Genomic DNA, 57,671 nt, shown 5'->3' with positions numbered 1-57,671 from the left:
AATAGTAATTGTAGGTGTGGTTTCCCTTCCTTCTACCCCACCTACAATTACCAATCACCAATTACATTGAACTTCCCAAATGGACAAAAGGTATATTCAGTGTAGTAAGCTTTTAAAAGAAAGATTTTGGCGTTGCTGATTCAGGGTATGAAAGGCTAAATATGCAAGTCATAGAAACCAGTATTCACAAAACTTCGGGATTTTTAAGTGATTTTTTTCATACGCTGATTAAGCAACGCCTTTTTTGTAGATTTATATAATGATTTAGACCTGCTATGGATCCAGGATCTGGTTTACAAGATTATTAGTTCTAGTTGATTATGGTTGGTAAAAACCGCCCCTACAGGAATTAGGCTCGATTCACACGTATATGATATGAGGTAAATAAAAACCCAGTTTATTTAAGAAACTGGGTTTCCATTGATGTTTTCTGATTGGGTGTTTAAACTCAGCGGAAGCGCGATCGCTTATAGTTACAAGCCGCTCATTTCCCGAAATAGGACTGCAAGTAGTTAATCAGTTGCGTGGATATGCGGGGTTTCAGATAGTCCGGCACTGAGCCTTCGATTGTGATAGTACGCATACCACCTGCGATCGCTTCGAGTTCCAAGTCGCTCAATTCTCGATAGGTTGAGTTTTCCGGTGTAGATGTTGCTTTTTTTATGATGCTTTCACTTGGCATGGAAGTTACTCCTTGTGGATTTTTTATAGCTAGGCTATGGCTGGCCTATGCGTAAATTTAGTTTAGAAAATTCCCTGGCTAAAGTAGCTAGCTCAAAGTTGAGTTTTGAAGCTATAAAAAAAAATCTAGCTTGAACTAACCTTTAGTTGAGGAGATTACCTAAACTTTTGGCTAGGTATCCCAGAGCGCATACAACTATATACTGGTAACACTCTATTGCAATGACTAAAATATGCGTCCGATTCCTGAGTTTCTCCAAGCGATAACAGCCTATTTTTGAGGGCTAGACCTAGCCAAAAGTTTAGGATTTTTCCTCGCAGACGCTGAGTTGCAAGCTGACTATTTGGCTAAGTTCATACTCAACTAAAAGCTAGAAACTTTTTAGGGTTGTTATCTTACGCTTAAAATAGTAAACCAACCAGAAAAAAAACCATGAACTTAATTAAATTGTCTGGATTATCGGCTTCAATCGTACTATCGTTCTCCATCTTTCAGCAGCCAAGCCATGCTCAAAAAGCAAGTACCTTTGCTACCAGTTGCACGGACATTTCAATCAATGGCGCTCAATTATCTGCAACTTGTAACAAAAAAAATGGTACGACTCAGCGCACTTCCATTACTATTAAAGGCGTTCATAATCAAAATGGACAACTCGTGCAAGGTAATCTTAAGGAACAAAGTACGTTCAACCGAACTTGCACAGGCATCAGCATAAAGGGAGACGAACTGTCTGCCAATTGCCGCGGTGGAAATCAGCCATCTTCTGTCACATTACTAGGAATTGATAATAACGATGGCAACCTAACCTATTAGTTAGTGTAGTTGGGCGAGCGCTTACTTAGTCTGGTTGTAAAGCCGATCGAGGAACGCCCCAAAACTTCCTCTCCTCAGCAAGCTGTAGCGAGGGGGGGAAATCGCCACCCTGTACTCTCAATAAATCCTGAAATTAGGGGCAATTATGTTTGAATTTTTGAAACTCTATCCTAACAAGACTAGCTTTTTTGTCGGTACTGCTATAGGTTTATGTACTTTTGTCTTGAGTACATCTCTTTGTGCTTTTGCTTCTGGATGCCCTAAGGGAAATCCCTTTTTTCCTTTGGCTACATTTTTAGGAGCACTTTTCGTTGGCATATATTGCAGTTGGCTGGTCAAAGGAAAACTCAAACTCTTAGTCGGTTTTGTTGTTACCTTGTTAACTATATTTGCTGTAAGTTTGAGTGGTATTAGAGGGATTTTAGATACACTTTTAGGAGGGGAAAGCTTTCTGAGCCATTCACTACTTTATGGTGTTATTACCCTTGTATTTGTTTCTGCTATAAGTGTCTTGAATAAGTCGGAAGCTCAAAATTAATTAGCGGACTATTCTGAATACAGTGCGATCGGGCGGAGTCAAGCGCGCCGCTGACATTATCGAACAAGCTGTATTGACTCGGAAACCTGTTTTGGCTGAAAAATAGTCGCAGACTAAAATCTAAAATCTAAAATCGACTGATGGCTCACGCACCTCTGGTGTGGGGAGCAAATTTATGCTATGTTCGACTGCAAAGTTGACAGCGGTATGAATATGCTGACTCTTCCGGGCGTTGAAATCACAGAGCTCATCTACGAAAGCGCAAACTCCCTGGTTTACCGAGCATTCCGACAACCCGACAGTCTTCCCGTCGTCCTCAAAATCCTTAAAGAAAATTATCCCACACCCCAAGAACTCGCCCGCTATCGCACAGAGTATAAAATTACACAATCTCTGAAGCTGAGTGGCTGTATAAAAGCCTATGATTTGCAGCCATATCAAAACACGCTGGTGATGTTTGTCGAGGATTTTGGCGGTGAATCCTTGAAAATTTGGATGCAGCAGCAAAAATTTAGTATTGAACAATTCTTGCGAATTGCGATCGCCACCACAGAAAGTTTACAACAAATTCACAGCGCCCACATCATTCACAAAGACATTAACCCTTCAAATATTGTCTTCAATCCAGCTAGTGGCGAACTCAAAATTATCGACTTTGGCATTTCCACGCAGTTAACGCGGGAGAATTACACCCTAAAAAATCCCAACATTTTAGAGGGAACTCTTGCTTATATGTCGCCGGAACAAACTGGCAGAATGAATAGAAGTTTAGATTACCGCACAGATTTTTATTCCCTGGGTGCTACCTTTTACGAACTGCTGACAAACAAATTGCCTTTTGACACCAGTGATGTGCTGGAATTGGTACACAGTCATCTCGCTAAACAGCCGTTATCTCCATCTCAGGTGAATCCCGAAATTCCGCAAATTGTTTCCGATATTGTGATGAAGTTGATGGGGAAAAATGCTGAGGAGCGTTATCAAAGTGCGATCGGAATTAAAGCGGATTTAGAAGAATGTTTGGATCAACTGCACAGCAATAACAATATATCCGTTTTTCCCCTAGGAAGTCAAGATATTTCTGACCGCTTTCAAATTCCGCAAAAACTTTACGGCAGAGAGCGAGAAATTGATAGTTTACTAACAGCTTTTGAAACAGTCAGCAGTCACAGGCAAGATGCCTGTCCCACAAGCAATCACAGGCAAGATGCCTGTGCCACAAGCTCAATGATGCTGATTTCTGGATATTCTGGTATCGGCAAATCAGCTTTGGTGCAAGAATTATACAAACCGATTACTCAACAGCGCGGTTATTTTATCTCCGGCAAATTTGACCAATATCAGCGCAACATTCCCTACAGCGCCATTGTCAACGCTTTTCAGGATTTAGCCAAACAACTGTTAGCAGAAAGCGAAGCAAATCTCAAAGAATGGCGGGAAAAATTATTAGACGCATTGGGAATCAACGGTCAAGTCATGATTGATGTAATTCCTGAAATTGAATTAATTATCGGCAAGCAACCTGCGCCGCCAGAATTGGGCGCCGCAGAAGCGGAAAACCGCTTTAATTTTGTGTTTCAAAACTTCATTAAAGTTTTTACCAAACCCGAACATCCTCTGACAATATTTATCGATGATTTGCAGTGGGCTGACGGGGCATCTCTGAAACTGATGCAGCTACTGATGAGCGCTTCGTCAACGGGACTGTTTTTAATTGGGGCGTATCGGGATAACGAAGTTTCTGCGGGTCATCCGTTAATGCTAACGATTGAAGAGATTGTCAAAACAGGGGCAAATGTCGATCGCATTTTTCTGTCACCTTTGGATTTATCCTCTGTTACTCAACTCATTGCTGATGCCCTGAATTGCCCGGAATCAAGAGTCAAATCCCTTGCCGAGTTAGTCTTTTTCAAAACGGGTGGGAATCCTTTCTTTATGAATGAATTTCTCAAATCGCTTTATACAGAAGGCTTGTTACAATTTGATTCGCTCGCTTTCAGTTGGGAATGGGATTTAGACCAAATTCAAGCGAGGGGATTCACTGATAATGTTGTCGAGTTGATGGCTGGCAAAATTCAACGACTGCCTGATAATACGCAGGAAACGTTAAAGATAGCAGCCTGCATTGGCAATCAATTCGACCTGAAAACCCTCGCCTCACTTTGCGAAAAATCTGTGGGAAAAACGGCGGATGATTTGTACGCAGCCGTAGCCGAAAATTTAGTCGTGTTGCTGGGGAATATGGGAGATGTGGAATTAGAAATTGCAGGAAAATTACCCAGTAGCCAATCCGTAGAATACAAGTTTGTCCATGACAGAATTCAGCAAGCTGCTTATTCTTTAATCCCCGATACCCAAAAACCCGCTACCCATTATCAAATCGGAAAAATACTGCTACAACAAACTTCGCCAGAAGCCAGAGAAGATGCCATTTTTGGAATCATCAATCAATTAAATTATGGAACAGCTTTAATTACCTCACAAACAGAGCGAGATGAATTAGCCCAACTCAATCTGATTGCCTGTCGCAAAGCCAGAAGTGCTGCCGCCTATCAAGCGGGCCGTGAATACGCTAGCACAGGACTATCAATGCTGGGAGAAAATGCTTGGGTTAGACAATATGAAATGACTCTATCATTCCATAACTTAGCGGCTGAATTGGCTTTGCTCTGTGGTGACTTTGATACAATGCAACAGATCGTTGACACAGTGATTGCCCAGGTACGATCGTTACCAGAACAGGTCAATGTTTACCGAATTAGAGTTCAGTCAATTATTTTCCGAAATAACTTGAGTAAAGCTCTTGTCATTGCTCGACAATTCTTGCAACAGTTGGGTATTATTTTTCCTGACCAACCTGCACCGCATGATATTCAACAGGGAATTGCACAGGTAGGAGAACTGATGGGAGACAGAGAAATTGAAGATTTAGCTCGCCTCCCTCAGATGACGGATGGCGAAAAAATTGCCATTATGCAGATTGCTAGTAGTCTCATGTCAGTGACTTACTTATCTGGTTCTCCTTTATTTCCCTTATTAGTTTCCATGTCAGTTAAGCTATCCATTCAATACGGAAACACATCGGCTTCAGCCTTAGTTTATGTGCAGTATGGCGTACTTCTTTGTAATCTTTTAAAAGATGTGGAGACAGGGAAAAAATTTAGTTGTTTGGCACTCCAAGTCGCCTGTAAACTGAATGATAAAGTTTTAAAACCGCACGTTTTGCTGGCAACGCAATTACATTTTTTACATCGCCAATCCCACATCAAAGAAACATTAAAACTTATGCAAGAGAGCTATAGAAATGCCCTAGAAGTGGGAAATTATGAGGTTGCAGGATATAGTGTAAGTCAGTGGTGTGCCAATTCTTTTTGGTGCGGTCAGCCCCTTGTTACTTTGGAGCAGGAAACCCGCACATACTACAAGATTTTGATGCAATTGAATCAAGTGTCAACAGCTAATGGGTGTCGGCTTCTTTGGCAATTTATCTCAAGTTTATTGGGAGCTAGGGAGCAGTCTACTACGCTGTCTAGAGAACCTTTCGGAGAATCTGAATTCCTACCTCAATGGTTGTCTCCCCATAATATGTATCACGTGTCTGTATTCTATTTATTTAAGCTGATACTTTGCTATCTGTTTGGAGAGAGTGAATCAGCTCAAAGCCATGCCGTTGAGTGCAGACGCCATTTAATCGTTACTGCTGGACTGACTAATGAACCGCCGTTGTATTTTTATGATTCTTTGAGTATTCTAGTACAGTTGACCCCAGAATCTGAAGAGATATCAGAAGCATTAGAGCAGGTGGAACAAAATCAAACAGAACTGCAACAGCACTGGGCAAAATATGCCCCTATGAATCATCAGCATAAGGTAGATTTAGTAGCAGCCGAAAAATGTCGGGTTTTGGGACAGAAATTAGAAGCAATAGACTATTACGATCGCGCTATTCAAGGAGCCAAAGAAAATGAATACATCCAGGAAGCCGCCCTTGCTTATGAACTAGCAGCTAAGTTTTATTTATCGATAGGTAAAGAACTAACAGCTAAAGCTTATATGCAGGAAGCTCGTTACTGCTATCAACTCTGGGGTGCGGCGGCTAAAGTTAAAGATTTAGAAACGCGATATCCCCAGTTATTTGTGATAAATCAGCAGAAAAATCAAGAAATCTCAACCACTACATCAACTACGGGTAGCCGTTCTAGTTCTTCCTTGGATATCGCTACAGTCATGAAAGCTTCCGAGGCAATTGCTGGGGAAATTGTAGAGGATAAATTACTGTCCAAATTGATGAAGATTTTGATTGAAAATGTCGGCGCTCAAAAAGGGTACTTAATTTTAGAAAACCAGACAAAATTGCTGATTGAAGCTAAAGGCGCAATCTATGACGAACGCATAACTGTGTTGCAATCTGAACCAGTTGAAAATTGCCAGGAACTTTCAGAAACAATTATCAATTATGTCGCCCGAACCAAAGAAAATGTGGTGTTAAATGATGCCACTCGTGAAGGTAACTTTACGAATGATCCTTACATCAAATCACGTCAGCCTAAGTCTATTTTGTGTGCCGCTTTGATGAATCAAGGTCAACTCAGTGCTATTGTTTATCTCGAAAATAACCTCACTACACAAGCTTTTACGCCCGATCGCCTGGAAGTCTTACAATTGTTATCGGGACAAGCGGCGATCGCACTTACCAATGCTAAACTCTACGCGGAAGTCAAAGAACGCGAAAACCGACTGACTCAATTTATCGACGCTATGCCGATCGCGGTAACAGTGCATGACACCACCGGACAAATTACCTACGCAAATCAGACAGCACATCAACTAAGCGCCATTCCCACAATACCCGAAGCCAATACTGAGAAATTAGCAGAAACTTATCAACTTTATCTCGCGGGAACTAACGAGTTATATCCCACCGCACAAATGCCAATCGTGCGTTCTTTGGGGGGTGAAACTGTCAAAGTAGATGATATCGAGTTCCACCGACCTGATAAGATTGTTTCCTTGGAAGTTTCCAGCACACCAATTGTGGATGAAACAGGTAAAATTAATTATGCGATCGCCACATTTCAAGATATCACCGATCGCAAACAAGCCGAAAAAGTTTTAGCTGATTACAACCGCACTTTAGAACAGCAAGTGAGCGATCGCACTCTCGAACTCCAGCGAGAAATCATCGAGCGACAACGAGCCGAAGACGCGGCACAACAAGCCAACCGAGCAAAAAGCACATTCCTCGCAAATATGAGCCACGAATTGCGGACTCCCCTCAATGCAATTCTGGGTTTTTCCCAATTAATGAATCGTTCTTCTAACCTATTGCAGGAACAGCAAGAACACCTGAGTATTATCACCCGCAGCGGAGAACATTTGCTTGAACTGATTAACCAAGTATTAGATTTGTCCAAAATAGAAGCAGGACGCACGACTCTGAACGAGACCAATTTTGACCTCCACCGCCTACTGGACGACATCGAAAATATGTTCCAACTTCCGGCAGAAAAGAAGGGATTGCAGTTATTAGTAGAGCGGATGGTAGACGTTCCCCAATATGTGCGGACTGATGAAATAAAATTGCGCCAAATCTTGATTAACCTCATTTCTAACGCGATTAAATTCACATCGGAAGGCGGCATTTATGTGAAAATTAAAAATCAGGATTTGGCTCAGCAAATCTGCTTTGAGATAGAAGACACGGGAGCGGGAATTGATGTTAGTGAATTAGACAAGATATTTGAAGCTTTTGTGCAAACTAAAACAGGGGAAGAATCGCAACAAGGAACAGGATTAGGTTTAACGATCGCACGTTCTTTTGTGCAGTTAATGGGAGGTGAAATGACAGTCAGTTCTCGTGCGGGAGGCGGTACTATTTTCAAATTTGACATTAAAGTTAATTCAGTTGAAAGTGCCGATCGCCAACGGGAGCAGCCAACCAGACGAGTTATGGCGATCGCACCGAATCAACCCCGCTATCGAATTATCGTTGCAGACGACGCTTTTGACAACCGCCAACTGCTGGTTAAACTGCTTTCCGCGATCGGTTTTGAAGTCTACGAAGCCAAAAATGGGAGAGAAGCAATAGAAAAGTGGGAGCAATATTCACCACACTTAATCTTTATGGATATGCGGATGCCGGTGATGGATGGGTATGAAGCCACCAAACAAATTAAAGAGGGCAACCACAGGGGGATTGCCCCTACGGAAAACGAGGATTTTGTAGGGGTAGTGCCCCCGTGCCTACCCCAGACAGCAATTATTGCTATAACAGCAAGTAGTTTTGAGGAAGAGAAAGCCGTTGTCCTTTCTATCGGCTGCGATGATTTTATTCGCAAACCATTTAGAGAAGCAAACATATTTGATGCTCTACACAAACATATCGGGGTGCAATTCGTTTTTGAAGAACTAAATGCTGCCCCCAGTTTCACAGAAAATGAAGTAAATGTATTGACAAAAACCGCTTTTTCTGAATTACCTCCTCAGTTAGTAGCCAATCTCCAGCAAGCGATTAGCAATCTCGATTTAGAACAGATGCAAATAGTCATCAGTCAAATTCGCGAAATCAATCAGCCCTTAGCTAGGGCAAGCGCAGCTTGCATTAAAAATTTTCAGTACGAACAGTTGCTAAATTTAATACACACATTAAGGGATGAGACATGAACAAAAACCTCAGTTTTACCCGCGAAGAAAGTATTTTAGTTATTGATGATTGTCCTGAGAACTTAAAACTTTTAAGCGGGATACTATCGGCTGCTGGGTATAAAGTTCACCTGGCTCCCAGTGGGAAATTAGCTCTTAACTTTATCAATGCCAACTTACCAGACTTAATTTTACTGGATATTATGATGCCTCACATGGATGGCTATGAAGTCTGCCAGCAGCTCAAAGCTACTCCTGAAACTCAAAATATCCCAATAATTTTTATCAGCGCTTTGCAAGAAGTTTTCGATAAGGTAAAAGCATTTTCTGTGGGCGGAATAGACTACATTACAAAACCTTTTCAACAACACGAAATTTTAGTGCGCGTCGAAAATCAATTGCGTCTGAGAAGGATGTCTAAACAACTCCTAGACCAAAATATTTTAGAAGAGCGCAACCGCATGGCGCGGGAAATTCACGACACTTTAGCGCAAACTTTTGCAGGCATTATCATACATTTGGGATCTGCTGAACGGGTAATAGTAGCAAATCCAGAACAAGCACAAGTACACATGAAAACAGTCTGCGAACTGGCTCGCTCTGGACTTGCTGAAGCGCGGCGATCCGTAGAATCTTTGCGCCCGCAACTGTTAGAAGATGGCGATTTGTATAGCGCTCTCAACCAAATTGCTAAACAAATGTCATCAGATACTGATACGCGCACTACTTTTGAAGTGGTTGGCACGGCATATTCCCTACCATTAGAGGTAGAAAATAACCTGTTGCGGATCGGGCAGGAAGCATTAACAAATGCTTTCAAATATGCCAAAGCTACGGCGATAAAAATTGAGTTGGTTTACGAAATATCCAAGTTTTTTTTGCGGGTGCAAGACAACGGACAGGGATTTGATACGGAAAGTTTCGGTTTTAGGAATGGCTTTGGTTTATTGGGGATGAGAGAACGCGCCGATCGCATTAACGCGCAGCTAACAGTAAACAGCAGCCCTGGAAACGGAACAGAAGTTATAGTTTCAGTTAATCGCCAGTAAAGTAAGGTGCACATTTCGCACCATATAGCAATCCTAAATAAGTCGTAAATTTTTTACCGCACCCCAACCCTCCCCAAGGCATCGGGGAGGGAGTAAGAAATTCACAAATGATTTAGGATGGCTATACATAGTAAGTTGGTAGTGAGATGTTCAGTTTTTTTTGATAAAATTAACAGGGTAAACATGATTAACCAATCAAATATTATTCGCATTTTAATTGCCGACGATCATTATATTGTGCGGCAAGGTTTAGTGGCGCTGCTGGAGCAGGAATCAGATGTTAAAGTTGTGGCGCAAGCCAGCAACGGGCAGGAAGCTGTGACAATGTTCCGCGAACATCAGCCCGATGTAACGCTGATGGATTTGCGGATGCCGGTGAGGGATGGAGTCGCGGCCATTACTGCGATTTGTGGGGAGTTTTCCAGTGCCCGGATTGTGGTGCTGACGACTTATGATGGCGATGAAAACATCTATCGCGGATTGCAAGCTGGTGCTAAGGGCTATCTGCTTAAGGATGCGGAACCAGAGGAGCTTTTAGCAGCAATTCGGGCTGTTTTTGAGGGTAAAAAGTACATTCCGCTGGCAGTGGGTGTTAAGTTAGCCGATCGCTTGAGTGGGCCTGAATTGAGCGCTCGCGAATTAGAAGTCATCCGCCTCATAGTCGCGGGTAAAAGCAACAACGAGATTAGTGAAGTTTTGCACATCAGTGAAAGCACCGTCAAGTTTCACATCAACAATATTTTGAGCAAAATGGGAGTTAGCGATCGCACGCAGGCCGCGATTTCCGCATTAAAACGGGGGATTGTCAGCCTGTAGTTTAATGAGCAGTATTTTTTTTACTGCTAAATATAGCAATCCTACATCATTTGTGAATTTCTTACGGACTCCCCTTGATAAAGGGAGGGTTGGGGTGGGGTAAAAAGTTTACGACTCCTGCAAGGATTGCTATATGACTATTATGACGACACATAATGATACATAATATCTTAAGTTTTATGTAAAAACTTTTTAGTAAGGCTAAGCTGGAACTCCTAGGACAAATTAGCCCACCTAAAAAAAAATGCTTTATTCATTTTTGTCCAAGTCTCAAGTCAAAGCCCGCGTTTTAAAACAGTTTGCAGCCGCTATTTCGGCGTCTTTAGCTCTTAGTGCAATAACCAGTGTGAAACCCTCGTCGGTATTAGCGGCTAGCCATATCCCCCCCGCAAATCAAACCTCGACTCAGCTAGCAGCAAAACCTGATTCTAGCTTGCAGCTAGGGCAGTTACGCAGCACTGTTCCCGTGCAGACAATGCAGCTCGATCCGGGCGGATTTATCCCGATCGCGATCGGCGGTATGATAATTATTCTGGTGCTGCCATTATTTTTTGGCGGATTGGTAGTAATTGGCGATCGCGAAGTCGGAATTGTCAGTAAAAAGTTTAGCTTCGGCGGCAAGTCTTTACCGCCCGGAGATTTAATTGCCTTAAACGGAGAAGCTGGATATCAAGCTGATACTTTGCCCCCCGGTTGGCACTGGGGTTATTGGCCTTTGCAGTACAACGTTCGCAAAGAGTCTCTAACTGTAGTTCCCCAAGGTGAAATTGCTTTAATTATCGCCGCCGCCGGCGAGTCGATTCCGCCGCAGCGCATCCTCGGCAAAATCACAGAATGCGACAATTTTCAAGATGCTCGCAAATTTCTTAAAAGCGGTGGAGAAAAAGGTCGCCAACTCGGCATTTTGACGGGCGGCAGCTATCGAATAAATACGGCATTATTTACGGTAATTACAGCAGCTAATGCTCCCAAACACGGGATGACAGCGGAACAGTTGAAACTGTACAAAATTGCTCCCGATAAAGTGGGAGTTGTGACAACTTATGACGGCGTTCCGATCCAAGATGGCGAAATTGCAGGGCCAATTATTCCGAATCACGACAACTTCCAAAACGCGCAAAAATTTATCACCGCTGGCGGGCGACGCGGTTTGCAGGAACAGGTTTTGCTTTCCGGCTCGTGGAACTTAAATCCTTGGTTTGTCGGGGTTGACCAAGTGCCGATGACCGAAATCCCGATCGGCTATGTCGGCGCGGTTATTTCTTATGTCGGCAAAACCTCAGAAGATGTGAGTGGTGCTGCTTTCACTCACGGAAATTTAGTAAATGTCGGAAACAAAGGGGTGTGGGTGACTCCCCTTTATCCGGGGAAACATCCGCTGAATACTCGCATTTTGAAAGTAGAGTTAGTGCCGACTACTAATATAGTATTGAATTGGTCTGGTAAAACAGAAAGGCACAGTTACGACTCTCAACTTTCGTCTTTAACCGTGCGTTCTCAAGACGGTTTTGCCTTTGATTTAGAAGTAGCTCAGATTATTCATGTTGGCGCTTTGGATGCTCCGAAAGTTATCTCTCGCGTCGGTTCGATGCAGAATTTAGTTGACCATGTTTTGCAGCCTACAATTGGCAATTATTTCCGCAATTCTGCTCAAGCTTATTCTGTATTAGATTTTCTCTCGGCAAGAAGCGGCAGGCAAGCGGAAGCCGCCGAGTATATCAAAGCAGCTTTGCGTACCTACGACGTGCAGGCAATTGATACTTTAATCGGGGATATTTTGCCGCCTGCAGAGTTGATGCAAACTCAAACAGATCGCAAAATTGCTGAGGAACAGTGCAAGACTTATGAGGTGCAGCAATTAGCACAAACTCAGCGGCAACAATTGGTGCGGGAAACGGCGCTGGCTGAGATTCAACAAGAGATGGTGAAATCGGAACAAGGCGTGAAGATTTCTGAGTTAAAAGCGAATTCTCAGGTTAAACAAGCTCAAGGTGAAGCTGAGTCGATTCGGGTCAAGGGAAATGCTCAAGCTGAAGCTTATCGCGCGGGTGTTGTGGCTTTGGGAGGTTCCGGTTATACGGCTTTGCAGTTAATGCAAATTATAGGCGATCGCAACGTGCGAGTTGTGCCGGATGTTGCGGTAACAGGCAACGGTAGCGGTGGCGGTTTGGTTGATGGTTTGCTGGGAATGATGATGTGGAATCAAACGAGCAAAAATGGAGAAAATGGCGGGGAGTTGCCGATAGTTAACCTACAGAAATCGGAACCTGCGGCAAAGTTATCAGTAGCCCAGGTGAATTCTGTTAAGCCGTCGGCATCTCGCGCTAATTCCCCTGTTGCGAATGCTGAGGCTGATATTAATTCGCGCTTTGATGAATTGCCGTTTGACCCTGGCTCTTTTAGTTAGGCTGTGCAGTTTGTAGTGAGGACTTCAGTCCTCTCTTATCGAAAGGGGGTATAACCAGTTTGTAGTTGGGCGGGCTACCTAGCCAAAAGTTCAGGTAATCTCCTCAACCAAGGTCAGCTAATGCTGACCATTTTTTATAGTTAAAAACTAAACTTTTAACCAGCTATTTTGGCGAAGACTTTTTCTAAACTTCAAACTTAATTGACAGGTCGATTTTAAAATGCTACTCTCGGCATATTGCTATTTCCTCCTTAGTGTGCAGGTTTACTTTCACTTTAGCCTCAAGGCTTTGCTAGGTAATGCTTTGAGATTATTTACATCCGCTTGCGGGCAACTTGCTCAACTCGGGGCGATTGCCTTGAAATCCTAGCCAGCTATGGTGTAGGACACCAGAAAACTAATAATTTGGCACACTAAGTACGGAAGAGTCCGGCATATTTGGAGTCTACTTCCTTAGCAATTAGAGTAAGTTATGCAACTTTCAACGATGGATTTAGATACATTTTCTCAGGCGAGTATCCTGGGATTCGCGGCCTTAGCAGGCTATATTCTGACACTGCTTCCCACAAATTTGAGAATTGTTTTCCCTCTCACAAAAAAAACTGGCTTTCCCCAATGGCTGCTGAAATATCGCCGTTTCATTGGTCTGATCTCTTTCTTTTTAGCTGTAGCTCACGGATTCATATTTTTCAAACAAAGAAACTTTGATATCTTTGATATCAAAACTTATTTTGTTTACTTCCAGGGAGTAGCAACATTCATTATTTTTACTCTTTTGGCTATCACGTCTAACGATTGGAGCGTGAAAAGACTTAAGAAAAATTGGAAAAAATTGCAGAGTCTCACTTACCTTGCTATGTTTTTAGTAACCTGGCATATCTGGGATAAAATGGCCGGTCACTGGACATATTTAACGCCTGTTGGAATTGCAGCTATAACCGCCACAATAGTTTTATTTCTCGGTCGGGTATTGATTGAGCGCCAATCTAAACAACAAAAACATCAGCCAACAGAAGGCAAAGTAACAGTGCTAACAAGAGTATGGGATAGCATTTCTCAAAGGTAGAATGCAGCAGAAAAATCTTCTATCAATTTCTGGGCTTGAAATCTGGAAATTTATTTTACATAAAGTGAGTGGTGGAGGCCATATTTATGATATCAAAAGCAGTTAAATGGAAAGTTTCAGCAGCGTGGACACTAACAGCGGTTGTAACTGCGGCGGGCATCGGCTGGTCTAGGTCGCTTCCGGAATTGAAAACAACTGTATCGCAGTTTAAATCCGGGCTGTTCACTCAATATTCTCGCAGTTTTAAAGATAATTCGGGGTGGATTTATGCGATCGCACTCAGTCAAGACGGCAAAACTTTAGCCAGCGGGAGTTATGGCGGCATTATCAAAATCTGGAACTTGCAAACCGGCAAATTACTTTACACCATAAAAGCACATACCGATGCAATTGAATCCCTCGCCATTAGTCCTGACGGCAATCTTCTGGCTAGCGGGAGTTGGGATAACCGGATTAAATTGTGGAACCTCAAAACTGGCATACTCATCAATACGTTGAAAGGTCATGCGGATGATGTCAAGGCAATAAGTATCAGTCCTGATGGAAAGTTACTCGCTTCTGGAAGTACCGACAAAACTGTAAAAGTGTGGAATTTTTCCGATGGGAAACTACTCCGCACACTTCCAGATACAGACTGGATTAAATCTGTCGGTTTTAGTCCGGACAGTAAAATTTTAGCAACCGGCAGCGAGAATGGAACTATCAAGATTTGGTGGCTTGATGATGGCGGCAATTACACGCTGACGGGGCATTCCGGGTCGGTGGAATCAGTTGCTTTTAGTCCTGACGGCAAAACTTTAGCGAGTGGCAGTGCGGATAAAACTGTTAAGCTGTGGCAGTTTACAAATGGAAAAGTTCTGCATACATTAACAGGGCATTCCGGCCCGGTGCAGTCAGTTGCTTTTAGCGCGGATGGACAGGCTTTAGCTAGTGGCAGCTACGACAAAACTATCAAGCTGTGGAAGTTGAAAACAGGCGAACTGATGACAAATTTTGCAGCTCATTCTAAGCCTGTTTGGTCTGTCGCTTTTAGTTCTCAAAATCCTGTCTTAGCCAGCGGTAGCGCAGATGAAACTATTAAGCTTTGGCCTGTACCTGTCCCGCTTGCGACTCAGGTTAACTCTCCAGCGCCAGAGGTAGAGGCAACACCTTCTGAAATTATCTCGCCCCGTGAAATTGCACAGTTGAACCGGAAAGTTTACGACCAAATTGACAATAGTTGGCGCTCGACTCCCACCTTCAACACTTCATTAGTTTATCGGGTTGCGGTGGATGAAGAAGGGGCAATTATAGATTATCAGCCACTTAACCACGAAGCGGTTGATTTTCTCCCAGAAACTTCTCTTCCTTCCTCTCGTAAAGCTGCTCGTAAACCAAAGCTTTTTAGTCAATTTCAGGTAGTGTTCAAACCCTCTGGGGTGCTTGAAGTTAACCCGTGGCAAGGGTGGAATTAATCTTACTAATTATCTCGCTAATTAAGTTTAATTAGGACTTGATGAATTTATGAATAACTCGGTGTTATTGTCTTCGGGTTCTTGCTTATTCCTCCTTTACTCTCACTCATAACTCTTGATGCAATTGATCGCGGTTGAAAACTTTGTACCGATCGCAGTACAATCGATCGATATTGCATCCGAGGAATCTCCCCATGTCAGAACTGTTTTCCACTGAGATTAGCGATCGCATCTGCACTCACATGAACGAAGACCACGCGAGTGCTGTCGTGCTATACGCTCAAGCATTTGGCGACCAACCGCAGGCAACAGAAGCTCAAATGCTCGCTATTGATGCCAATGGCATGGATTTAACCGCTAAAGTCAACGACGAAACAGTGGCTGTTAGAGTAAATTTCGATCGCACTTTAAAAGACGCCGAAGATGCTCACCACACTCTCATTGATATGGTGAAACAAGCTCGAAAAGTTGCTAAGTAGTCAATTGCCTACTATTCTGTTATAATTTTAACGTTTGCAGTACGGACTTTAGTCTGGTTAAATAGTTGTTAAGGACTCAAGTCCTTAGTGAAAACCTTTAGTTAGGTTAAGTTTTTTTTAAAGACTAAAGTCCGTACTGCCAAAAAAATATTTAATAAAGTTTAATTTTACTCTAAAATATCCACTAAAATGACAGAAAATTACCCAAGCCCCAAAGAATTAGATGTCGTCAAGGGCAGTAAAAATAACCATTTCGAGGCACTGGTAAAGCGACTAGATTTGATGATTCGCGCCCGCTATTCGCTGCTGTACATTGTCGGCGCGGAGGAGGAACCAGTCGAAGCCGTAATTGCCCAAGTAGCGCTGCAAGTAACTCCCGCGCGCCGGGTGTTGTTCTGGGATCTTGTGCGGGGCTGGGAGGATAACGGTTCTGGGAAAGGCTCGGTAATGGCGGCACTCGATCGCGTTAGCAAAACTGCTGTTGAAGAATATACAATATTTGTACTGCGGGATTTGCACCCAATTTTGAAATATCCATACAGCGAAAAAAGCGCGGCAGTAGTGCGAGAATTGCGAAATTTAACGCGAGAATTGAAGCGCAGCAAAAAAACTATAGTTCTTACTTCTCACACGCTGGAATTGCCGGAGGAATTGAAAGAAGAAGTCACAGTAATTGATTTTCCTTTGCCCAACGTGCAAGAAATAGACAGTTTAATTTCCCACGTTGTGGAAAAGCCGCAACAGTTGCAAGTTAGCGGTTTAGCAAGGGAACAGTTGGTTAAAGCTTGTCAGGGTTTGAGTCGCGCTAGAATCGGGCGGGTTTTGGCTAAAGCTTTGGCCGCCAAACAGCAAATTAACGAGTCAGATATTGACGGAGTTTTGGAGGAAAAACAGCAAGCAATTCGCCAAACGGGCATTTTGGAGTTTTTTAACTCCAGAGAATCCCTAAAAAGTGTGGGGGGCTTGGAGAATTTGAAACAGTGGGTAAAGATGCGACAAGATGCTTTTACTGACGAAGCGCGTCGCTACGGTATACCGAATCCAAAAGGAGTTTTGTTAGTAGGAATTCAAGGCACAGGCAAATCTTTATCTGCGAAAACAATAGCCTCAGAATGGCGTTTGCCACTGTTGCGATTGGATACTGGGAGATTGTTTGGCGGCGTGGTCGGGGAAAGCGAAAGTCGCGTCAGGCAAATGATACAATTAGCAGAGGCGATCGCACCTTGCGTTTTGTGGATCGATGAAATAGATAAAGCCTTCGGCAACATTATCAGCGGCAGCGACGGCGATTCGGGAACTTCGCGCCGGGTATTCGGCAGTTTGATTACTTGGATGCAGGAAAAAACCAGTCCGGTGTTTATTGTCGCCACTGCAAATAACGTCAGGATTTTGCCGGCAGAGTTGCTCAGAAAAGGCAGGTTTGATGAAATTTTCTTTTTAAATTTGCCCTCAGAATCGGAACGGCAAGATATTTTTAAAGTGCATTTGCAGCGTTTGCGGCCAACTAGATTGCGCGAGTTTGATTTGGGGGTTTTGGCGAAACGCGCTGAGAATTTTAGCGGTGCAGAAATTGAGCAAGTGGTAATAGATGGGTTGTATCGGGCCTTTGGCACGTTTGTCAACGGGCAGCGCCGGGATTTGATGACCGAGGATATTTTGAGGTCGATCGAGGATACAGTACCTTTAGCTGCGATCGCGCGATCGCAAATTGAAGATTTGAAGCGCTGGGCGGCGGAAGCGGGCGCGAGAACTGCATCTAACGATACTCACTTAATTGATGAATTGAAACGCTACAGCCAGCGGCGAAGGGATGCGATCGACAATTAACTTAATTTCTAGGGTGCGTCAGTTAATGTCTAATTAATTCTCGAAACAATTACACCTGACGCATCTTCCTAATCGCATGGTGCGTCACTTCATGGCTGATTAATTATCCCAAATATCTCCCGTTATGACGCACCATACTACTACGAACCTAATTTAAAAACATCAGCAAGAATAGCACTTTCCTCAACCATTCTCCCCGCATCCGGCGAATCGTAAACCACTAACAGCGAATTCTGCTCCCCCAAATACGGAAACAGGCTCAACCCTTCAGCATTGTCCGTACCCACTTTAAAAGGCAAGTCAAACAATACCTCCAAATCTCCCCCATCTTGCCCAGTAATACTGTCGCCCGATCGCCCTAAAATCCCCTTTAACCGAAAAACCCTCGTCGCCCCAGATAGAGTCATCGTCGGCCCGGCTAAAACAATCAAATCTTCCCCGTTCCAGCACAATTCTCGCACGCCCAAACCGTTCAAATCAACAAAATGTTTGTTGTACAATTTCCCTCCTTCCCCAATTTCCTTAAGCCTTAAAACTCCCGCTTGGGCCTCTTCAACTTCTATCTCTAAAATTATCGCCCAACCCCGCAGCACCGGCCCCCGCAAACCGAGCAAAATGCGATTTCCGCGCACCGCCAACCCTTCAATATCAAAGCCATTTTCTTTACTCGGAATCGGCACAGATAAATACAAGCCGATGTGGCTGTCATCTTTGAGCGCATCTGTCAGCAAATTGCCTGTTTCTGTCCGCTGAAGACATCCCGCTTTCAGTTGGGTTTCGGGATTGTTTGAAGGGGAAATTGACTCGCACAAAATCCCGTCTTTCATAGGAATGCGCGCCAGCAAATAGCGGTTGACCTCAGTCTCGATTTGTGCTAATCTTTCAATGTCTTTGTCTGCGTCTTTGCCTTTAGTTTTTTTGCGTTTTGTGCTGTGAGAACCCATCAGCCACAGATAATCGCCGCTGAAATCCATTCCTTCGATATCGATTTCGGATTTTCCAGGTAGATCGATAAAATCCGCGATCGCAAATTTTTGATGTTCTCCAAAAATATGAGGCGCTACAGGTGACAAACGCTCGATCGAAGTCGTTTCATCGGAACCCACCCACAAATTGCCATCGGGAGTTAAAGCAACAGCGGATAAGTCTGTAATAATATCAGCCGCTTCGCTGTTTAATTGCAGCATCAGCCGGCCGAGCAAAAAGGATTCTGGCATAATTATTAGAATCAAAAGTATTGTTATGGTCAGTCATTATAGCTAAAGCTGCTTGAAACTGATATCTTGCTACAGGTGTAATAGTCCGCCGGGAATTAATTTTCCGTCTCAAAGCTTGCATTCAGTTAAAACTGAGATGTTGCACCATTCTCAATAAAGCTTTTATGGGCGGGCTAGAAGCCCAACCCCTACTCCCCACAAGAAAATTTAATTTTTGTGGAACAGGCATCTTGCCTGTTCGCGTACCCACCCCACAAGAAAGAAAATTCATCTGTTGTGGAACAGGCATCTTGCCTGTTCATGACAGAGGTGCAAAAAGAAAATTCATCTGTCGTGGAACAGGCATCTTGCCTGTTCATGAAAGAAGTGCAACATTTTAGTTAAAACCGACTCAAAACTAAAACATAAAATTAAAAAAATATCCTCCTCATGCCTGATAGCGAGGGATTCCGCTTTCAGATAGGGATTTTTCACCCCAGGCGGCCCCAACCGCAGTCACCGGTGATTATTCCGCAAACCGAACCTCCACAGACGGATAACACCCTAATGGAAGCATTAACATCGCCGTTACGTTTCGTTACGATAAGGAGACAGAGAGAAAAACCTCTCATTCGTAAAATCAGAGGTAGCCATTATGAACGGTACATTTCGCGTCGGCAACCTGTTTGGGATTCCCTTCTTTGTCAACGCATCTTGGTTTTTAGTTCTGGGTTTAGTAACCTGGCAGTACGGCGGTGCACTAGCTGCCCTGTTCCCCACGTTGGGCCCCGTAGCGCCCTGGATGCTGGGATTATTCACAGCGTTACTGTTATTTGCTTCCGTCTTAGCCCACGAATTAGGACACAGTTGGGTAGCCATTAAACAGGGAATTGGCGTGAAATCGATTTCGCTATTTCTGTTTGGCGGACTGGCTAATTTAGAAAGAGAATCTAAAACCCCCGCAGAAGCATTTTGGGTAGCCATTGCAGGCCCGTTGGTCAGCTTATTGTTATCCGGTTTGTTAACAGCGATCGGCATCGGTGCTGGTCTCACAGGCCCCGCAGCGGCCATCGTCGGACTTTTAGCTTCCATCAACTTAGTTTTAGCCTTATTTAACTTAATTCCCGGTTTGCCCCTCGACGGCGGCAACATCCTCAAAGCAATTGTCTGGAAAATTACTGGCAACCCTTACAAAGGTGTAATTTTTGCTAGCCGCGTCGGTCAAATAATTGGTTGGATTGCCATTGCTACAGGCGTATTCGGCAACATTTGGAATCTAGTAATCGGTTGGTTCTTACTACAAAATGCCGGTCAATCTGCCCAATATGCCACAGTCCAAAATCAACTGGCAGGCCTGACAGCCGCAGATGCTGTTACCCCCGAAAGTCCGATCGTCTCCCAAGACTTGTCCCTCAGAGAATTTGCCAACAACTACGTGATCGGTAGCACTCAAACCTGGCGCAGGTTCCTGGCAACAGATGATGCCGGACAATTGGTAGGGGCGATCGACCTAGACGACCTCAAAACCATTCCTACCGGAACTTGGCCCCAAGTTTTCGTCAAAGAACTCCTGAAGCCGATCGAATTTTCCACCACCGTCAAACCGGAATTATCCCTCCTCGAAGTCGTCACCCTCCTAGAACAACTCAAAGTACAAGAACTCCCCGTCATTCGCGAAAACGGCGTTCTCGTAGGACTTGTAGAAAAAGCTGAAATTGCCCGCCTGTTACAAAGACGAGCCGAAGCCAACCCTGCTTGATATCCTCAGATACTTGACAAATAACAGTTAACCCCCTCGATTTCCCTTACCAAAAGGGCGATCGGGGGGGTTAACTCTAGCTTGAAAAAAGTCAAGTCAAACACTCAATTATTAGCAGCAAATCAAGCATGATAATTATCGGAGTGTATTGAGCATCTGAGCGAGGATTTTATGCCCTATCATGACTATTGTGGCAGTCGCTCAAATAACTGTTCTGGGAGCATCAATGCAGAACAGCTAGTTTATAGATAAGGTGAGCTTAGCCGCACCCGAAAACTCAGCAATCTACAGCTCAATTTCAGCAATCAAATCTAGTATTTTTTGATAATCAAAATTATATAGATGATTCCTCAGAACTTCCGCAAAAACATCATTATCGCTGCCGATTTCCTCAATAGTTGTGGCAATCAAGTCGAAGTCAGCCTCACGAACTGCCTGTTTTAGATTGATCGTCCATTCTGGGGAAACTTTCGGCTTGGAGTTCAGCGTAAATATTGCAGCACTATCAGATAGTTTTTCTTGTACCATACTTGAACTCTTCGATAAATCATTAACTTCAACATATTTATTGATGACTTCACCAGCACCCGCTGCGATAACAACTGGAATGTCAAACTTGAAGACTGTACCGTGTCCCACTTCGCTCTCGACGGTAATGTCGCCGCCCATTAATCTTATGAACTCGCGGCTGATGTTTAATCCTAAACCCGTACCTGTTTGAACTTTCTTTTCGGATGAAGTTTGCACCAATAATTCAAATATGCTTTCTAATTGTTCCGGGGGAATTCCCACTCCTGTATCGGAGATTTCAAAGCAAATAAAAACTGTTTTTTGAGGTTTTCCAACATTTAAAACAGCGTTTGTTGTAGGCTTAATTATTCCTGATTGCTTTTGCCCTACTGTGACTGAAATTGAACCAGTTTCGGTAAATTTAACCGCATTATCTAATAAATTAATCAGCACTTGTCGCAACTTAATATCATCACATTCCACGTATTGGGAAACATCGGGAGAGCAGTCAATAATTAATTGCAATCCTTTATTTTTTGCCGGAATTTGGAACATATTTTGCACGTCCCCCAGCAAGCGGTACAAGTCAAAAAGTTTGGCGTTGAGTGTCATGCGCCCAGCTTCAATTTTAGATAAGTCTAAGATTTGATTGATCACCTGAAGCAGGTGCTCTCCGCTGCGGCGAATAATTGTGATATTTTCTTTTTCCGGCAAAGTTAAATTAGCGCTGGGTTCCATTAATTGAGCGAAGCCGAGAATGGCGTTGAGGGGGGTTCGCAATTCGTGGCTCATGTTGGCGAGAAAGATGCTTTTAGTTTTGTTGGCAACTTCTGCGGCTTCTTTGGCTTGTTTGAGTTCTTGTTCTGCTTGTTTGCGATCGCTCGTATCAATGATTATGCCGTGCCAGACAATATCTCCATTTTCGCGCAATTCTGGTCGAGAATAACCTTGCAGCCATTTGAGTTTTCCCGATGCTGTCACAATCCGCCACTCGTGGGAAAATAGTTCTAGATCAGTGGCACTTTTGACAATTGCCTCGAAGTGACTGGATCGATCGTCCGGGTGCATTTGTTCGTAGAGTAAAGCAGAGTTGTTCAGGATTTCCTCCGGCTCTAATTCTTGAATTTCTCGGCATCGAGGACTGATATATTCCATCTTGACTGAGCCGTCGGGATGCTGCACGAATATGTAAAGTTCTCCGGGAACAGTGCTCGCTAATTTGTGAAACAGAGCTTCGCTTTTTTGCAAGGCTAATTGTGCTTGTTTGCGCTCGCCAATATCAATCCCAAATCCAAACAAGAAATCCAGGCGGCCACCTTCGTCGAGAACCGGTGTGCCGTGCCACTCGACTAACAAAGTCCGATCGTCAGAAGTGAGAATGCGATGTTCGTTAACCGTTTGCTCCCGCGCTGTTACGCCCGTAAAAATTGAATGTAATCCGGCTCGATCGCTTGGGGGTACAAATGTCGCTAAGTAATCCTTGCCTACAACTTCTGTGGCAGTATAGCCCACCGCTTCCAGGATACTGTTATTCGCCAGCAGGATTTTACCCTCAGAGTCGATCGCCACAAAAAAAATCGGAGAATTTTCGATAATCTTTAAGTTAAAGTCGCGCTCTTGACGGATAATTTTTTCAGCTTGCTTGCGTTCCTCAATTTCGAGCTGCAAGCGGGCATTGATCGAGGCTAGCTCGATCGTGCGATCGACTACTTCAATTTCCAGAGTACGGTTGTAGTCAGCCAATATTTGCTCTGCCTGTTTGCGAGCCGTAATATCTTTAAAAACAGTAAGAACATAAAGGATATTCCCCGCACCGTCAAACACCGGCAGTGCTCGCACTTCCAAACGAATATTTTTCCCGTCTCGGCGAATATCCATATCTTCCGCAATCACCTCGAAGCCACTCAACGCCCGTGCAAACGGCATTTGATCGGCCGGGTAAAGTTGATCGGTTCCTGTTATATAAGTTTGATAAGCTTCTGCTAGCTCTGTTGCAGTAGCATCGGGCATTTCTCCCCTACCCAATATCTGCTCACCCGCCGAATTCATGAAAATAACTGCGCCGCCCGGAGTCATCGCCGAGACTCCAACAGGCAAATTTTCTACCAGTTGGGCAAATTTTTCTTCACTTTCTGCCAAAGCTTGAAAAGACTGTTTCAGTTGAGCTGCCATTTCGTTGAAAGACTCGGCTAATTCGCCGACTTCCTCCAGCCTACTGACACTAACAGCGCGATCGAAGTCTCTGGCGGCAATATCTTTAGCTGCTTCGTTGAGCCGCAGCAGCGGCAGCGTTACCCACCTCGCTGTCAGCACTCCAGCAATTGTCGATAGCAGTAGCGCCACCAAACAAAGTAAAATTGTAGTGCGCGTATTTTTGTTAATTTGCCCCATGAAATCGGATTCGGGAACTGCGATCGCAATCAGCCAGTTCAAACCGTAAACATCAGAAAACGGCAGCACTTCCACAAAATATTCCTGCCCGTCTCGGCTAAATTTCAGTTGCTGCCGCTGCTTAATGTCGCCAAAGCCCCCGAAGTGTTGGTACAAATATTTAGCTGCGGTGCGAATGACAGGAGTTTGGCTGTCTAAAACATTCACCCGCTGCAGTTGCTGCTTTCCCGACATCTTTCTAAAGGGTGATTCTTGACTCGAACTGGCAACCAGCAAGCCCGATCGTTCGATCGCGAAAATTTGTCCCGTTTTGCTAAACTTGATGCGATGGAGATATTGCTGAAGTTCCAAGAGCGAAAAGTTTACTGCACTAACTCCCAGCAATTTACCATTTCGATCGCGAATCGGTTGGCTGGCAGCAATAAAAACAGTCCCAGGAGTAAAACCTGGATAAATGCTCGTCCAAATCGGTTTGTTAGCTGCGACAGCTTCTTTGTACCAGGGGCGGAGACGGGCATCGTAGGTTCCGGGTTCTACCTTTAATTTAGCGGTGCGAGTTCCTAGGCCGTCTGTAGCGTAGTATATGTTCTGAGACTTGCTAGACTTGTTCGCCGCGACAATTTGCAAGCTGTTATCCGTGGGGTTGCGCCAAATGCCGAGATATTCTCCTGATTTTGCAGCACCGAAGGATATCCATTGAATGCTTTTAAAAGATCGCATTTGCTGCCAAAGGAACTTCTCTCCCCGAGGCTGCGGCTTTTCTAACTGTAAGTTTAATTCACCGCGCTCGATCGCTTCAGCGTTAAGTTTATTTACCCACTGGGTAGGTTCGAGAAAAGAAATCAGCTTTTCTTCAACTCTCTTTCCCGTCTCCGCGATCAATTTATCGGCGAGTTCTTCGACTGCTTTGTCTCCGTTGCGAAAGGACAGATACCCGACAATCCCGACTACGGCGACAATTTGCAGCACAAAAGAGGCAACTAGAAGGCGACGCAGGGAGATTTTTGTTTGGTGTTGAGAAGTTTTACTCGCGAATCGGGGCAACGGCATAGGCTGATGACTAATTGCTCCCTAACACTTTAACTGTTCCAGCCTGTAATTTCACTCACGGGCGATCGAGGTGTTTCCTTGCCCTCAAAACCCCTCGCATACAGACACAAATCAGGAGCAAGCACGAGACTTATACAATTTTAGATTTTAGATTTTAGATTTTAGATTAAATAATTCCGAATGAATGATGAAGCTCTTGCTTTCGAGCTTCGCTACAGTTGCACTCTTGTTTTCAACGGGTATGACGCACTGTTAGCTGAGAATACCTCCGCCATTTTCTTGCTTTCGTGAGTTTCCTAGCTCAACCAAACCTGCTTCTTGCCTGGAACCTCGACCATCGAAACTCAACATTCATCCGTTAAATCCGCTATACAATCCCTTGGTGAACATCCATGCCTTACATCCATTACATCCGGTAGCACAATCCGTTGCCGAACTTCTCTTTAACAGCTACGCGGAAAATCCCCCGCTTGTCCAAACGGATAGAGCGAGGGGCGAGAATAGGTATTCTCGGAAAATATAAAGTAGTGGCAGTGGCTGTTGTCGAGCCATTGCCATCTATAGAAGCCATACTGTTTGAGGCTCACAGAAAGATTTCAGAGCCAATTGTCTGCTTGCAGTCAATGCTTGAAGTCAAACCAACCTGTTCAAGCAAGAAGTCAAAGCAAGTCGTAAAGGCCTAGGCTACTTCTTCTTCTCGATCAATTTGGCGCAGGTGAATGTGCTTGCGTCCCAGAGAGATTTCAAATTCATCTCCTGGCTGGAGTTCCATCTGTTTGGTGTAGGCAGCTCCAATCAGTAAGTTGCCGTTAGATTGAACGCTAATCCGATAGCTGGCAGAGCGTCCGCCACGTCCATTGCCGTTTTGCTTCCCGTCTAGCTGAATGCCTTCTGCATCAATCAGCGCATTCAGGAATTTCATCATGTTGACCCGTTCTACGCCGTTCTTGGTAACGGTGTAGTAGCCACAGGCTCTAGCTTTTTCTTCCTTGGTAAGGTTCTCTAGGTCTTTGACCTTTTTGATCAGATCTTCGCCTTCAAGGGGTTCGATATTTTTCTTTTTAGCCATTTACTGAGTCCTGAAATATTCAACTGGTGTACGGATTTTTTCTCGGTTGGTTTTTGGTTTGACCAAGAAACTTTAGCTTTATAGCTGGTCGTAAAACTATATTACACCGATCGGCTCAATTGTTAACCACTATTATCTAAATATTTTTAACAACCTGCAGTATTTCTTGAGGAGTAGCTGCAACCGATGCGAGCAATCTCTAAACTCGGTAGCATAAGCTATCAGCTATCAGCTAGCTGAATATTTGCCCCGCTCTTAAAATCCCATGAAGTTAACCACACGCGGACACTACAGTGTCAAAGCATTACTGGATCTAAGTTTGCAACCTCGCTATGGCCCGACATCGGTGAAATCGATAGCGAAGCGACAGGAGTTACCTGCTCCGTATCTAGAAAAATTGCTGATTGAAATGCGACGAGCCGGTTTAGTCCAATCTGTTCGGGGTTCCCAAGGAGGATATCAATTGGCCCGCCAGCCGGCTCAAATCTCTTTAGGACAAATCTTAGAGGCTGTAGGTGAAACTATTGAACCTTTACCTCGACATTTTCCCGACGCGACGCAAGCAGAGGACTGGGTAACATTCAGTTTGTGGAACCGATTGCACAAAAAACTTGCCGAAGCGCTGTACAGTATTTCCCTCGAAGACTTATACTATGATGTCCGCAGTTGGCAAGCGGCTCTTGGGGAAGAAACTAGCTTTATCATTTAAATGGTAAGTTCATTCATTCGATCGCCAGCAAGCACACATGGACGCAACACTTGTTACTTACTTTGGTGGCTGTCACTGCGGAGCTGTCCGCTTCCGTGTCGCCGTTGACAAACACGAAGCATCAGATTGCAACTGCTCTATCTGCAAAAAGAAGGGATTTTTGCACCTCATTGTGCCGCCGGAACGTTTTACCTTGCTCAGTGGCCAAGATGTTTTGACCACCTATACATTTAATACAGGAACTGCTCAACATACTTTCTGCGGAATTTGCGGCATTCACTCGTTCTATCGCCCCCGATCGCATCCCGATCATTTCGATGTCAACGTCCGCTGTCTTGACGACGATGCCATCAAACACTTTCAGATACTACCCTTTGACGGTGTTAATTGGGAGGAGAACGTACACTTGCTCCGCGACGAAAGTAATCTCAGCAGTTAAAATTGCTGCTAAAAAATTAAAGTCCCCAAAGGTAGCAGCAGTTAAAACCTGCGCTACCATTGCGATCGCTCCTGGTCGGACGGACTATCAAGTTTGACAAAATATATAATGATGCCGGATGAATTTCCTGTTTTGATTTTAGCTGCGGTGTTGGATTATTCGATCGGCGATCCTTGGGGTTGGCCACATCCGGTGCAGGCGATGGGTTGGGCGATCGACCGCTATACTCGACTTGTCTTTAATATATGGAATAATCCCGCAGGCAAAATGCCTGAAGCAGAGAATCGTCCCGCTGGCGAGCGGCACAAACTGCTGCTACGATGTGCTGGTACAATACTAGCGATCGGGCTGATTGTAGGCAGTTATACTGTCAGTTGGTCGATCGCCCAAGCTGCTAGTTGGGTACATCCTCTTTTAGGTATTGCCATACAGACCATTTTGCTGGCAAGCTGTTTTGCCGGTCGCAGTTTGAGGGCGGCTGCAGAGGATGTGCTAGCACCTTTAAATGTTGGAGATTTAGTCAAGGCGCGAGAAAGGTTGAGCCTTTACGTCGGCCGGGATACCGAAAACTTATCCGAGCCAGAAATTCTGCGAGCATTGTTAGAAACTGTAACAGAGAATGCAGTCGATGGCGTGACAGCACCGCTATTTTATGCCTTACTTGGGTTCGCTCTGCCGCATCTATTATTAAGTGTTACCGGTTCGCCGATCGATCCTAACTCGATGTGGGCGACTGCTATAGTCCCCTTGGCGATCGCTTACAAAGCAGCCAGCACATTAGATTCTACGATCGGCTACAAAGAAGCCCCATACACAGATTTAGGATGGTTTAGCGCCAAACTAGAAGACGTGCTGACGTGGATTCCTTGTCGGCTAACAGTGATTACTTTAGCCGTTATATCGGGCAAACCGATTTACATTTGGCAAATTTGTCAGAGAGATGCTGTTAAAGATGCCAGCCCCAATTCCGGTTGGAGCGAGTGCGTTTACGCCGCCATCTTGGGAGTACAACTAGGAGGTACTAATTCCTATCGCGGAGTTCTCAAACACAAACCGCTGTTAGGCGAGCCGGATCACCCTATCACAGCGCCGCTAATTTGCCAAGCATTGCAATTAACTCGGTATTGCTTTCTGATTTGGTTGGGACTATCATTGCTTTTTTATACCTTCTTATGTTTGAGCCGCTAACTGATGACCTCACCCGAACAGTCCAGGAGACATAAATAACGTATTTCTGTCATTGTTCGCCCGCTTGCAAGCAATCGCAGCATCTGCTTTTCATCCATTCGGGCTAAGTCCAGCAGAAGACAGAGATCAGCCACCGACAAAAGCAAAAAAAAGTTTTGACCTTTGTTCAAACCCCCAGATTCCTCTGTCAAGTCAATCTCAAATCTCAAATCTCAAATCTCCAATTGTTCGATATGCCAACAGCCAACAATTAGCTCGCAGCAACCCATGACTAAAATTATCGAAATTTTATCCCCTGATGAAGTGAGGCGCACTCTCACCCGCGTCGCTTCCCAGATTGTCGAAAAATCAGGGAATCCCTCGGAGTTAGTGCTGTTGGGCATTCATAGTAGAGGAGTGCCTTTAGCTCAAATTTTGGCAGATCAAATTGAAGTCCTCGAACAAGTCAAAGTACCCGTGGGCGCTTTGGATATTACCTTTTACCGAGATGACTTGGATCGAGTTGCGATGCGGACACCGGCTAAAACCGAAATTCCTTTCGATTTAACGGGCAAAACTGTGGTGTTGGTAGATGACGTTATATATAAAGGCAGAACGAGTCGAGCGGCTTTGAATGCGGTAAACGATTACGGGCGGCCGGAGAAAATTTGGTTAGCGGTATTAGTCGATCGTGGCCACCGAGAAGTACCGATTCAGCCGGATTTTACGGGTAAAAAGTTGCCGACTGCAAAGGAAGAACAAGTTAAGGTTTACGTTCAAGATCTGGACGGGCGCGACGGAGTGGAGTTAATTAAGGGTTGATAAGTAGAAGGAAGAAGGAAGAAGGAAGAAGGAAGAAGGAAGAAGGAAGAAGGAAGAAGGAAGAAGACTTACACAGCAAGCTTGAGCGCGATCCGTATTTTTCGTTTAATTAGGTGGATCTACTTATCGTTTCCGTTGGCATCGGAATCATAATTTTCTGAGGTCGCAAGTGCGATCGACGCGCGCGGAGCCAAGATATCTCCACAAGGAGTCGATCGATCGAATGTCTAGTTTGCAGCGATCGCACTTGCGACCTCAGAAACCTGGTTTCTACGTATATTTATCGTTACTCAACGTAAAAATTCGGAGAAACCAGGTTTCTCGCCTCCCATGCGTCGAGGGAAGCAACCCGGTTTTGGGTTCACGGGGGGAGCGTCGTGATTGATTTTAAATCGGCAGTGCAGGAGTTGAACCTGCCTGGGGCGAATTATGAGTTCGCTGCCTAAACCGCTCGGCCAACTGCCGTTAAATCGATTTGTTCGACCTAACTGAAAATGAATTATAACATAATTTCTCAGTCCGTGCTAGAACTAGAGAACAAAAATCAAAATCTTTAGATCTGCTGAGTCCCGATCGCCTGTTAGCCAATGTTAGGCAAGCCGATCGACCGGGCAAAGCAGTTTCTAGGACTCGGCATAAACTTATAGGCAATGGCAGTGAATTCGACGGTAGTTCTGACTCTAATTCTGCTCGCTCTCATGTTTGGAGCAGGCGTGACGAGTTCTGTTTGGGGATTTACTATAGGTCGCGAAGCCTTGCAAGGAACGACTCAACCCGATGTTCGTCCCAGCAACAATGCTGGCAGCGGCAAGCCTGGAAAGACGGCTAGTAAAGACCAAGTGAGCATTTTGAAAGAAAAAGACATTCTCACAACCGTCAAAGCACGGGTAGAAGGTCGCGATCCCGAAAAAACGGCCGGGGCAAATACTAAAACAGAGAAGGCAAGCTCTAAACCAGCCGCGGCCAAAAAACCGGCTGCACAAAATGCTAGCGCCAAGTTTCCCCTGAACAGTCGCGACGGAGGAATAACCCTGGAAGTGAGCGCGGCCAGTCAGCGCAACAATTCCATGCTGCTAGACGTGAGCATGAAAAATGAAGGGTCGCAAGCTGTGAGGTTTCTCTACAGTTTCTTGAACGTCACTGACGATCGTGGCCGGGCCCTGAGCGCGACTGCCGAGGATTTGCCGTCGGAACTGCCCCCCAACGGGCAGGTGTTTTACGGTACGGTGAGTATTCCCACAGCTTTGCTGGAAAACGCTAAAGAAGTTTCACTGACGCTGACAGATTATCCAGGTCAAAAACTTCAGTTGCAAATATCTGGCATTCCAGTGGCGAAGTAAAACAAAAGGAGCAAAACCTCGAAAGGGATTCTCACGTTTGATCGAGAAAGTTTTTTTAGGGAGCATTGTGTCACTTTTAGGGGCGAGAGTGCAGGAGATATCTGATTTACCCGCGATGAGTTGGACAGAGGTGCTGTCGCGGTTGCTGTCAGTGCTGTTGCTGATTGCGATCAATGCTTTTTTTGTGGCGGCTGAGTTTTCGATGGTGACGGTACGCCGATCGCGCATCAATCAGTTAGTGGATGCTGGCGACGTTGCAGCTTTAACTGTGCAATCTTTGCAGCAAAGTATCGAGCGATTGCTCTCAACAATGCAGTTGGGAATCACTCTTTCTAGTTTAGCTATCGGCTGGATTGGGGAAAGTACGATCGCCGTGCTAGTCCGAATGTCGATCGGCTATTTGCCACTGCCAATTTACATCAAGTCGGCGATCGCCCATTCTTTTAGCATATCAATAGTAACTTTTTTGTTGCTAGCTTACGTGCAAATCGTACTGGGCGAACTTTTTCCCAAATCTGTAGCGTTGCTGCATTCCGAACAACTAGCCAGAAGTTTAGGGCCTCCGAGTTTATTGATTGCCCGTGTGTTCAAGCCCTTTGTGTCGTTTCTCAATCAATCTACTCGATCGCTCTTGCGGTTTGCGGGCATCGAATACGATCTAAGGCATCGCCCGGTTACTCCCGAAGAACTGCAATTAATTATAGCTACTTCCAGCGAATCCAGCGGCTTGGAAGCAGAAAAGCGAGAATTGCTCAACAACGTGTTTGAATTTGGCGAAGTTTGGGTAGAAGAAGTAATGGTGCCGAGGCCTAGCATTGTCGCACTTCCCAAGACAGCAACCTTTCAAACTTTGCTCGACGAAATGGCTATTTCTCACCATTCCCGCTATCCCGTGACGGGAGATTCTTTAGACGACATTATTGGGATTATTGGCTTCAAACAACTTGCAAAACCCCTAGCTGAAGGTTTGCTATCTCCCGACACGCCAATTTTACCTTGGATGGGTTCGGTGAGGTTTGTGCCAGAGATGATGCTGCTGGGGGAACTGCTGCCTTTGATGCAAAGTTCGTCGGAAGAAATTGCGATCGTAGTTGATGAATTTGGTGGCATTTCCGGTTTAGTGACGCTGAGGGATTTGATTGCCGAAATTATCGGCCGCAGCTACGAGTCGCCCGACAGTAAAGAAATTGCTTTGCAAGTATTGGACGATCGCACTTATTTAGTTCAAGCGCAGTTAAATTTAGATGATGTGAATCAAATATTGAATGTGGATCTGCCAGTAACTGACGAATATCAGACAATCGGAGGTTTTCTGAGTTATCAGTTGCAAAGAATGCCGGCAGTGGGGGAAGTTTGGCGCGGAGAAAATGTGGAACTTACGGTTGTTTCTGTGTGCGGGCCGCGGTTGGATCAAATTCAAATTCACTTGTTGTCAGAGGCGGCGGGCGATCGAGCTTTAGGTGAAGTTGCAGCAGCGGATGAGGAAGTTGTGGGGAAAGGGCGAAAGAATAGCGGGGTGAGTAGTGTGGCAAAATTTTCTCATTAAGATTTGGATGAAAAGGGCGCTCAAAATAGCGCAACTTTTTCTCCCAAATCTGAGTTAGCAACCCCGTTTATTCTTGAGTTTTTTAGAGAGGGACGAGAGTTTATGGAGGATCGCTTTCAACCGCCGAGTCGGAATACTGTTTAAGCGTAAGACACCGGATCTTTCAATTCCAATTCCTCAAAAGCCGCCAGCCTCAGCCGACAAGAATCGCAAACGCCGCAGGCATTTTCCCCGCCTGCATAGCAAGACCAAGTTTGCTCCCAAGGTACTCCTAATTTGTTGCCTAATTGAATAATTTCTGTTTTTTTAAGTTCGATCAAAGGTGTTACAATTTTAATAAAATTTCCTTCTCTACCCTGCTTGGTTCCTAACCGAAATACTTCCTGCATGGCTTGGATGTAATCGAGGCGACAGTCGGGATATCCAGAATAATCTAAAGCGTTGACACCGATGTAAATGCGATCGGCTTCTAGGGTTTCTGCGTAGGCGAGGGCAAAGCTGAGAAAGATTGTATTTCTAGCTGGAACGTAGGTAATTGGGATGTTTTGAGACATTTCTGCAAGATTACGATCGATCGGCAATTCCATCTCATTATCCGTCAAAGCCGAACCGCCCCACAGCGTTAGGTCAAAGTTTACCACCTGATGCGCCTTAACACCTGCCGAAAGTGCGATCGCCCTTGCTGATTCCAACTCCCGCCGATGTCTTTGCTTGTAGTCAAAGGAAATAGCGTAACACTCGCAGCCGTCGGCTTTGGCTTGATACAAAACTGTTGAGGAATCCAGCCCTCCCGACAATAAAATAACTGCTTTCACTTAAAACATCCTCACTCGAATTAGCTTTTATATTTATATCAAAATAGTGGCGAATTGACAATATACCAATGCTAAATGCTTTTTAAAACCTACATATTACACCATTGTCAAAAACGGGATCTCCGGCCCGTTCCACAAAACTAAATTAACTCGTTCCCCGGCTCTGCCTAGTAACGAGTAGAAAGAAAATTCATCTTTTGTGGAACAGGCATCTTGCCTGTTCTTGATATTCGTACAAAATGTCAGATTTCTGTTGCTAACAAGTCGTCTAGTTCGCGGTAATCGGGCAAAGTTGTATCAATTTTAATACCCTGCCGCAAAACTGTGCGATCGCCCTGCGCTCTAGATAACAATTCGCTGAAATTCCGCGCCTTAAACAAAATCAAATCAGCAGGTAAACCCACTGCAATTCGTCCTAAATTTGGCAATCCCATTAAATCGGCTGGAGTCTTTGTCACTGCACAGGGCCAGTCTCCATAAGGCCTATCTAAATGAGCGATACGGACTGCCATATTAAAAACTTCCAAAACATCATGGTCGCCAAATCCGTAAAACGGATCGCGACAATTGTCGCTAGCAACTGCAACGGGAATTCCGGCTGCTTTGAGTTCGTGCAGCAGTGTCACTCCCCGCCAGCGCGGTGTATGCTGAGATTCTCTGTCTTGCAGGTAAAGGTTGCACATCGGCAAGCTGACAATGCCAATATTTGCTTCCTTGACTAATTCCAGAGTTTCTGTTACTAAATCTGACGGTTGTCGGGCTAAACTACAGCAGTGTCCGCAGATTATTTGACCCCCAAATTCATGGCGGATGGCGGTTTTTGCGACTTCCCGCAGTGTTGTTGATTCTGGATCGTCGTTTTCGTCGGTGTGGAAGTCGAGGTTTAAATTTCGTTCTTTGGCTAAGGCAAAAACTCGATCGAGTTGTTTGTCTAAGTCGGGATTCATATAGGCGACGCCACCGAGTATACCGCCGATTTCGGCTATGCGATCGGCTAGTTTTTCGCCTGCGGGTGTCAGGTAATAGTCGAGGGAAACCAAAGAAGCTGGTTGTAAGATCATCCGATCGCCCCATTCGGCTTGCAGCGCTTCCAATACTCCCAAACTAACAGTTCCCTGTTCGCCCGCGCTGTCGATGTGAGTGCGGATAGCCTTGGTTCCGTGGGCGTAGCTGCACTTTAGTCCGAACTCCATTCGCCGGTAAACATCGTCTGCATTCCAGTTTTTTTGAGCGTCAGCGCCTACCGCTTCGATCGCGCTGGCAAAAGTTCCATCGGGATTGGGCGATCGTTCCCAAATGTGACCTTTGTCTAAATGGGTGTGCATATCCACAAAACAAGGCCAAACTAAGCCGCCCTGCAAATCTATAACTGGGATATCTCCAGAGGAGGATACAGGTTTTGTACCTGCTGGAGTAATGTGGGTGATCGTCCCTGCTGCAATTTCCAAATCCACCAAACAAAAATTGTTCTCACTCCCCGTTGTCGCCACAGTAGAAGCTGAGGGCGCGATCGATTTCATCTCTAGAAGAGACGCGGGCACGCGAGCATTTTTGAGCAAATAATTAGATGTACTTGGCAACATTAATTTTGTGAGTTAGTATTTTCCTAAGAATTTAGCGCAACCGCAAAAACGCTACCGACAATCATTGTCTGTTGATCGTCAGTTTTCTTATCGGTAACAAATGCTACCTTCTCAGTCTAACCATTTAGACATAAAATTGTACAGCGCCGATCGATCGGGGGTCGAGCGCCAACAAGCCGAGCATCTACAAACACTGATTTGCCAATAAACCTAGTTTTCGATCTGCTTGCATGGGTGTACTCTACCAGCTCAGCTAATGGTAATAAATTGTGGTCGTTCCACTGCCCTTAGCAACTGTACAAATCGTGAAACTGAACCATGCAAAAATTTACAAATTGCCCAGTTTGCAGCTCCCAAAAAATTAGCTTCCTGTACACAGCGGGGACAGCACGCCACCCTAAAGAGGCTCCTACATGGTCAGTTTACGGATGCGAAGATTGTGGCTTAGTATTCGTAAATCCCCGCCCGACATGGGATGAACTGAGCGATTATTACCCCGAGGGCTGGCAGTGCTACAATACTTACGTACCAGACGAAGAAGACGTAGTAAAAGAAGCCAAAAAACTCAATGAATACCGACACATTCCTATCCCTGTAGGCAAGCGGCTGTTAGACGTAGGATGCGGGGGAGGTTCCATTATCCAAGTCTTCAAAAAACTCGGAGTTGAGGTGGCAGGAATTGAGCCTAGCTCCTCAGCAGCAGCAGCAGCCAGGGAATGCGGTATCGATGTTTTCACTGGCACTGTAGAAGAATACGTTGCAGAAAAAGGTACTGACGAAAAGTTTGATGTCATACTCTGTTCACACGTTTTGGGAGCAACGCCTTTGCCTGCAGAAACACTCGACTGCATGAGGCAATTGCTGGCTCCAAACGGTTACATTTGGGTGGCTGTACCGAACGCAGACAGCCCATACGCGCGGCAACTGGGCTGGCGCTGGCACAGCACCGATTATCCTTACAATCTGATCGGTTACACTCCAAAAACCTTGGCTCTAGCCGGCGAAAAGGCAGGTTTGGCAATTCAGCGAAACTACACATACTCTTTGCCGGATAGCCTTCGTTACTCTATCTGTTTGTGGCTGCGCTATCGGTGGTTTGTACCGCACAAAGTTACCCGCTTCTTCCTTTCTGAAGAACGTGTTGATCGCATGGCGAAGGAATTGGACTCGCGCGGCGAAGGTGAGGGAATTATAATGGAATTCTGTCACCCTCACAGCCTGGATTAAGACGTTTTTACCAAAAGTATTTGATTTGAGATTTGAGATTTGAGATTGAGTGCACGTCGGCGGCTCAGAATCTCAAATCTTTTTTTCTCGCACATATCTTAAAACTTCAAAGTTGGCGTTTGGCAGTTGTGCTGGCTTTGGTGTTGGCTATACTGGGAAAGATTGAACTCTGGACTTATATCAAATCCGACGAAAACCTCCTGTTATCGTGAAACCCAAGCCGAGAAAAGGTTGTGTGTGTGTAGCGGGATTGTTTCAACCCTGGAGGTGTGTACTGTTGGTATCATAAATCACTGCTTCAAATTGCAATTTCACTTTCAACTAACAGCAGCATCCATAGCAAGAGCCAAAAACAACTGTGTCAAAACCCAAGCATATAGTTTTAACATCCCATCCCGACAGATCCGGTACAAAACCTCATCCCATCCACTGGGGAGAAATCGATCCGCTGAAACGGGGGCCTGTGATTGGCAGCCTTACCAAATCGTCTCACCGGAATGCGATCGGCACTCATTCGGGTTCCTACTCTGTTTATCGCGCGCTAGCAGTTGCTTCCGGCGCACTCCAAGCAGATCACCGCCCCGATTTTACCAACACCTCTCCGGCCGCACACATCGGGCCGCACGCGAGTTGGGGCGATCGCAATTTGATTGTTTCTCTCGATCCCTTTGGGGGTTTGGTTAGCGAAGTTTATACTTCATTTCTCCAGCAGGGATATGATATTCGACCGACAATTGCTGTCACTAAAGCTCACATTAATATGCCGGAATTGCAAGATGCCATCGCTAAGGGGCGAGTGCAAATTGATGGCAAAATAGTCAAAGCAGGTGGCAATTTAGCAGTAACTAAAGTTGCGATCGATCCGGTGTGGTATTTGCCGGGAATTGCGAGGCGGATTGGGGCCCAAGAAAGCGTTCTCCGCCGTGTCCTGTTCGAGCAAACAGGCGGAATGTTCTCGGATTTAGTGACGCGGCCAGACTTACACATTTTCTTGCCACCAATTGGCGGAACTACGGTTTATATTATTGGCGATGTCGTGAATATTTCTGACCCGGATAAGCAGTTGGCGGTACGGGTACACGATGAATGCAACGGTTCAGATGTCTTCAGTTCCGATATCTGCACTTGTCGCCCTTATTTGGTACACGGGATGGAAATTTGCATCCAAACGGCACAATCCGGCGGTTCTGGGGTAATAGTTTACTTCCGTAAGGAAGGGAGAGCTTTGGGGGAAGTGACTAAGTTTTTGGTGTACAATGCCAGAAAACGGCAGGAAGGCGGCGATCGCGCTGATGCCTATTTTACGCGCACTGAATGTGTTGCGGGAGTTCAAGATATGCGGTTTCAAGAACTAATGCCAGACGTGCTGCACTGGTTGGGGATCTCTCGCATTGACAGTTTAGTTTCTATGAGCGATATGAAATACAATGCGATTATCAATTCTGGCATTCAGGTGGTCGATCGCATCCCTATTCCTGAAGATTGGATTCCCGCAGACGCACAAGTCGAAATCGTCGCCAAAAAAGCCGCCGGCTACTACACGCCTGACCCTGTGCCAGATGCTACAATTCTTGCAGAAGCGATCGGACGCGATTTAGGAGATTAAGAGGGCAAAGACGCGACCGATGGGACGCGAACAATCGCGTCTTTGCTAAATGAAATTTATTGCTGGTTTTTGATCAGTCAGGGTAGGTTATGGCTAATTTGCGTTCTAGTGTGATCGTAAAAACAGATATTTGTGGATATACCGCCAGAGTCAAAAAATTATCTCAGTCGGACTTAAGTAGTTTGTTAAACGAGCATAAAACTTTTGTTTCAGATATTAGCGCCAGAAATGAAGGCAGCGTGATCAAAGGGGAAGGTGATTCATTTTGGATAATTTTTCCCAGCGTCACAGCAGCGGCGGTAGCAGCCATAGAAATGCAGCAAGAATTGAGAGCGCAACAATCTAGCAAGGCGAACGACGAACGATTGGCTATTCGCGTGTCGATTACATTAGGAGATGTCTTGCATCAAGATAAAGATATCTTTGGCGATACGGTGAATTTAACAGCGCGCATAGAATCAGTAACTCCGCCGGATGAGATATATTTGTCCCAAGCAGCATGGCTAGCGCTCAACAAAGCAGAAGTGCAAACGTCTTTTGTTAACGAGTTTTCTTTGAAAGGGATGAGCGAACCTGAAAAAGTTTACAAAGTTGACCAAAGTTACAAAACGCGAATCATCAAGAATCAAGCCATAATTAAAGCTGATTTGAGAGGTTTTATAGCTTATCAAGAATCTAATTCTATCAAAGATGTTGAATATTTGCTCACCAACTTTGATACTTTTGAAAAAACAATTTGCGAAGAATATGGCGGTACAATTCGGAGTATTGTTGGCGATTCGCATTTGTTGACTTTCCCGGAAGCTCACTCAGCCTTAGCAGCAATGGAAAGTCTGTGCGAGAATTGGAAACTTTTTATTGACGCTAATCAAATACCTTGTGGCTTGTCGGTGGGAGTTGCTAAGGGAAATTTATATATATTTCGGTCTTGCACTTACGGAAAAGATATTCACATAGCCGACAGGCTGGAAGATTTAAGTAAAATAGTATGTCCGGGTAGAGAAAGAAATTCGGTCATAGTTTCCGATCAAATAAAACGCGAAGTCAGCGGGTCTAAGTGGGAATATAAGCTGATCAAAATCGATAAAAATGCGATTTTAGATAATCTTTTAGATTACAGTCAGTTTGACTTTTTTCAAGAAAACGATGTTTACCGCTGTTTGGTTGTATGAAGTTGCACAATATTGAACTTGAGACTGTAGAATATCTGAGAACGCCGGCTGCTATTCGCCAAAAGTGCGATCGGCTTTTTGATTTAGCCAGCCAAGACAAACTTCGCTACTTCCGCGTCGATTTATCCCAACTCGACAAAGCAGCAAATTATGTAATTGACACAACGCGCCAACAGTATCCTGATTTTAACATTCCCTTTCACAGTCGCTGGCGACATTTTGAAGCCGGCAACCTGTCGCGAATCGCTGAATTAGATGCAGTTTTAGGAGAATTTGCACTCATAGATCAAGCTAAAATCAAATTTGATTTAGCAATTATCAGCGTTTTGCTTGATGCCGGTGCTGGTGCAGATTGGCAGTATTGCGAACCTGAAACCGGACAGGTTTACCGCCGTTCTGAAGGGTTAGCAATAGCCAGCTTGCGGATGTTTTGTCAAGGTGTTTTTTCCAGCAATCCCGATTTTCCTTGGCAAGCTGATTCTCGCGGACTTTCTCAATTAAAACTAGAAGCCTTAGCTGCTGGATTTCAGGTAAGTCGAGACAATCCGCTAGTTGGTTTAACAGGCAGATTAGAATTATTGCAGCGTTTGGGAACTGCGATTTCCCAGCATCCATTATTATTTGGCAGCGAAAACCCGCGTCCCGGCAATTTGGCAAAATACTTGCTAGACGATCGGGTTTCGGGAGTCAACACTGTGAATGCTACTGAAGTATTGAGCGCTGTTTTGAGAGGTTTTGGGGAAATTTGGCCAGGAAGATATGCAATTGGTGGCGTTAATTTAGGCGATGTTTGGCGGCATCCGGCTTTAACAGGAGAAAATCTGGGAGATGAATTCGTGCCGTTTCACAAACTCTCGCAGTGGTTGACTTATTCGCTGTTGGAACCGCTGCAAGAACTTGGTTTAGAAGTCGCCGGATTGGATGAGTTAACGGGATTGCCGGAGTACCGCAACGGCGGTTTGTGTTTGGATATTGGGCTGCTGCAGGCAAAAGATTCGGATATTTTTGAACAGAGTTACTTGCCTGGTTCGGAAGTTATAGTAGAATGGCGATCGCTCACTGTGAATCTTTTAGATAAAATTGCCGCAGCTATTCGAGAAAAGCTGCATTTGAGTGCGGATCAATTGCCGCTGGTGAAGATTTTGCAAGGAGGAACTTGGGCGGCGGGGCGGAAAATTGCGGGGGAATTGAGGGCTGGTGGAGTGCCGCCAATTCAGATTGAAAGTGACGGGACGGTCTTTTAAAGGGAAGAAGGAAGTTCGGCAACGGATTCTGTAACGGATGTAACGGATATAACGGATGTAACTCATATGTTGCACCATTCTCAATTAGCTTTTTATGAACAGGCTTTTCGGCCTGTTCCACAAGAAAATTTATATTTTGTGGAACAGGCCGAAAAGCCTGTTGCTGACAATGGTGCAAGAAGATATCAGATGTAACGGATGTCAGGAAGAAGGAAAAGGGAAGAGGGAAGAGGGAAGAAGCAAGAAGGAAGAGGGAAAATTATCCCCTCTTCCAACTTAAAACTTAAAATTCAAAATTCAAACCTGAAAACAATACCTCACACTACACTCTCAACAAGCTGCTTAGCGGCAAGTGCGATATTTGACGTGATAAACTAAACCGCGATGAGCCAAATCGAAGGAGTCAACGGTGGCCATGCCAGCACCGCGGGCTGTCATTGCAGCATTTACTCGCATATTTACACTGTCACCACAGCGAGACCAAACATTAGCTAAAGTGGCTAAGCTATCTCGAACATTGTAGTTAGTTTCGCCGCTGAGATTCCGATTAAAAATGGGGCCGCGGGTTCCAGCGAAAAAGTATTCTGCTCGCAGGTTGCCTGTGGTTTTAGGAGCCACGTAGCCGCGATAATCAGCATCGTAGATAGAAATTTGGAAGCCTTGGGGTACTTTGATGGGAATGCTCAGATTGCAGCTTTTTCGGCTTTCTGCTGAGACATTTCCCAGGGCTGCAAACTTGTCAAATAGGATGGTCAGTTCTTGACCGTCTGGGCTGACGCTGACGCTGGCGGAGCGATCTGGGCAACCGCTACCGCCGTAGCTTGCACCTAAAATTTGAACGGCAGGATTAGCCAAGGCGGGGCTGATAGAAGCAGTCATTAATGCCGTAGCTAGCAATAGTTTTACAAACTTCATGGATGTTCTCCTTACTTCATAAGTAAAGTTGTGTGTTAGGAGCACCCTAAAAAATTGGAACTGAATTTAGGTAATGTTTTTTAGACGGGGATATAACCGCTTTCATGTGGAAAGATGAAAAGCCATTACAGCCAAGCTTATGACCTTATGTGAAGTTCCTTATCAGGTTTTTTCAATTAGTGAATTAATCGAAAAAATAGGTTTTCTGCTGATACTTTCTATGATTCATGTCTGCTCCTAAAAGTTCCGGAAGATTTCGGTGCGAAACTCCGGATCTGTGTTAACAGGCTTGGACGGCTCGCGAGAAAGCGAGCGAGACCAGTCGGGAGGCTTTTGTCCCCGGATGTGCGTTCCCAGGCAGAGGGCCGGAAGGAGAGGAAACGAGAGAATGACATATTTGTGTATTTTCAAACCTCGCATATTTAGTGTCGCGCTGCGCGGAAAAAAGGCAAGTGTAGAAGCGAATTTTATTCGCGCGGTATTCCTGTTTTCAATACAGGTTTGATATAAGTAGTCCTGGATGTAGGGGTCACAGAAACCGATTTTTTTTTCGTCAAGAAGGCGTTGATGGCTGATAAGTTAGAATAAAGCTAATTAATTATTCAAAAAAATGAGTCCTAAAGTTACTGTCATTGACCATCCTTTGATACAGCACAAGTTAACTCTGATGCGGCAAACTCAAACGAGCACGGCCAAATTTCGCCAATTGCTGAAAGAGATTGGACTGCTGCTAGCCTATGAAGTGACGCGAGATTTGCCGCTAAAATACGAACTAATAGAAACGCCGATCGCCAAAATGAATGCACCGGTGCTGGCGGCAGAAAAGAAAATTGTAATTATTTCGATTATGCGCGCTGGTCAGGGACTGTTAGATAGTATTTTAGAGCTGATTCCGTCTGCGAGGGTAGGACATATTGGTTTGTACCGCGATCCGACAACTCGGATGGTGATTGAATATTATTTCAAAGTTCCCCAGGATATCGAACAGCGAGATGTTTTAATTGTCGATCCGATGCTGGCTACTGGTAATTCAGCAGTGGCGGCAGTGGATAGGCTGAAAGAAGTTAATCCGAAGTCTATTAAATTTTTGTGCTTACTGGCAGCGCCGGAGGGAGTGGGGCACTTTCACGAACAACACCCTGACGTGCAGATTTATACGGCTGCTGTTGACGAGTGTTTGGACGAGCACGGCTATATTGTACCCGGACTGGGAGATGCGGGCGATCGACTTTACGGCACTATGTGAATTCAACAAAATGATTTTGGGCTGTATATGTCAATACATTCATTTAAAAATAATTTTACTAACATAACTATTGGTTTGATAGTGCCAAACAATGTAAATTGTAAGATTTTAATGTCAGGGAAAGCCTATATACAGCAATGGTTGTAGGATTTTCTTACATTATATTCGTAAATTGCATTATCTCAATGTATTTACTGCATTTTATGGTTAAAATCTCTGCCTTTAGTGTAATTAATCGCAGGAATTAATTCATAAAATAGATGTATGACGTTAACCGTTTGCGATCGACTACTAACAATTTTTGTACGAGGAAAAAACAATGGAGACTACAGCACAGAAAGAAGCCCCAACTCAGCCTGTTGAGGAAGTGAAAATTAACAATATCAACAGTTTGGAGTTTGAGCTTTGGGCTAAAGCAGTCAAACGCCAGATGATTGCAGCACTCTCTAAAAAAGGCGCGATTTGAGAGTTCTGGGTTTTTTGTGTGCAACTTGTGTTAATTTAATTAACAAAATTTTTGTCTGCATTGTTGTTCAAGAGCGATAAGTGGCAAGGGGAAGAGTTTTGAGATTGCGCTTCTCGATGAGTTGCGGGAGGGGGAGAAGAAAGCATTTTCCTTTTTCCTAGTTTTGGACGCATGGGTGCCAGGAAACGGGGTTTTTTTACGAAAATACTTCTGTTGCAATCGGCAGAAACGGTAAAAAAACCCGGTTTCTTTGTGTCAAGAGTGCCTCCGGGACTGTTCTATCTGCCGAATGCTTTCTGCCAGATTACGATCGCTTGTCAACCGCCGCCAGCAAGCGCAGACTTCCGTCTTGAATCTGCACTGCTTTCACCGTTCCTACAGCAACTCTTTGTTGACCGTTAGCCATCGCTACCTCAATTTTAATCTTGGGGTCAGCCTGTAATCCTAGCCGCCCCCAGAGCCACTTGACTTGAGTAGCAGGAAAAGAGCTCACTTCTACATCAGAAAATGGCGAATTAACCCAGCGACTACCATCGTAAAAACTCGCTACCTGCACCTGATACCAAACTTGTTCTCCTGCCAATTTTAACTCATTGTTCGGTTCTGGTTCCAGCCACTCAGCGGGATTGACACTGTTAATTAAAGTAGCAGAACCCATAATTTGACTCTTGTGGTCTTCTAAACTTTCCGCCTGAGAAACTGCTTCCTGAAGTTTGTTGACCAAATTCCGAATTCGAGTTCTTGTTTCGCTGTCAGTATCTGATTGCTGGTCGAGCCAATTCATCGCCTCACGAGTTCCGTCTTGAGACGCTACAATCAGGGCGCCCCAAGCCTTGACATCGGCGTCAGCGGCATTTACTCTCAAGGCGGCGTCGATGCGGTTCCAGATCCGCCCGCTGTCATTTTTGAGGGTTGTGGCTATTTCGTGACTGTTACTCGGATCGGCTTCAAATACTTGCAAAGCTTCGGCCCAGCGGCCGTCGATCAATTCTGCGAGAACTTGTTGACCGGGACTTGCCCAAGATGCGATCGCCTGAGCCCGAGTAATTTTAGCGTGAAATTCGATCGTTTCTAGCTGAGCTTGCGCGACTGCGGGCCAATTTTTTCCAGCTTTCCCCTTCGCCACACGCATAACATTTAATGCTGGAGACCACAGCCCGCTTTTCGCCAGTCGCAGCCCATTTTTGTAAGTCTCGTCATTGAAGGCAAATTCTTCTAAAGAAATCGCCGTTAACTGAACTGGGTTCGGCAAAAATTTGCGCGGGCCAATTTGATAAAGGGTAAATTGCGGCTCTAAACCAACTGTTTGGTCGATCGCCAACTGCGGGTTTTCGCCCTTAACAATTTGCTGCCAATTCGGCGGTTGTCCGGCCGCACTCGCCCACTCCAACAGCGAGATTAAATGATTTTGGCTGGGGTTGTAGCGAACGACTTGTCCGTAGGGAATTTTCTTGTCGCCCCGCATTAGTTTACCGCTGACATTAAACCAAATGCCCGAGGCGGGGGGCTTTCCGTCAAAGCGGCGCAGTTCTGTTAGGGGTAACGACTGATTCGAGGCTTGATTGTCAGATGTAGAGTCAGCTAAAGAAGCAATGACAAAAGATTCCGCAGGGCCTTCTACATTCACAGAACTTGCTAGCTGAAAATACTGCTCTTTATCGGAACTGCGATCGGGCAACTGCACCCGCTTGTACACCCGAAGTTCGACAATTTGACGACAAGGATTTTTGCAAACAGTAGAAGCCTTAACAGTTCTTTCTACCATCACCGGCAATAGCAAATCGGAAATAGAATTATCGCGGGATTGATCGACGGGAAGCGGCAGGGGTTCTCCGGTTACGAATCCCAATTTGCGGATGCTGGCTTTGATTTGATCGAGAGTTTGGATCGAATCTCTGCTACCTGTAGGCAGGCGCGACCATTCAGGCACAAACTGAGAGATCAACTTGTTGCCATTGGGATCGACGATGAGCTGATAACTCAGCCAAGCGCCGCCTCCCATTAAAGCAGCACAGCCAGCCAAGACGCTGAGGGCTGTCAAATTAGCTATCAGTCTTTTCCAGGGATATCTGGCGCGAGTTCGGGGAGTAGGTATTGGACGCTGGGACTCTTGAAGATTTTTGGGGCGTCGGGTTTGGCGCCGGCGTCTTGTCGGAGGAGGAGCAACTTTGGGATTTTCTGGGGGTTTGGCTCGATTTTTTGAGGGGTTAATTTTGTGTTCCATCATGCCATTTTAGAATTTAGATTTTAGAATTTAGAGTTTAAAATTGCAATAGCCGATCGTACTGCCGACCTATGATATCCCAAGTGTATTGGCTTTCCACAAGCGATCGAGCGTTGACAGAGAGTTCCTGTCTTAGCTGCTGATTTTCAAACAAACTGGCGATCGCCTCAACATACTCCTGAACTTTGTTCGCCCGCAAGGCCCTTATCAGTTGTGGGCCGCCATCGACGGCTAAACCCTCCAAACCTCGATCGCTAGCAACCACGGGAGTTCCCGCAGCCATCGCCTCCAAAGTTTTATTTTTAATCCCAAAACCAATCCGCATCGGCACCACACAAACAGCAGCTTGATGCAAATATTCTGCCACCCTTTGCACCCGACCTACTACTTGAATTCCCGGAAGTTCCCCCAAGGCGATCACTTCCGGGACTGGCGAAGCCCCTACTAGGGTGAGGGTAGCATCAGGATAGCGCTGCTGCAAAGGTGGCAGTATTTGCAAACTGAGAAACCGCGCCGCGTCAATATTGGGCAAATTGTTCATTGCGCCTGCAAAAATTAAGGTGTGTCCTCCCGGATCGATCAGCCTATAGGGAAATTGAGTTAAATCCACGCCGTTAGGAATTACATCTATGGGAGGTACAAAAAAATCTTGTTTTCCTCGCACTCGAACCGGAGGCAACAGTAATTCGAGGAGTTGCTCTCTGTCTGTGGATGTTGTCGCAACAATGCGGGAGAATTTGGAACAGTAGCGTTTTTCGTAGCGGGCGAGTAGCGGTAAATTTAGTCGATCGCGCAGGGGTTTTTCGGAGGTGCCGGTTGCTAACATTTCCCTGCAAGTTCCCCAAACGGAACTGTGAATGTTTGCCACTGTCAGCAGTTTTTGCCGCCATTCTGGACGCACGTAAATCTCGTTAACGCTGTGTTCGCAGGTGACAGCATCGCATTTGCCTGCTGTTACCAATTCGTCGGCCCAATTCTGCATTGCTTGGGAGTAGCTTGAGAGTACGTTTGGAGGTGTCCCGGACAACAAAAATCGACTGAATCTGTGGAATTTTCCTATTATTTCAGAGAACCCCCCCTCAGTCTCCCCCTTGTTAAGGGGGGGAGGTAAAAATCCTTCCTCAGTCTCCTGCTGGAGTCTTAGCCCCCCCTTAGCAAGGGGGGGTTGGGGGGGTGTCTGCGGATGGGGAAAAACTGCCAATTCTGCAACTTGCTGGCGCAATGCGTCGATTTGTGCATCGGTGACATCGGGCGATCGTACAGTGCCGAGAATTACATCATGTCGCCGGCTCAAGTATTGTAATAAATTAAACGTCCTTACCTGAGTTCCTCCGCGGCTGGGTGGATAGGGAAAAGTCGAGGAAAGCATCAAAATCTTCATGGGATGTGGAATAAATAAAGTTGCCGCTTGCGCGATAAAATTGATTGATAAAATCTTTTTAACAATCTTCTCACCTATGGACGAATTATCTGTTAAGGCGCTGCTCGAAGACTTGAAAAAGCCCGACGAAAGTGTTCGCGATCGGGCAACTACAGAACTCTGGCGCACTTGGTTTAACCAGAAGGGTGACTATGGGATGCAAATTCTCAGGCGATCGCAAGTTTCGCTGGATGCAGGCGATGTTCACCACGCTTTGGATTTGCTGACGAAATTGATTGCGGAAGCGCCGGATTTTGCGGAAGCTTGGAACCGACGCGCCGTACTTCACTATACTCAAGGAAATTATAAAAAGTCGATCGACGACTGCGAAATTGTCCTCAAACTCAACCCGGTGCATTTTGGGGCGTTGCACGGCCTGGGTTTGTGCTACGCTGCCTTGGGAGAATACCTAAATGCTATTCAAGCTTTTCGTCGCGCTTTGGAAATTCAACCTTTTGCTTTGGTGAATCAAAAGTTAATTCTGGAGTGTACGGCTCGTTTGAGTTAAAATACATTGGCCAAACAGGGCATTGGGCATTGGTGGTTTATTTTCCTAGACTGAAGTGCGAATTTTTTCCACAATTTAAAATTGACAATAGTCGTAGTGCCGAAAATTAGCGTTTGCATTCCTACTTACAATCGAGTGCATTTGTTGGCAAGTGCGATCGCCAGCGTGCTCGCTCAAACTTATACAGATTTTGAATTAATTATCTGTGATGACGGTTCTACTGACAGCACTCCTCTGTTGATGTCGGAATTTGTCGATCGCGGGATTCGCTACATTCGCCACCCGCAGAATATCGGCAAGAGTAATAATATGCGATCGGGCTTTGCGGCAGCAAGGGGCAAATATTTTATCAAGTTTGACGATGACGATCGCCTGAGCGCGCAATTTCTAGAGCGGACATCGGCTATTTTAGATAAAGACCCCAGCATCGATTTTGTCAGTACCGATCACTGGGTGATCGACATTAACAATTATATTGACGAAAACCAGACGAAACTCAATTCGCAGCGGTGGGGCCGCACCGAATTATCGCCGGGAATTATTGAAGATTTGCTCCCTGCAGTGTTTCTGAGACAGAGTTTGCAAATAGGGGCGACTTTGTTTCGACGCCGCGCGCTGGAAGAAGTCGGATTTCTGCGGCCGAATTTGCAAAATTGCGAAGATAACGATTTGTTTGTGAGACTTGCGATTGCGGGCAAAAAGTGCTACTACTTGCCGGAGCTGTTGATGGAGTATCGAGTTCATGCAGGACAGCAAGGAGTCGATCGGGCAATTCCGTATTTAAGCGATAAATTGCGCTATTTGACCGGGTACGAGTTTGAGTCGGAGAAGTTGGAAACAGTCAGGCTCAAAAGGATTGCCGAAACTCAATTAGCGCTAGGTTTGCGACTGATTGAGGTGGGTGAAACTGCAAAAGGGCGATCGATGGTGCGGGCTGGAAAGTCGGTTTCTGATGCGAAAATGTGGGCTGGTTTGGGATTGTCGCTGCTGCCCGTCGAGTTGCGTCCAAGGGCGTTTGAGTTTGTGCGAGAGTTGATGAAATAACCATCAATAAGAGTTATTAATTATCAGCAGCGGCTCATATATTAATTTTAATAAGAGTACGGGGTTTTGTCTGGCCTTGAGATTGGTTCAGATTTGGCTAGAGCAGGAACTTGCGGGGGATTGTTCCGAGAGTCGGCAGCAAAAAATAAAAATTCGATCGGACACGTTTTACATTAAATTAAGAAATTAAGAAATACTAAAAAATTAAGTATTTACGAGTTTGACATCGATCGGGCACAAGTACAGACCTTTCCTTGGGTCTGCCCTGCTTGTGCTATCTGTCAGGCGATTAGGGAAAACTTTTGCCCAGACACTGGGTAAAGGGATCAAAGTCAGCATTGTTAAATTCTGTCTAGTTTATTAATGCACCACTCATGTCAATAACTAATCAGATTCGTTTTAATAATCTCAAGGGCGACATCTTCGGCGGTGTCACGGCTGCCATCGTCTCGCTGCCCCTGGCCCTCGCCTTCGGGGTCGCTTCCGGAGTCGGGCCGATCGGGGGACTGTACGGTGCCATTTGCGTTGGCTTCTTTGCGGCGCTGTTTGGTGGCACCCCAACACTGATTTCTGAACCCACCGGGCCGATGACTGTGGTGATGACTGCGATCGTCGCATCCCTCACCGCCAGCAATCCCGAACAAGGGCTAGCAATGGCGTTTACCGTTGTGATGCTGGCGGGGTTGTGTCAAATCATCTTTGGTATTTTCAAGCTAGGGAAATACATCACCCTGATGCCCTACAGCGTGATTTCCGGCTTTATGTCGGGAATTGGCGTGATTTTGATCATTCTGCAAATTGCACCCTTTCTGGGTCAAGCCCCGCCCAAGGGCGGTGTTTTGGGCACTTTTTTAGCAATTCCGCAGTTGCTAGCGAACATAAATCCGCCGGAAGCAATTCTGGGTGCCTTGACGGTGGCAATTATTTTCCTGATGCCCAAACAGGTGAAGAAAATCGTACCCCCGCAATTGATAGCGCTGATTGTCGGCACGGTAATTTCCATGACTGTGTTCCAGGGCGCGGAGATTCGCCGGATTGGCGAAATTCCGGTGGGACTGCCCCCCTTGCAATTGCCGACTTTTTCCGCCGGTCAAATCACGGTGATGTTTGTGGATGCGGTGATGCTGGGGATGCTGGGCTGTATCGATACCTTGCTGACGGCAGTGGTGGCGGACAGTCTAACGCGGACCGAGCACAAGTCCGATAAGGAGTTGATCGGTCAAGGAATTGGCAACATCGTATCGGGGATCTGCGGTGGCTTACCGGGCGCCGGGGCAACGATGGGAACTGTGGTCAATATCCAAACAGGCGCGACTTCGGCGTTGTCGGGTTTAACTCGGGCGTTGGTGTTGCTGGTGGTGGTTTTGGGGGCGGCGAAGTTAACTGAACCGATTCCGATGGCGGTGTTGGCGGGGATTGCGCTGAAGGTGGGGATTGATATTCTTGACTGGAGTTTCCTGAAACGATCGCACAAAGTATCTGTTAAGGGTTCCCTGATCATGTACGGGGTGCTGTTTTTGACTGTGTTTGTGGATCTGATTGTCGCGGTGGGTGTGGGCGTCTTTATTGCCAATATCCTGACGATCGAACGGTTGAGTAGTTTGCAGTCTGCAGGAGTGAAGCTGATTTCCGATACGGATGATGAGGTTCTCCTCAGTCAGGAGGAGAAGCAACTCTTGGATCGGGGTAGGGGGCGCGTGTTGCTGTTCTGCTTGAGCGGCCCGATGATTTTTGGGTTGTCGAAGGCGATCTCCCGCGAACACAATGCTATGAAGGATGCGGATGCTTTGGTGATGGATTTGAGTGCTGTGCCCATGCTGGGAGTGACGGCTTCGCTGGCGATCGAAAATGCGATTCGCGATGCCTGCGATAAGGGTTTGCAGGTTTACATCGTCGGTGCCAGCGAGAAAATTCAGCAGCGCTTGCAGAAGTTGGGATTGTTGGATCTGATCGCGCCAGAGCATGTCATGAGCGATCGTACCGCAGCCTTGCGACAAGCCGTCGCTGTGGTTGACAACAAAGGCATCCCCTTGGGAGTGCCGGCGTAACAAGGCGCGAATTCGCCCAAATAGTAGTGGTTTAGCAGGAGTGCCAGTTTCTCCTGCTATTTCTATGGCTCGATGATCGTTTCATCTCGTTTCCGGTTGTATCAGTATTGTTCAAGTGTCCAAACAGTCAGTTGTCCCGAAAGCATAATTTTAGTCAACGGCCAACAGTCAACAGTCAACAATCATCTCGCTCGTGCAACCGGAATTGATATGAATTCTTGATTTTCTTCAGTCTCCCTCTGCTGGGACGAGAGGCAAGTGTAGACTAGGTTTTAACCGCCGAGTCTTCAGGCGTGTAGCTATCCAACCTGAAATTATCCGATTGATATAGCGGGTAGCCACGGAATATCTGTAACGCCTGGGTCGTAGCCAAGTTGTTTGAGCAGTGTGGTAATTTGCCCTCTATGGTGAGTTTGATGATTGAACATATGTGTCACCAAAACCCAAGTCGGTAGCACGCGGCATTTACCATCTACATTGCTTGTGTACTCAAATGGTTGACTCAACCAGTCAGAATTAAGGTGTCTAGACCATTCTATAATTTGCCGATCCGTTGTCTCCCGTTCTGCTCTCAAAACCTCAAAGTCAGCATACAGTTCTTGACCGATAACGGTACCAGAAAATGGGTGAAGAGTGAAACGACCCATCCATGCTTTGTCACCATACAGTAAGTGATTCAAAGTGCCATGAATCGACTTAAAAAAGGCACCCATATCCTGTTTGCGCTGTTCATCAGGAATTGCCGAGCAGACCGAATATAGATTTTGATTCATCCAGCAATTGTACTCTGCCATTAGCTGGTAGTAGCTACCGTCGTACATACTCAAAACATAATCACATAGTTTGAACAACTTACATTATACAAATAGGTCTTTCACAATACTCCTGACTCTAATTGGTCGAGATAAATAAACTCAGGAGCTTTAACTCCGGCTTCTTCTCTAATTTTAACCAGTCTAGGCGACTCAAAAAACGCCCTAGCATCTGCGATTGATGTCCACGCGGAGAAATGAACAATTTTGTTTGGTTCATTGTCATACTTCAAGACCTGATAGGAGCGCTCGCCAGCTTCTTTTCGGATGCTTTCAGCACGATCGAATACCTGTTTCCAAGCTTCATAATTTTCTACTTCATGAATAATTAAGACATACTGCATAGTAATCAGATTCTCTGAGCCTCTCAAAACTTCAAACGACTAAATTTGATTAGACTAACTCACCTTGTCTCCAAAAGCGACCACAGGAGAACGAGTAAATTATACCGTAGCGACGGTTGAAAATCCTCCCAACACTGAACAGAGCGATCGCGCTTTCCACTAAAGTAGTAAAGAGTGCCTGATGTAAATAAGTTTTTCCTAAATATCGTGTCTATATTTTCTGAAATTCCGACTGTGTGGCTGCAAATTTCCCTCGTGGGAGTCTGGTTGGGCTTGATTTTATTGGTAGCTGAGGGGTTAAATCGCTTTACTTCTGTCGATCCGGAAGTATCGCGGAAGGTGGTTCACATCGGTACTGGGAACGTGATTTTGCTGGCGTGGTGGCTGGAAATACCCGGTTGGGTGGGGGTTTCGGCAGGGGTTTTAGCAGGTGCGATCGCCCTAATTTCTTACCAAGTTCCGATTTTGCCCAGTCTTAACAGTATCAACCGGAAGAGTTTGGGGACTTTTTTCTATGCTGTTAGTATCAGCGTTCTCGTAGCTTGGTTTTGGCCGCTACAACATCAGGAGTACGCTGCTTTGGGCATTTTAGTCATGACTTGGGGCGACGGATTGGCTGCTGTCATCGGCCAGAAATACGGCAAACATATTTATCGAGTTGGGGGAATTAAGAAGAGTTGGGAAGGTTCTGCAACTATGTATTTGGTGAGTTTTGCTGTTAGCAGTTTGATTTTGCTGGCGGTTCAAGGCGCAGTTTGGCAAACTTGGGCTGTGTCGGCTGTTGTAGCTTTAGTTGCTGCTACTTTGGAGTCGGTTTCCAAGCTGGGAATTGACAATCTCACTGTGCCGATCGGCAGTGGGGCGATCGCCTTTTTCCTAAATCAATTTTTAATTGGTAATGTGTAATCTGAACTTCCCCCCAGTCGTTGCTGAATAGAGGTATGAATTCAAGATTTCTCAATTGCTATAAACCCGCTTGAGGGTAAGTTTTGTAACTTCAGCTCAAAGGTGATTCATACCGTGAATCAGCAACGCCAATTATCAATTATCTAAGTCTCGTTAAAGCAGCCGACGTGCTTGTAAAATTTGTTGTTGCCATTGCTCGAAAGCGGGGATTTTTGAGAGATCGTCTGGGGGAAACATCGCCCTGATTTGCTCCATAAGCTCGATCGCCACCACTACACCAAGCTGCTAGCCATTAGGGTGATGATCGCACCTCGTCACCCGTTCATCTCCTCACCAAATAACGGGAAATGAAGGTGAAGAGTGCGATCGCTATCTTTCACTTTTTTAAATTATAGACAAGGCACGCTTGAACGCTCTACAATAGAAGGCGTTTTGTCTTTTAATCCGTAAAGGCATTTTAGAGGTTACTTTTAATGAAAACTCAATATTACACCTCCGCCAGCTTAGATGGTTTTATTGCTGATTCACACAACTCTCTCGATTGGTTGTTTCAGTTCGGCGAGGCGGGAGACAGCTATCCTAATTTCCTCCGCGAAGTAGGGGCAGTAGCAATGGGAGCAACTACTTATGAATGGATTCTGACCCATCAGATGGATGAAGGTGCCGATCATCCCCAAGCATGGCCTTATGAACAACCGGCTTGGGTATTTACCTCTCGGACTATGCCTGCGATCGAGGGTGCAGATATTCGATTTGTGAAAGGGGATGTCTTACCTGTCCATCAAGAGATGATCGCGGTGGCAGGAAACAAGAATATTTGGCTTGTAGGAGGTGGCGATCTGGTCGGTCAATTTTACGATCGTGGGTTGCTTGATGAGGTAATTGTGTCAATTGCATCGGTGACACTTGGTAGCGGAGCACCGTTGCTACCGCGCACGATCACAACACCCCCGCTAAGACTTTTATCCGCGAAGGTTTATGGAGATGCCTTCGCGGAGTTGCGCTATGAAGTTCCTGTCCCGGCCGATGACACAACTGCTTAATCTTTAAAGCAGCCGGCGCGCTTGTAAAATCTGTTGTTGCCACTGCTCAAAAGTCTTTACTTTTGAGCTACCATCTCTCTCAACGATCGCCCTTATTTGCTCCATTAGCTCGATCGCCAGTGGTACGCCAAGCTGCAATTGTTCCAACACATCCCGCTGAGCAAAAACGGTTTCCGGTGTTCCTTCTAAAATCAATTTTCCTCGATCCATTACAAACACCCAATCAGCCCAGCGGTAGATGAAATCGAGGTCGTGACTTGCTAAAAGGATAGTGGTTCCAGCGCTGTGAATTTGTTGAAGTAAACCGATCAGTTGTCGGGTGTGACGCGGATCGAGATAGGCGGTAGGTTCATCTAGCAGCAGCAGTTTGGGCTTGAGAACCATGATATCGGCGATGGAAACCCGCTTTTTCTGGCCCAAACTGAGATTGTGAATTGGTTCGCGGGTGAGTTCGCTTAGATCGAATTGCTCGATCGCCTGTTGCACCTGTTGAGCAATTTCGGATTCTCTCAAGCCTAAATTGTACAATCCATAGGAAATATCTTCTTCTACCGTCGAAGCTACTAATTGATGTTCGGGATTTTGAAAGACGAGTCCGATTTGTTGGCGCAGTTGCATCAAAGATTTGCGATCGTAGCTAAAGGGTTCACCTTGCCAGCTAATGATTCCCTGTTGCGGTTGATACAAGCCATTTGCTAACAGAAAAAAGGTGGTTTTGCCACAGCCATTTTGACCGATCAGCCCGCACCGTTTGCCAGCGGGGACTTTTAGATTTAAACCCTGAATTGCCACTCGCGAACCGCAGGGATAGGAGTAGGAAGTGCGATCGAATTCGAGAATCCATTGAGACATATTTGTTATTTGTTATAGCCTTGTTCCCTGGCTCTGCCTGGGAATAAATACCCGGAGGCTCTGCCTCCAATTACCGATTACCGATGAATGATTACTAATTACCGATTACCGATTTCCATTCTATAGCAATCCTTGCAGCAGTCGTCAACTTTTTACCCCTCCCCAACCCTCCCCTTATCAAGGGGAGGGAGTAAGAAAATTACAAAGGATGTAGAATTGAATTGCTATATTTGTGTCAGCCTAGATCAGATTTTGACAACTGCCAAAGTTGCATTTCATAACAGAGATGTTGCTCAAAAAGTTGACTTGCCTCCAATCCTTCAACCACCAACTTCTTGAACCAGCGGCGAAATATCCAGCGCAGGAATTTGTGGACGGGCGGAACTGTTATCGCAATCAAATCTGCAACATAGATCATTGTATTTAGTCCATATCGGCGGAAAGTATCTACATACAAATCGATTGTTGGCAAAATATGGGCGGAAATATCCTCAGTTTTTACTAAAGTGAATCCAGCCTGCTTTAATGCTGCATGAAGTTCCGTAACAACATGACAATTAGAGAACATTCCCTCTTTATAATTAGCATCAGATCGTAGCATATCAGCCAGCAAAACGTAGCCACCCTGATTGAGGATTTTGGCGGCACCGTTAGCAATATCAACAGCCGACATATACTGGCTACTTTCGCTAAAGAGAATAAGATCGTAGAAATGGGTTGCTTTGAAGTCTTCAAACCTCGTGAGGTGGAAGATTGCCCGATCGCCCGTACACTTAAGAAAGCGCTGCTGTTGAAACGGATCGGGTGCGAGCCCTTCGACTGCAAAACCTCGATCGAGCAAATAAGCCGCATTTCCGCCAATCCCGCAGCCCACATCGAGTATCGTATGAGTGCCTTTGGGGATTGCATCCAACAGTTTTACAGTATAAGCTTGCTGAGCGAGGCGCAATCGGGCGATCGTTAGTTCGTCAGCGGGCACAGGTAGGGTTTCCCAATAGCCGTAGTGAAGGTAGGGCGAATCTGTCAGGCCCAAATAGTAATTAAGCGCTGCATTTTGGTAGCGAGTTACTTTGGAAATTTCGATTGATTTTGGCTGCGGCATTCGGAAATTTTAGTAAGTTTTAGGATTTAGGGCAGAGTTGAAATTCTTCCCAGCGCTTGCATACTTGTTCATAGCACTCAACAGGAGAAATTGCCAACTTTTGCAACAAATTGATATCAATGTGACCGTTGGCGATCGACAAAAAAATAATTGCTTCCTTGGGTTCATAACTAGCAATGATTTGCAGCAGATTGGAAACAGTATTTTCCTCTATTTCTAGTTGCTGTAAATAAACGGTTGCCTCCAAGTCGGAAATAAATTGCAAATCGTACTTTATAGTATCTACACTCCAATTCACCGAGCCATTAATGGGAGTATTGATTTTGCAAGCAACCAAGCCTCGTCCTCGATGCAAAAAACCATTCCAAGCAGTATGCCCGATCGGCAAAATATTTTGGTGAATAAACAAGTTTTGCCAGTAGCCAAAACTACCCTGCCAAACACTATCTTCAACTCGCATTTCTTTTCATTTCCCTTAAAATAAGATACCCTTCAGAACACAAATCGAATTACATCAGCGTTCATCTGTGTTTATCTGCTGATATCTGCGGTTAAAAAACCCCAATCCAATAATAAAAAAAATAATAAACTCACCATCATCCATACCTCGCAGATGAAAAACATGATTGTAAACAAATCGGCGGGCATCCTGACTCAGAGATCCAACGATCTCATTACAGTTGCGGGACAGCGCCGGATTCGCACCGAACTTTCCCCCTTGCGTCTGATGGCTGTTCTCCATCAGAGCCGATCGATATACGGGAATATTACCACTATTGGGGATATTTGACAAAAAAGCGTCCGCCTATTCACCAAACTCAATATTTTCATACAAATCTGCCAGCGAAATCTCCACAGGAATAGAGGTTAAAGTCAGCCTATCGCCCATACAGCTATATTCCGAAAAAATCCACTTATTCGCATCTGTTTTAGAATATTGCTCCACCTGTAGCCGATATTGGTCGATTAATAAATATTCCTTAAAACTAGGAATAGTGCGATAAGCAGCAAACTTTTCATCTCGATCGTAAGCTCTAGTACCTTTAGACAGCACCTCAGCAATTAGCAGCGGATTCGTAATTGTATCCGTCCGTCCAGATTGCAGTTCGATCGGGCGCGCTACCACCATCACATCCGGGTAAGTATAATTATTAAGCTGCGGAACCCAAAGCCGCTGATCCGAACTGAAAGTCCGATATGGTTTCCCTTTTAACGCCAGTTTCAGCGCAACAACTAAATTAGTGGTAATTTCATTGTGATCCGGTGTGCCGCCAGCCATCAGAACAATCTCCCCATTGATAAATTCATGCCGATCCTGAGAATTGATTTCTAATTCTAGATATTCCTCAGCGGTGTAGGTTTTGGTTTCAACTGGCGCGATCATACACAACGCTCTCCTTTAATCTACTCATTTCATTTTATCTTAAAAATTTGGGTAGTTCAACAGAAAAATAGATTTTAATCATGCTAAAAAACAGGCAAGATGCCTGTTCCACAAAGAGGGAATTTTATTGTGGGGAGTAGGGGTTGGGCATTCGGCCCGCCCCTGAAAGGCTGATTGAGAATGTGCAAGATGTGAGCGCGATCGCACTTAACAAACTTACCGCAGCGGGACAAAGTTATAGCCAGTGCTTCCTCCTTGTTTAACTTGCACTAAAATCGGCTTACCAGCCCGATCGCCCGTGGGCAAAAACTTCACATCCTCGCTCGATCCTGCTGCCGAAAAACTCGCATTTCTGAGTGCTTGTTGCAATCCTTCCCGCGTATTGCTTTGTCGCAAGCCAGCGATCACAGCTTGAGTCGCATCAAAACTCGTTGCTGTTCGCCAATTCACAATGCCTCCCCAACGCTGGCGGGCATTTTCTGGGAAACGGCTACCGGGATTAGTTTCAGGATGCCAGGGAACGGGCAAAACAAGCCCGTCAACGTCTTTTTGCCCATCTTTTAAAGTTTGAAAGGTGTAGAGCGTAGTGCTGCCGTAGAGTGGCAATTTGCCTCGATTGCTGCGAGCTAGAGAGATGGCACGGTCAATGCGATCGATGTGGGGCGCTACCATCAATCCTTGTGCACCTTTGGTGACAGCATCGGCGAGGGCATTTTCCGCATTAAAAGAGGGTAAAGAAAAGTCGCAAACAGTTGGAACTAATTTGCCACCAGCAGCAGTAAGAGAGGCAACAAATTCATCTTTAAATGATATGTTATCCGGTGCTTGGGAGTCATAACAAACGGCAATATTAGTTTGACCTGCTGTTTTCACTGCATATTCTGCTAAGGGAGCTGCCATTAAGCTAATATTGGGTACTGTCCGAAAGATGTAGCTGCCAAATCCCGATAGATTATTGGCAAAGCTCGTCGGTGTCACCATTACCAGTTTTTCTTGCTGATAGATCGGAGCAGCTTCGAGAGATGCGTTGCTAGCATTGTGTCCAATTACTGCTAGTATACTTGCATCGTTTGTTAATGCTTTTGCAACATCTCTGATAACCTCTGGACTGTTGTCATCGTTGACAATTTCTACTTGCAGTTTTGCGCCGTTGATGCCACCGCTATTATTGATTTCATCCTGAGCTTGGGCGACTCCTCGGAGGATTTCTTGGGCGACATTGGGGTTGCTACCAATGGGGACACTGACAGCAATTTTTAAGGGGGAACCATTGCTGGCTGGGGTCTTATTCAAATAAATAATGGCATTATTCAAATAAATAATCGTTTCGGGATCGTTGCGATTTTGTTGCAGCGAATCCTGAAATTTTTTGACGGCTGCTTGGTAATCTCCATTGACAAAAGCTTCAACGCCGGCTTTTTTTTCTGCTGTTGTTTGGGATGTCACCAATAGCCGATTTCCTAAACTGATGCGACTTGCGATCGCTCCCGATGCGCTCGTTGTCGGTGTAGATGTATTTGAACTTTTGGCATTCAATAAACCGGGAAGGAACTTGTATGCGCCAAACCCAATTAAGCCGAGTACAATAATAAAAACAATGGGCGGCGGGCTGTTTCTTTTGTTAGTATCTTGATACATGATTTTTTCTCCTTATTTTGATAGTGTTTGGAGGCCGAACCTCGGGGTAAGTATTCCCAGCAGAGCCTGGGAAGAGAAAATTCCATCTAAACCTCACTTTCCCAGAAGTCCCCAATAGAGCGCGCCCCAAAGTTGGAAAACCTGCATTGCTTCCTCGTCATAGCCTTTAGTTTTGAAAATAGCCTCTGCCTGTTTTAGGTGGCTTATTGCTTGTTGTTTGTTTTTTATCAATACTCCGGACAGTTTTTAAGCAGCCAGAGTACCATAAGACAAGACTGAAGGAAGGTTAGGGTGATTTAAA

General features: G+C 45.3%; 46 protein-coding genes, 1 tRNA gene and 1 riboswitch. Of the genes, 29 read left to right on the top strand and 18 right to left on the bottom strand.

From position 1 onward, the window contains the following. Nucleotides 1-484 precede the first annotated feature (484 nt). Nucleotides 485-682 (bottom strand): hypothetical protein, encoded by a 198-nt coding sequence (locus tag QUA07_RS21930; protein ID WP_333329175.1) that lies wholly within the window; start codon nt 680-682, stop codon nt 485-487. A gap of 432 nt (nt 683-1,114) precedes the next feature. Here QUA07_RS21930 and QUA07_RS21925 point away from each other — a divergent pair, with 432 nt between their 5' ends. From QUA07_RS21925 to QUA07_RS21880, 10 genes are all read left to right on the top strand, one after another. Beyond that, on the top strand, nt 1,115-1,495 hold the full coding sequence (locus tag QUA07_RS21925; RefSeq protein WP_333329172.1) for a CVNH domain-containing protein: 381 nt from the start codon (nt 1,115-1,117) through the stop codon (nt 1,493-1,495). Nucleotides 1,496-1,640: 145 nt separating this feature from the next. Continuing rightward, nucleotides 1,641-2,033, top strand: coding sequence for a hypothetical protein (locus tag QUA07_RS21920; RefSeq protein ID WP_333329169.1), 393 nt, complete (start codon nt 1,641-1,643; stop codon nt 2,031-2,033). Between the two features lie 180 nt (nt 2,034-2,213). Next, on the top strand, nt 2,214-8,696 hold the full coding sequence (locus QUA07_RS21915; protein ID WP_333329166.1) for an AAA family ATPase: 6,483 nt from the start codon (nt 2,214-2,216) through the stop codon (nt 8,694-8,696). Next, a complete protein-coding gene (locus QUA07_RS21910; RefSeq protein WP_333329163.1) occupies nt 8,693-9,724 on the top strand; it encodes a response regulator in 1,032 nt (343 codons plus the stop codon). The genes QUA07_RS21915 and QUA07_RS21910 overlap by 4 nt, the downstream gene beginning before the upstream one ends. A gap of 186 nt (nt 9,725-9,910) precedes the next feature. Continuing rightward, nucleotides 9,911-10,540 (top strand): response regulator transcription factor, encoded by a 630-nt coding sequence (locus QUA07_RS21905; protein WP_333329211.1) that lies wholly within the window; start codon nt 9,911-9,913, stop codon nt 10,538-10,540. 244 nt (nt 10,541-10,784) lie between these two features. Further along, nucleotides 10,785-12,947: a flotillin family protein gene (locus QUA07_RS21900; RefSeq protein ID WP_333329160.1), complete on the top strand. Its 2,163-nt coding sequence runs from the start codon at nt 10,785-10,787 to the stop codon at nt 12,945-12,947. A gap of 472 nt (nt 12,948-13,419) precedes the next feature. Next, nucleotides 13,420-14,013 carry a ferric reductase-like transmembrane domain-containing protein gene (locus QUA07_RS21895; protein WP_333329157.1) on the top strand — a complete coding sequence of 198 codons (594 nt, stop codon included), beginning with the start codon at nt 13,420-13,422 and terminating at the stop codon, nt 14,011-14,013. 86 nt (nt 14,014-14,099) lie between these two features. Next, entirely contained in the window at nt 14,100-15,467 is a 1,368-nt protein-coding gene (locus QUA07_RS21890) for a WD40 repeat domain-containing protein (RefSeq protein WP_333329154.1), read from the top strand. 194 nt (nt 15,468-15,661) lie between these two features. Beyond that, nucleotides 15,662-15,946 carry a DUF2470 domain-containing protein gene (locus QUA07_RS21885; protein WP_333329151.1) on the top strand — a complete coding sequence of 95 codons (285 nt, stop codon included), beginning with the start codon at nt 15,662-15,664 and terminating at the stop codon, nt 15,944-15,946. 189 nt (nt 15,947-16,135) lie between these two features. Beyond that, nucleotides 16,136-17,773, top strand: coding sequence for an AAA family ATPase (locus QUA07_RS21880; protein ID WP_333329148.1), 1,638 nt, complete (start codon nt 16,136-16,138; stop codon nt 17,771-17,773). Between the two features lie 140 nt (nt 17,774-17,913). On the opposite strand, the gene QUA07_RS21875 is transcribed toward QUA07_RS21880, so the two are convergent. Then, the gene (locus QUA07_RS21875; protein WP_333329145.1) at nt 17,914-18,990 is read right to left on the bottom strand and encodes a DUF3616 domain-containing protein; all 1,077 of its coding nucleotides are present in this window, start codon (nt 18,988-18,990) and stop codon (nt 17,914-17,916) included. Between the two features lie 634 nt (nt 18,991-19,624). Here QUA07_RS21875 and QUA07_RS21870 point away from each other — a divergent pair. Next, on the top strand, nt 19,625-20,728 hold the full coding sequence (locus QUA07_RS21870) for a site-2 protease family protein (RefSeq protein WP_333329142.1): 1,104 nt from the start codon (nt 19,625-19,627) through the stop codon (nt 20,726-20,728). A gap of 285 nt (nt 20,729-21,013) precedes the next feature. Here the strand turns inward: QUA07_RS21870 and QUA07_RS21865 are convergent, their stop codons facing one another. From QUA07_RS21865 to QUA07_RS21855, 3 genes are all read right to left on the bottom strand, one after another. Next, the gene (locus QUA07_RS21865; RefSeq protein WP_333329139.1) at nt 21,014-24,679 is read right to left on the bottom strand and encodes a PAS domain S-box protein; all 3,666 of its coding nucleotides are present in this window, start codon (nt 24,677-24,679) and stop codon (nt 21,014-21,016) included. A gap of 406 nt (nt 24,680-25,085) precedes the next feature. Next, entirely contained in the window at nt 25,086-25,250 is a 165-nt protein-coding gene (locus QUA07_RS21860) for a hypothetical protein (RefSeq protein ID WP_333215706.1), read from the bottom strand. Nucleotides 25,251-25,358: 108 nt separating this feature from the next. Then, the gene (locus QUA07_RS21855; protein ID WP_333060228.1) at nt 25,359-25,748 is read right to left on the bottom strand and encodes an AbrB family transcriptional regulator; all 390 of its coding nucleotides are present in this window, start codon (nt 25,746-25,748) and stop codon (nt 25,359-25,361) included. 265 nt (nt 25,749-26,013) lie between these two features. Between QUA07_RS21855 and QUA07_RS21850 the strand changes: the two genes are divergently transcribed. From QUA07_RS21850 to pyrR, 4 genes are all read left to right on the top strand, one after another. After that, on the top strand, nt 26,014-26,457 hold the full coding sequence (locus QUA07_RS21850; protein ID WP_333077293.1) for an Rrf2 family transcriptional regulator: 444 nt from the start codon (nt 26,014-26,016) through the stop codon (nt 26,455-26,457). A 37-nt stretch (nt 26,458-26,494) separates the two neighbouring features. Further along, nucleotides 26,495-26,896 (top strand): GFA family protein, encoded by a 402-nt coding sequence (locus QUA07_RS21845; protein ID WP_333329136.1) that lies wholly within the window; start codon nt 26,495-26,497, stop codon nt 26,894-26,896. A gap of 108 nt (nt 26,897-27,004) precedes the next feature. Next, nucleotides 27,005-28,084: an adenosylcobinamide-phosphate synthase CbiB gene (gene cbiB, locus QUA07_RS21840; protein WP_333329208.1), complete on the top strand. Its 1,080-nt coding sequence runs from the start codon at nt 27,005-27,007 to the stop codon at nt 28,082-28,084. 267 nt (nt 28,085-28,351) lie between these two features. After that, the gene (gene pyrR / locus QUA07_RS21835; protein WP_333083995.1) at nt 28,352-28,885 is read left to right on the top strand and encodes a bifunctional pyr operon transcriptional regulator/uracil phosphoribosyltransferase PyrR; all 534 of its coding nucleotides are present in this window, start codon (nt 28,352-28,354) and stop codon (nt 28,883-28,885) included. A gap of 392 nt (nt 28,886-29,277) precedes the next feature. On the opposite strand, the gene QUA07_RS21830 is transcribed toward pyrR, so the two are convergent. Further along, nucleotides 29,278-29,350, bottom strand: a tRNA-Ile gene (locus QUA07_RS21830). 185 nt (nt 29,351-29,535) lie between these two features. Here QUA07_RS21830 and QUA07_RS21825 point away from each other — a divergent pair. Both QUA07_RS21825 and QUA07_RS21820 read left to right on the top strand, forming a co-directional pair. Further along, the gene (locus tag QUA07_RS21825; RefSeq protein ID WP_333083996.1) at nt 29,536-30,225 is read left to right on the top strand and encodes a hypothetical protein; all 690 of its coding nucleotides are present in this window, start codon (nt 29,536-29,538) and stop codon (nt 30,223-30,225) included. Nucleotides 30,226-30,340: 115 nt separating this feature from the next. Then, the gene (locus QUA07_RS21820; protein ID WP_333329205.1) at nt 30,341-31,771 is read left to right on the top strand and encodes a hemolysin family protein; all 1,431 of its coding nucleotides are present in this window, start codon (nt 30,341-30,343) and stop codon (nt 31,769-31,771) included. A gap of 140 nt (nt 31,772-31,911) precedes the next feature. Here QUA07_RS21820 and queC read toward each other — a convergent pair whose 3' ends face one another. Both queC and QUA07_RS21810 read right to left on the bottom strand, forming a co-directional pair. After that, nucleotides 31,912-32,586: a 7-cyano-7-deazaguanine synthase QueC gene (queC, locus tag QUA07_RS21815; protein ID WP_333329131.1), complete on the bottom strand. Its 675-nt coding sequence runs from the start codon at nt 32,584-32,586 to the stop codon at nt 31,912-31,914. Between the two features lie 242 nt (nt 32,587-32,828). Next, a complete protein-coding gene (locus QUA07_RS21810; RefSeq protein WP_333329128.1) occupies nt 32,829-34,169 on the bottom strand; it encodes a cytosine deaminase in 1,341 nt (446 codons plus the stop codon). Between the two features lie 318 nt (nt 34,170-34,487). Here QUA07_RS21810 and QUA07_RS21805 point away from each other — a divergent pair, with 318 nt between their 5' ends. From QUA07_RS21805 to QUA07_RS21785, 5 genes are all read left to right on the top strand, one after another. After that, complete coding sequence (locus tag QUA07_RS21805) at nt 34,488-35,396, top strand: class I SAM-dependent methyltransferase (protein WP_333329126.1); 909 nt, start codon at nt 34,488-34,490, stop codon at nt 35,394-35,396. Nucleotides 35,397-35,754: 358 nt separating this feature from the next. Beyond that, a complete protein-coding gene (locus QUA07_RS21800) occupies nt 35,755-37,002 on the top strand; it encodes a GTP cyclohydrolase II (protein ID WP_333329123.1) in 1,248 nt (415 codons plus the stop codon). Between the two features lie 89 nt (nt 37,003-37,091). After that, complete coding sequence (locus QUA07_RS21795; protein WP_333055017.1) at nt 37,092-38,174, top strand: adenylate/guanylate cyclase domain-containing protein; 1,083 nt, start codon at nt 37,092-37,094, stop codon at nt 38,172-38,174. Then, nucleotides 38,171-39,418, top strand: coding sequence for a URC4/urg3 family protein (locus QUA07_RS21790; RefSeq protein WP_333329119.1), 1,248 nt, complete (start codon nt 38,171-38,173; stop codon nt 39,416-39,418). Before QUA07_RS21795 ends, QUA07_RS21790 begins: the two co-directional genes overlap by 4 nt. Nucleotides 39,419-39,512: 94 nt before the next feature. Beyond that, nucleotides 39,513-39,698, top strand: a complete 186-nt coding sequence (locus tag QUA07_RS21785) for a hypothetical protein (protein WP_333329116.1) — start codon at nt 39,513-39,515, stop codon at nt 39,696-39,698. A 62-nt stretch (nt 39,699-39,760) separates the two neighbouring features. Here the strand turns inward: QUA07_RS21785 and QUA07_RS21780 are convergent, their stop codons facing one another. Continuing rightward, nucleotides 39,761-40,333, bottom strand: coding sequence for a DUF4360 domain-containing protein (locus QUA07_RS21780; RefSeq protein WP_333329112.1), 573 nt, complete (start codon nt 40,331-40,333; stop codon nt 39,761-39,763). Between the two features lie 610 nt (nt 40,334-40,943). Between QUA07_RS21780 and upp the strand changes: the two genes are divergently transcribed. Continuing rightward, nucleotides 40,944-41,579 carry a uracil phosphoribosyltransferase gene (gene upp, locus QUA07_RS21775; RefSeq protein ID WP_333329110.1) on the top strand — a complete coding sequence of 212 codons (636 nt, stop codon included), beginning with the start codon at nt 40,944-40,946 and terminating at the stop codon, nt 41,577-41,579. Between the two features lie 319 nt (nt 41,580-41,898). Beyond that, nucleotides 41,899-42,045 carry a hypothetical protein gene (locus tag QUA07_RS21770; RefSeq protein WP_006635359.1) on the top strand — a complete coding sequence of 49 codons (147 nt, stop codon included), beginning with the start codon at nt 41,899-41,901 and terminating at the stop codon, nt 42,043-42,045. 304 nt (nt 42,046-42,349) lie between these two features. Here QUA07_RS21770 and QUA07_RS21765 read toward each other — a convergent pair whose 3' ends face one another. Then, a complete protein-coding gene (locus tag QUA07_RS21765; protein WP_333329106.1) occupies nt 42,350-44,272 on the bottom strand; it encodes a hypothetical protein in 1,923 nt (640 codons plus the stop codon). 34 nt (nt 44,273-44,306) lie between these two features. Then, nucleotides 44,307-45,650 (bottom strand): glycosyltransferase family 4 protein, encoded by a 1,344-nt coding sequence (locus QUA07_RS21760; protein ID WP_333329103.1) that lies wholly within the window; start codon nt 45,648-45,650, stop codon nt 44,307-44,309. Between the two features lie 76 nt (nt 45,651-45,726). Between QUA07_RS21760 and QUA07_RS21755 the strand changes: the two genes are divergently transcribed. The 3 genes from QUA07_RS21755 to bicA all read left to right on the top strand — a co-directional run bounded on the left by QUA07_RS21755 (nt 45,727) and on the right by bicA (nt 49,289). Further along, nucleotides 45,727-46,197: a tetratricopeptide repeat protein gene (locus QUA07_RS21755; RefSeq protein WP_333329100.1), complete on the top strand. Its 471-nt coding sequence runs from the start codon at nt 45,727-45,729 to the stop codon at nt 46,195-46,197. 96 nt (nt 46,198-46,293) lie between these two features. Continuing rightward, a complete protein-coding gene (locus QUA07_RS21750; RefSeq protein ID WP_333329202.1) occupies nt 46,294-47,241 on the top strand; it encodes a glycosyltransferase in 948 nt (315 codons plus the stop codon). A 374-nt stretch (nt 47,242-47,615) separates the two neighbouring features. Beyond that, the gene (gene bicA / locus QUA07_RS21745; RefSeq protein ID WP_333329098.1) at nt 47,616-49,289 is read left to right on the top strand and encodes a bicarbonate transporter BicA; all 1,674 of its coding nucleotides are present in this window, start codon (nt 47,616-47,618) and stop codon (nt 49,287-49,289) included. 314 nt (nt 49,290-49,603) lie between these two features. On the opposite strand, the gene QUA07_RS21740 is transcribed toward bicA, so the two are convergent. Then, a complete protein-coding gene (locus QUA07_RS21740; RefSeq protein ID WP_190656062.1) occupies nt 49,604-50,110 on the bottom strand; it encodes a DinB family protein in 507 nt (168 codons plus the stop codon). 53 nt (nt 50,111-50,163) lie between these two features. After that, nucleotides 50,164-50,445: an antibiotic biosynthesis monooxygenase gene (locus QUA07_RS21735; protein WP_190733824.1), complete on the bottom strand. Its 282-nt coding sequence runs from the start codon at nt 50,443-50,445 to the stop codon at nt 50,164-50,166. A gap of 207 nt (nt 50,446-50,652) precedes the next feature. Here QUA07_RS21735 and QUA07_RS21730 point away from each other — a divergent pair, with 207 nt between their 5' ends. Then, on the top strand, nt 50,653-51,351 hold the full coding sequence (locus QUA07_RS21730) for a diacylglycerol/polyprenol kinase family protein (protein WP_333329094.1): 699 nt from the start codon (nt 50,653-50,655) through the stop codon (nt 51,349-51,351). Between the two features lie 473 nt (nt 51,352-51,824). Beyond that, nucleotides 51,825-52,394 carry a dihydrofolate reductase family protein gene (locus tag QUA07_RS21725; RefSeq protein WP_333329091.1) on the top strand — a complete coding sequence of 190 codons (570 nt, stop codon included), beginning with the start codon at nt 51,825-51,827 and terminating at the stop codon, nt 52,392-52,394. 3 nt (nt 52,395-52,397) lie between these two features. Here QUA07_RS21725 and QUA07_RS21720 read toward each other — a convergent pair whose 3' ends face one another. The 5 genes from QUA07_RS21720 to QUA07_RS21700 form a co-directional block, all read right to left on the bottom strand. After that, the gene (locus tag QUA07_RS21720; protein ID WP_333329089.1) at nt 52,398-53,246 is read right to left on the bottom strand and encodes an ABC transporter ATP-binding protein; all 849 of its coding nucleotides are present in this window, start codon (nt 53,244-53,246) and stop codon (nt 52,398-52,400) included. Nucleotides 53,247-53,481: 235 nt separating this feature from the next. Next, nucleotides 53,482-54,348 carry a methyltransferase domain-containing protein gene (locus QUA07_RS21715; RefSeq protein ID WP_333329086.1) on the bottom strand — a complete coding sequence of 289 codons (867 nt, stop codon included), beginning with the start codon at nt 54,346-54,348 and terminating at the stop codon, nt 53,482-53,484. A 19-nt stretch (nt 54,349-54,367) separates the two neighbouring features. After that, nucleotides 54,368-54,808: a hypothetical protein gene (locus tag QUA07_RS21710; RefSeq protein ID WP_333329084.1), complete on the bottom strand. Its 441-nt coding sequence runs from the start codon at nt 54,806-54,808 to the stop codon at nt 54,368-54,370. 162 nt (nt 54,809-54,970) lie between these two features. After that, nucleotides 54,971-55,115: riboswitch (cobalamin riboswitch) on the bottom strand. A gap of 38 nt (nt 55,116-55,153) precedes the next feature. Then, nucleotides 55,154-55,732 carry a Uma2 family endonuclease gene (locus QUA07_RS21705; RefSeq protein ID WP_333329080.1) on the bottom strand — a complete coding sequence of 193 codons (579 nt, stop codon included), beginning with the start codon at nt 55,730-55,732 and terminating at the stop codon, nt 55,154-55,156. A gap of 216 nt (nt 55,733-55,948) precedes the next feature. After that, the gene (locus QUA07_RS21700; RefSeq protein ID WP_333329077.1) at nt 55,949-57,370 is read right to left on the bottom strand and encodes an ABC transporter substrate-binding protein; all 1,422 of its coding nucleotides are present in this window, start codon (nt 57,368-57,370) and stop codon (nt 55,949-55,951) included. Between the last annotated feature and the right edge of the window lie 301 nt (nt 57,371-57,671).

Origin of the sequence: Microcoleus sp. T3_A4 (assembly GCF_036700465.1) — a bacterium.
Lineage (GTDB): Bacteria > Cyanobacteriota > Cyanobacteriia > Cyanobacteriales > Microcoleaceae > Microcoleus.
This window is presented reverse-complemented; position numbering and strand designations above follow the sequence as displayed.

Excerpts from the sequence above, each read along its gene's own strand:
- QUA07_RS21720 (WP_333329089.1), bottom strand. The coding sequence starts at position 53,246 with ATGTCTCAATGGATTCTCGAATTCGATCGCACTTCCTACTCCTATCCC.
- QUA07_RS21845 (WP_333329136.1), top strand. The coding sequence starts at position 26,495 with ATGGACGCAACACTTGTTACTTACTTTGGTGGCTGTCACTGCGGAGCT.
- cbiB (WP_333329208.1), top strand. The coding sequence starts at position 27,005 with ATGATGCCGGATGAATTTCCTGTTTTGATTTTAGCTGCGGTGTTGGAT.
- QUA07_RS21920 (WP_333329169.1), top strand. The coding sequence starts at position 1,641 with ATGTTTGAATTTTTGAAACTCTATCCTAACAAGACTAGCTTTTTTGTC.
- QUA07_RS21795 (WP_333055017.1), top strand. The coding sequence starts at position 37,092 with ATGGCTAATTTGCGTTCTAGTGTGATCGTAAAAACAGATATTTGTGGA.
- QUA07_RS21900 (WP_333329160.1), top strand. The coding sequence starts at position 10,785 with ATGCTTTATTCATTTTTGTCCAAGTCTCAAGTCAAAGCCCGCGTTTTA.
- QUA07_RS21860 (WP_333215706.1), bottom strand. The coding sequence starts at position 25,250 with ATGGCTTCTATAGATGGCAATGGCTCGACAACAGCCACTGCCACTACT.
- QUA07_RS21865 (WP_333329139.1), bottom strand. The coding sequence starts at position 24,679 with ATGCCGTTGCCCCGATTCGCGAGTAAAACTTCTCAACACCAAACAAAA.
- QUA07_RS21770 (WP_006635359.1), top strand. The coding sequence starts at position 41,899 with ATGGAGACTACAGCACAGAAAGAAGCCCCAACTCAGCCTGTTGAGGAA.
- QUA07_RS21880 (WP_333329148.1), top strand. The coding sequence starts at position 16,136 with ATGACAGAAAATTACCCAAGCCCCAAAGAATTAGATGTCGTCAAGGGC.
- bicA (WP_333329098.1), top strand. The coding sequence starts at position 47,616 with ATGTCAATAACTAATCAGATTCGTTTTAATAATCTCAAGGGCGACATC.
- QUA07_RS21715 (WP_333329086.1), bottom strand. The coding sequence starts at position 54,348 with ATGCCGCAGCCAAAATCAATCGAAATTTCCAAAGTAACTCGCTACCAA.
- QUA07_RS21930 (WP_333329175.1), bottom strand. The coding sequence starts at position 682 with ATGCCAAGTGAAAGCATCATAAAAAAAGCAACATCTACACCGGAAAAC.
- QUA07_RS21890 (WP_333329154.1), top strand. The coding sequence starts at position 14,100 with ATGATATCAAAAGCAGTTAAATGGAAAGTTTCAGCAGCGTGGACACTA.
- QUA07_RS21760 (WP_333329103.1), bottom strand. The coding sequence starts at position 45,650 with ATGAAGATTTTGATGCTTTCCTCGACTTTTCCCTATCCACCCAGCCGC.
- QUA07_RS21885 (WP_333329151.1), top strand. The coding sequence starts at position 15,662 with ATGTCAGAACTGTTTTCCACTGAGATTAGCGATCGCATCTGCACTCAC.
- QUA07_RS21925 (WP_333329172.1), top strand. The coding sequence starts at position 1,115 with ATGAACTTAATTAAATTGTCTGGATTATCGGCTTCAATCGTACTATCG.
- QUA07_RS21805 (WP_333329126.1), top strand. The coding sequence starts at position 34,488 with ATGCAAAAATTTACAAATTGCCCAGTTTGCAGCTCCCAAAAAATTAGC.
- QUA07_RS21710 (WP_333329084.1), bottom strand. The coding sequence starts at position 54,808 with ATGCGAGTTGAAGATAGTGTTTGGCAGGGTAGTTTTGGCTACTGGCAA.
- QUA07_RS21790 (WP_333329119.1), top strand. The coding sequence starts at position 38,171 with ATGAAGTTGCACAATATTGAACTTGAGACTGTAGAATATCTGAGAACG.
- pyrR (WP_333083995.1), top strand. The coding sequence starts at position 28,352 with ATGACTAAAATTATCGAAATTTTATCCCCTGATGAAGTGAGGCGCACT.
- QUA07_RS21915 (WP_333329166.1), top strand. The coding sequence starts at position 2,214 with ATGTTCGACTGCAAAGTTGACAGCGGTATGAATATGCTGACTCTTCCG.
- QUA07_RS21765 (WP_333329106.1), bottom strand. The coding sequence starts at position 44,272 with ATGATGGAACACAAAATTAACCCCTCAAAAAATCGAGCCAAACCCCCA.
- QUA07_RS21785 (WP_333329116.1), top strand. The coding sequence starts at position 39,513 with ATGAACAGGCTTTTCGGCCTGTTCCACAAGAAAATTTATATTTTGTGG.
- QUA07_RS21825 (WP_333083996.1), top strand. The coding sequence starts at position 29,536 with ATGGCAGTGAATTCGACGGTAGTTCTGACTCTAATTCTGCTCGCTCTC.
- QUA07_RS21755 (WP_333329100.1), top strand. The coding sequence starts at position 45,727 with ATGGACGAATTATCTGTTAAGGCGCTGCTCGAAGACTTGAAAAAGCCC.
- QUA07_RS21700 (WP_333329077.1), bottom strand. The coding sequence starts at position 57,370 with ATGTATCAAGATACTAACAAAAGAAACAGCCCGCCGCCCATTGTTTTT.
- QUA07_RS21735 (WP_190733824.1), bottom strand. The coding sequence starts at position 50,445 with ATGCAGTATGTCTTAATTATTCATGAAGTAGAAAATTATGAAGCTTGG.
- upp (WP_333329110.1), top strand. The coding sequence starts at position 40,944 with ATGAGTCCTAAAGTTACTGTCATTGACCATCCTTTGATACAGCACAAG.
- QUA07_RS21725 (WP_333329091.1), top strand. The coding sequence starts at position 51,825 with ATGAAAACTCAATATTACACCTCCGCCAGCTTAGATGGTTTTATTGCT.
- QUA07_RS21855 (WP_333060228.1), bottom strand. The coding sequence starts at position 25,748 with ATGGCTAAAAAGAAAAATATCGAACCCCTTGAAGGCGAAGATCTGATC.
- QUA07_RS21875 (WP_333329145.1), bottom strand. The coding sequence starts at position 18,990 with ATGCCAGAATCCTTTTTGCTCGGCCGGCTGATGCTGCAATTAAACAGC.
- QUA07_RS21810 (WP_333329128.1), bottom strand. The coding sequence starts at position 34,169 with ATGTTGCCAAGTACATCTAATTATTTGCTCAAAAATGCTCGCGTGCCC.
- QUA07_RS21820 (WP_333329205.1), top strand. The coding sequence starts at position 30,341 with ATGAGTTGGACAGAGGTGCTGTCGCGGTTGCTGTCAGTGCTGTTGCTG.
- QUA07_RS21740 (WP_190656062.1), bottom strand. The coding sequence starts at position 50,110 with ATGTACGACGGTAGCTACTACCAGCTAATGGCAGAGTACAATTGCTGG.
- QUA07_RS21705 (WP_333329080.1), bottom strand. The coding sequence starts at position 55,732 with ATGATCGCGCCAGTTGAAACCAAAACCTACACCGCTGAGGAATATCTA.
- QUA07_RS21850 (WP_333077293.1), top strand. The coding sequence starts at position 26,014 with ATGAAGTTAACCACACGCGGACACTACAGTGTCAAAGCATTACTGGAT.
- QUA07_RS21895 (WP_333329157.1), top strand. The coding sequence starts at position 13,420 with ATGCAACTTTCAACGATGGATTTAGATACATTTTCTCAGGCGAGTATC.
- QUA07_RS21870 (WP_333329142.1), top strand. The coding sequence starts at position 19,625 with ATGAACGGTACATTTCGCGTCGGCAACCTGTTTGGGATTCCCTTCTTT.
- QUA07_RS21910 (WP_333329163.1), top strand. The coding sequence starts at position 8,693 with ATGAACAAAAACCTCAGTTTTACCCGCGAAGAAAGTATTTTAGTTATT.
- QUA07_RS21780 (WP_333329112.1), bottom strand. The coding sequence starts at position 40,333 with ATGAAGTTTGTAAAACTATTGCTAGCTACGGCATTAATGACTGCTTCT.